The following is a 55,161-nucleotide window of genomic DNA, read 5'->3' on the forward strand; positions in this document are numbered from 1 at the left end:
TCGAGGTGGTGCCGACCCAGCTGCGCGACGGCAAGGGCAACGTGATCCGCGAGATCGGTTGAGCGTAGCGGTGAAGCCGATGGGGTCGGAGCCGCCTGCTGCGCAGGCGGATCCGACCCCGCACTGGCATCAGGCCAGGCCTTCGGCCTTCAGCACGGCCTGCACGCCGGCGTCGGCGTCCATGCGCGCCTTGTAGGCGGCCAGGTTGTCCAGACCGGACAGGTCCACCTTGGTGCCGGCTGCCCAGCGCAGGGTGATGTAGAAGTACGGGTCGGCGAAGCTGCGGAAACCGGCCAGCCAGGGCTTGTCGGCCAGCTGCTTGTCGGCGGTTTCGAACAGCGCGCGCAGGCGCTTGTGGGCGGCGGCACGGACCGCATCGTACTGGCCTTCGTCGGCAATGAACTTGCCCGGCGCGAACAGCGGCGAGAACGCCGGGTGCACGTCGGAATTGACGAAGGACAGCCAGCGGGCTGCTTCGGCGCGCTGGCGCGGGCTGCCATCGCCGCCCAGGCCGGCCTGCGGGAAGCTGTCGGCGATGTAGCCCATGATGGCGGCGTTCTGCACCAGCACGAAGTCGCCATCGACCAGCGCCGGGACGGCGCCTGCCGGATTGATCTTCAGGAATTCCGGACCCTTCAGGGTGTCCTTGTTCAGCAGTTCCACTTCGAACGGCTGGCCGGTCCACTGCAGGGCGATGTGGTCGGCGGTGGAGCAGGCACCGGGCTTGCTGTACAGCTTCATGGGAACTCCAGGGTAGGGCGTGGTGGAAACACCCACTATCCCAGAGCCCCGGCAGCGGCGGCAACGCTGCCGCCGGCAACAGATCGTTACGACTGGCGAGGCTTGAGGTTCTGCACCTTATAGAAGGTGTGATCGCCGATGGTGGCCACCTGGTAGGCGTTGCGCCAGTTCGGGCTGGCAATGGCCAGTGCGGCGAAGTGGCTGGCGCCGGGCACGATCTCGCGGCGTTCGCCGGCCGGCAGCGCCCAGTTGCGCTCGGCGTCGAAGGCCACGTTCATGGCTTCACTCCAGGCGGCATCGTTGCCCAGCTGGGTGCCGGGCGATACCAGGGTGGGCGCGAACTGCTTGCGCGCGGTCACCACCTGGCACATCGAATCGCCCCACAGCCCGCTGTCGAGGCGGCGCAGGGCCACTTCGGCCACGGCCTGCTGGCCGCGCAGGGTCTGGTCGCGGGCTTCCAGGTAAACGGTGGTGCTCAAACACAGCGAATCAGCCGCCGGCTGCGGCAACAACTGCGACAGCCAGAGAATCCAGGCCAGTTTCATATGACTCCTTGCTCCGTATGGGCCGCACCGCGCGGTTCCGGCTGCGGGGGCCGGCCGGGGGGCTGGTACGACTTGGCGTGATGGGGAGGCGGCCATCGGGGCCGCCCCGTGGGCGGCCTCCAAAACATTGATCACGAACCGATCAGGGAGGACCGCACCGGCTCACCGGAAACTGGCTGGTGAGCGGAAAGATGGCGCAAGGTAGGGGGCTGTTACCGAACGCTTCCTGAATCGCTCGGCTTGACATTCAGCTTCGGGGGCGGTGACGGAAATCACATTTGCGCCCCCATTCATCTACAAATCAGAGCGCGGCGGCGACGCGACTGCCCTGATTGATCGCGCGTTTTGCATCCAGTTCTGCCGCCACGTCGGCACCGCCGATCAGCTGCGCGGTGATGCCCGCAGCGTCCAGTTCGGCCTGCAACGCGCGCTGCGGTTCCTGCCCGGCGCAGATCACCACGTGGTCCACCGGCAACAGCTGTTCGCTGCCGTCCACGCGGATGCGCAGGCCGGCATCGTCCACGCCCAGGTACTCCACGCCACCGAGCATGCGCACGCCCTTGGCCTTCAGCGTGGCGCGGTGGATCCAGCCGGTGGTCTTGCCCAGGCGGGCACCGGGCTTGCCGGGGCTGCGCTGCAGCAGCCACAGCCGCCGCGGCGAGGCTTCCACCACGGGCGTGGCCAGCGCGCCGCGCGCCTCGAAGCGGGCGTCCACGCCCCATTCGGCCATCCAGCGCTGCGGGTCCAGCGCAGGTGAGGGACCGTCATGGCTGAGGAATTCGCCCACGTCGAAGCCGATACCGCCGGCGCCGATGATCGCCGCGCTGGCGCCCACCTGCACCCGGCCCAGCAGCACGTCCAGGTAGTTCACCACCTTGGGGTGGTCGGCACCGGGGAAATCGACCCGGCGCGGCACGATGCCGGTGGCCAGCACCACGTGGTCGAAGCCGGCCAGCGCGGTGGCGTCGGCGCGGGTGCCCAGGCGTACGTCCACCCCGGTTTCGGCCAGCTTGTGGCGGAAGTAGCGCAGGGTCTCGTGGAACTCTTCCTTGCCGGGAATGCGCTTGGCCACGTTGAACTGGCCGCCGATCTCATCGCCGGCATCGAACAGGGTGACCTGGTGGCCACGCTCGGCGGCCACCGTGGCACAAGCCAGCCCGGCCGGCCCGGCGCCGACCACGGCGATCTTCTTCGGCGCAGCGGTGGGGCGGTAGACCAGTTCGGTTTCGTGCGCGGCGCGCGGGTTCACCAGGCAACTGGCCAGCTTGTTTTCGAACACATGGTCCAGGCAGGCCTGGTTGCAGGCAATGCAGGTATTGATGGCCTCCGGGCGGCCGGCGCGCGCCTTGTTCGTCCACTGCGAGTCGGCCAGCAGCGGGCGGGCCAGCGACACCATGTCGGCGCCGCCACTGGCCAGGATGCGCTCGGCAACGTCGGGCATGTTGATGCGGTTGGTGGCCACCAGCGGCACCTTCACGTGCGGCTTCAGCTTGGCGGTGACCCCGGCGAACGCGGCGCGCGGCACCGACGTGGCGATGGTGGGAATGCGCGCCTCATGCCAGCCGATGCCGGAATTGATGATCGTCGCGCCGGCGGCCTCGATGGCCTGGGCCTGCTGCACGATCTCTTCCCAGTTGCTGCCGTTGTCCACCAGGTCCACCAGCGACAGGCGGTAGATGATGATGAAATCCGGCCCGCAGGCCTCGCGGATGCGGCGCACGATTTCCACCGCAAAGCGCATGCGCTGGCTGGCATCGCCGCCCCAGCGGTCGCTGCGGGTGTTGGTGCGTGGGGCGATGAACTCGTTGATGAGGTAGCCCTCCGAACCCATCACTTCCACGCCGTCGTAGCCGGCCTCGCGGGCCAGCCGGGCGCTGCGCGCGTAATCGGCGATATGGCGCTCCACGCCGCTGGCCGACAGCGCGCGCGGGGTGAACGGGTTGATCGGTGCCTTCAGCTTCGAAGGTGCCACCGACAGGGGATGGTAGGCATAGCGCCCGGCATGCAGCAGCTGCAGGCAGATCTTCGCGCCGTGCTGGTGTGCGGCGGCGGTGAGCTGGCGGTGCGGGCGCACTTCCCAGGGCCAGGACAGCTTGCCGCCGAACGGCTTCAGCCAGCCGACCACGTTGGGCGCGAAGCCGCCGGTGACGATCAGGCCCACGCCGCCCTCGGCACGCTCGGCGAAGTAGGCGGCCAGGCGCGGGAAGTCACGGGCGCGGTCTTCCAGGCCGGTGTGCATCGAGCCCATCAGAACCCGGTTGCGCAGCTGGGTGAAGCCCAGGTCCAGCGGGGCGAACAGATTCGGGTAGGCGGTTTCGTTGGCTGGCGACATGTCGATACGCTTGCGTACGGAAGCGCGAAGCGTGCCGTGAAACGGCGGCCGGGGCAAGGGGCGCCGCGGCCGCGACCGATCACCCCACGCCGCGCTGCGCGCTCGCCGGGCGGGGGGCGGCGCCCGCCGCCGGGGCGCGGCCGATGCCGAACCAGCCCAGGGTGATGCCGCACAACGGCCCGATCAACACGGCGAAGGCCAGTGTGCCCAGGCCGACATCGCCGCCCAGCCACCAGCCCAGCAGCAGTACGCTGCCTTCAATCAGGCTGCGCACCTTCCAGATCGGCCAACCGGTACGGGCGTGCAGGCCGGTCATCAGGCCGTCGCGCGGGCCCGGGCCCAGGCGCGCGCCGATGTACAGCCCGGTGGCCAGGGCGACCAGCAGCAGACCCCCGGTGAACAGCGCAAGCTGCCAGCCCAGCGCGGTGGCCGGCGGCAGCAGCCACAGGCCGATCTGCGCCGAGGGCCCGATCAGCAGCACGTTCAGCACGGTGCCGGCGCCGGGCTTCTGCCGCAGCGGCCACCACAGAAGCAGCACCAGCGCGCCGATGGCGTTGGTGGCCAGACCGAACGACAGCGGCGTCTGCGCGGCGATGCCCTGCGACAGCACATCCCACGGGGCGACGCCGATGCCGGCGCGGATCATCAGGGCAGCACCAAAGCCGTACAGGAACAGGCCGGTGATCAACTGCAGCAGGCGCAGGGGCAGGGCGGTAGGCATGGGGGACTCGGGGATGGGGGAGGGCAACTGTTGCCACCGTAATCCCGAATTCCGCGCTGCAATAGATACAGATGCCGGGCAATCCGCGCACACAGTCGGCGGCATGGGGGTAGAGTCGAGCTTGCTCGACTGTCGTCTCGCGAAGTCGAGCAAGCTCGACTCTACCGGCCTTGTCAGTCGAGCAAGCTCGACTCTACCCGGCCGTTATTCCCAGCCGGACAGCGCCAGCTTGCCGATCGTGCGCCTGCTGGCCAGGCGCTCATGCGCTGCCTCCACGTTGGCGGCGTTGATGCTGCCCACCACTTCACTCAGGGTGCCGCGCAGCTGGCCGGCGTCGATCATGCTGGCTGCACGGTTGAGGATGCGGTGCTGTTCAATCTGGTCGGCGGTCTGGAATCGCGCGCGGGCGAACATGAATTCCCAGTGGATGCCGATGCACTTGGCCTTGTAGGGATCGCCGATGCGCAGCGGCCCGCGTGGCTCGACAATCAGCCCGACGTGGCCCTGCGGCGCCACGATCTGCCCCAGTTCGTCCCAGTAATGGTCGGTGTCAGCCAGGTTCAGGGCCACCTGCACGCTGTCCACGCCCAGCGCCTGCAACTGCGGCTGCAGGGGCTGGCGGTGGTCGATCACATGGGCCGCGCCCATCCGTCGGCACCAGTCCACGGACGCTTCGCGCGACGCTGTCGCAATAACCTCGAAACCGGCGTGCTGGGCCAGTTGGATCGCCATCGAGCCCACACCGCCGGCGCCGCCGATCACCAGCAGGCGTTGCCCGGCATGGCGGCGCCCGTCCAGCTGCAAGGGCATGCGCTGGAACAGCAGCTCCCACGCAGTGAGCGTGGTCAACGGCAGGGCGGCAGCTTCGGCGAAATCCAGCGTGGTGGGCTTGCGCGCCACCAGCCGTTCATCCACCCATTGGTACTGCGCGTTGCAGCCCGGGCGGGTCACGTCGCCGGCGTAATAGACCTCGTCGCCGGAAGCGAACAGGCTGGCCTCTTCACCGATCGCCTCCACCACCCCGGCCGCATCCCAGCCGAGTACCCGGGGCCGGTCGAGCATGGCCCCGGTGGTGGCCGCGCGCTGCTTGCCATCGACCGGGTTGACCGAGATCGCCTGCACCCGCACCAGCAGATCACGCCCCCGCGGAGGCAGGGGCGGAGGCAACTGCACATCCTGCAGCGCAGGCAGAGATTCACGACACAGGGCGACGGCTTTCATCATGACTCCGGCTCGGTTCGTGCGTTCATCATAAGGTTCCTCACCTCGATGGGCGCGCGCTGAATCGTCGCGAGTTTCCCTTTTCCACAGTTGTCACATTGTGTCCTTAATGCCCCTCAAACCCTTGTGCCACGGGGGTATTGCGGATTTTCATGATCCTGTATAGGGTTTCAACGTCGGACCGGTGGCTGGTCGGGTACGACGCTTCACATGTTACGGGACTGTTAACATGACCTTCACCCGCCTGAGCATAATGTTCGCGGCGGTGGCGTGCTGAATCGGCTGTCTGAACATCGACGCAGTAGTGCTGGCCCATGCCTCTACCGGTTTCATACCCCCGAAATAGGAGCTGTACTCAATGAACAAGAAGATCCTTACTGCCGCGCTGCTGGGCGGTCTGGCTTTCGCCCAGGCTGCGTCGGCGCAGGAGTTCGATGACCGCTGGTACCTGACCGGTTCGGCTGGCTTCAACTTCCAGGACAGCGACCGTCTGACCAATGATGCCCCGTTCGTCACCCTGGGTCTGGGCAAGTTCATCAGCCCGAACTGGTCGCTGGACGGTGAGCTGAACTACCAGAACCCGAACTTCGACGCCAACCAGGATCTGAACTGGTCGCAGTACGGCGTGTCGTTCGACCTGCGTCGCCACTTCATCCAGGAAGGCCGCGGCTGGAACCCGTACATCGTCGGTGGCCTGGGCTACCAGAAGTCCGAGGAAGAGTACGCTGCCCTGGACAACAACGGTCCGCGTGAGCGCAAGGACGGCAACCTGTCGGCCAAGCTGGGCGTCGGCCTGCAGACCACCTTCGAAAAGCGCGTTGCTGTCCGCGCCGAAGTGGCCTACCGCGCTGATTTCGACGACCAGAGCGTTGCCGCTCGCGACGAAAGCTGGTTCGGCGACGTGCTGGCTTCGGTCGGCGTCGTGATCCCGCTGGGCCCGGCCCCGGTGGCTGCTGCCCCGGCTCCGGCTCCGGTTGCCCCGAGCTGCGCCGACCTGGACGACGACGGTGACGGCGTCAACAACTGCGACGACAAGTGCCCGAACTCGCAGCCGGGTCAGACCATCGGTCCGGACGGTTGCCCGGTGCCGGTCTCGATCGACCTGAAGGGCGTGAACTTCGACTTCGACAAGTCGAACCTGCGTCCGGACGCTGTGGCCATCCTGTCGGAAGCTTCGGAAATCCTGAAGCGTTACCCGGATCTGCGCGTTGAAGTGGCCGGTCACACCGACTCGAAGGGTACCGACGCTTACAACCAGAAGCTGTCCGAGCGTCGCGCCACCGCGGTGTACAACTACCTGACCCAGAACGGCGTGGACGCTTCGCGTCTGGTCGGCCCGATCGGCTACGGCGAGAGCCGTCCGATTGCTCCGAACACCAACCCGGATGGTTCGGACAACCCGGAAGGTCGCGCCAAGAACCGTCGTACCGAGCTGAACGTCCAGAACTAAGTTCTGACGCTCTGCCAGTAAGACACAGCAGGACCCGGCTTCGGCCGGGTCTTGTTGTTTGTGGAGCCAGGGAATGTGCGGGTACCGCGCAAAGACAACCGTCCATCGGCTTTTTTTCCAGAAAACCAACAAGTTGCCGTATTCATTGAAGGTTCCGCTTGAAAGCTGTGGCGGCATTGCTAAACTCGCCGCGTCACTTCCTTTCGTGGATGCCCCTCATGTTCCGCTCTGCATCGGCCGCCGTTCTGGCGCTGGCCCTGGTTCCCGCTGCCCACGCCGCGGTTGATTGCTCGGTCAACACCAGCGCGTCGCCGCTGCCCCTGCCGGCCACCGCCATCGCGCCGGTGGCCGACGAGCTGTACATCCGCGGCAGCCAGCTGGGCATGTCCGCCGGCGTGCTGGGCAGCAGCTACGATCCGTCGCAGTCGCTGGACCAGGTGCTGCAGCGTCTGCGCATCGATGGCTGCCAGAACATTGCCAAGGCCATTCCGAGTGCGCCGGCGGTGAAGCCGAACGACCCGGCCGCGTACAAGCCGCAGACCGAGTTCGACAACACGCCGTGGCGCTTTGACATGAGCCAGAACGGCAAGCGCATGACCGCCGAAGAGTTCGACGCCTGGATGAAGGCGCGCGGCGTGCGTGTGGTCAAGGCACGCCCGGCACCGGCCGCGGCGCCGGCGGCCGCCACCGAAGCACCGGCTGAAACCAAGCCGGGCGAGAAGAAGTAAGCCGCGCGGGGAGCAGAGGCTTGCGCACGCGCCGCCCACCTGCCACCCCCGCCGCCCGCGCCCACGCACCGCGTGGGCGTGCGAATGCCACTGCGGCACCGGCCGGGGTTCGCCATGGCCTGGCCCGCGTGTTGTCCAAGGCGGGCGTCTGCTCGCGTACCGAAGCCGCGCGCTGGATTGCCGAAGGGCGCGTGCGCGTGTCCGGGCGCATCGTGCGTGACCCCGAATTCCCGATTGCCAGCCCGGCACCGCCGATCGAGGTGGATGGCCAGCCGCTGGCGCCGCCGCAGCGCCTGTACCTGATGTTGAACAAGCCGCGCGGGGTGGTGACCACCGCCCAGGACGAGCGTGGGCGCGACACGGTGTACCGCTGTTTCGATGGTGCAGGCCTGCCGTGGATCGCCCCGGTGGGGCGCCTGGACAAGGCCAGTGAAGGGCTGCTGCTGTTCAGCAACGACCCGCAATGGGCCGCGCGGCTGACCGATCCGCAGACCGGGCCGGACAAGACCTATCACGTGCAGACCGACCGCCTGCCCGACGACGCCACCCTGGCGGCGCTGCAGGCCGGTATTGAAGACGAGGGCGAGTTCCTGGTGGCCCGTGCCGTGCGCGTCCTGCGCAGCGGCGACAAGACCGCGTGGCTGGAGGTGGTGCTCGACGAGGGCCGCAACCGCCATATCCGTCGCCTGTTGGCGGCCTTCGACCTGCAGGTGTTGCGCCTGGTCCGGGTCGCGATCGGCGGGCTGGTGCTTGGCGATCTCGGCAAGGGGCAATGGCGGGAGCTGCAGGTCAGCGACCAGCAGCAGCTTGTGGCTGCTGCACCGGGCTGAAGTCCGGCCCACGGCTGGCCGCGGCCAGCCACCGTTCCAGGCGTAGGGGGCGCCTGGTTTTCGATTTACTTGAACGGAGTGTGCCCATGTACCCGACCCTCAACCGAACCCTGCGCTGCGCCGGCCTGCTGTTGCCGCTGGCCGTGCTGACCGCCTGCAGCGGCCACAAGAAGGTGGCCAAGGCCGAAACCCCGGCCGAGGCGCCGGTGGTGGAGGTAAAGACCCCGGAACTGGATGGCCGCGGCAGCTACCGCTTCATGATGAGCAACGGCGACCAGAAGATGACCGCCGACCAGTTCGACGCCTGGATGAAGGCCAACGGCATCCGCGTGGCCAAGGGCAACGCGCAGGACGCCGCCGCCAAGCCGGTGGTGGTGGCCAGCAAGGACGAACCGAAGGACAAGAAGAAAAAGAAGAAGTAAGCACCGGCAGGTGCCGACCTTTAAGCCCCGGTAGGTGCCGACCTTGGTCGGCACGCTATGCGCGGTGGGGTCAGCACGCCATCAGGCCCGGTAGGTGCCGACCTTGGTCGGCACGCTCTGCTTGATGGGGTCAGAGCCCTTTCCTGCGGAAAGGGATCCGACCCCGGACCTGATCAACCCTTGATCACGCCCAGTTCCACGCCGATGCGGGTGAACGCATCGATCGCGCGGTCCAGGTGCTCGCGGGTGTGGGCGGCACTGATCTGGGTGCGGATGCGCGCCTGGCCCTTGGGCACCACCGGGAAGAAGAAGCCGATCGCGTAGATGCCTTCTTCCAGCAGGCGCTCGGCGAACTTCTGCGCCAGCGGTGCGTCGTACAGCATCACCGGGCTGATCGGATGCACGCCCGGCTTCACGTCGAAACCGGCGGCGACCATCTTTTCGCGGAAGTAGGTGGTGTTCTGCACCAGCGTGCTGCGCAGATCATCGGCGGCGGCCAGCATCTCGAAAGCCTTGATGCCGGCGGCCACCACGTGCGGCGGCAGCGAGTTGGAGAACAGGTACGGGCGCGAACGCTGGCGCAGCAGTTCGATCACTTCGGCGCTGGCGCAGGTGAAACCGCCGAGCGCGCCGCCCATGGCCTTGCCCAGGGTGCCGGTGATGATGTCGATCTTTTCCAGCACGCCCTTCACTTCGGCCGAGCCGCGACCGCTGGCACCGAGGAAGCCGGTGGCGTGGCATTCGTCGATGTGCACCAGTGCGTTGTACTTCTTCGCCAGCGCGGTGATTTCGTCCAGCGGGGCGATGAAGCCGTCCATCGAGAACACGCCGTCGGTGGTGATCAGCTTGGTCTTGCAGCCGGCCGCATCAGCGGCCTGCAGCTGCGCTTCCAGGTCGGCCATGTCGCAGTTGGCGTAGCGGAAGCGCTTGGCCTTGCACAGGCGCACGCCGTCGATGATCGAGGCGTGGTTCAGTGCGTCGGAAATGATCGCGTCGTTCTCGCCGAGCAGCGGTTCGAACAGACCGCCGTTGGCGTCGAAGCAGGCCGCGTACAGGATCGTGTCCTGCTTGCCGAAGAAGTCGGCAATCTGCTTTTCCAGCTGCTTGTGCAGGTCCTGGGTGCCGCAGATGAAGCGCACCGAGGCCATGCCGAAGCCGTGGCTGTCCAGCGCGTCCTTGGCGGCCTGGATCAGGTCCGGGTGGTCGGCAAGGCCCAGGTAGTTGTTGGCGCAGAAGTTCAGCACGGTGCGGCCATCGTCGAGGGTGATCTCGGCCGACTGCGGGCTGGTGATGATCCGCTCGGACTTGAACAGGCCTTGGGCGCGGATGGCGTCCAGTTCGTCGGCGTAATGGCGGGTCAGGGCGGAGGAGGCGTCGGTCATGGCGTGGGCACGGCTCAGCACGGGAAACCACCGATTCTACCGGGCAACCCGGGCCGTCGACCGGGCAGGGCGCGCCACCGCCATGGCCGGCACATGTTGCATCGCAATAGCAAACGGGTTAAAAATTCGTGAACCGGCCCTGTCTGGCCCGGTTGCCGCTTCCGCCTTCCACGCCACCGCCCCCCACCGGAGACGCCCATGAAGCACGCCCGTGCCTGCCTGTCCCTTGCCGCCGCCCTTGCCCTGGCCCCGTTTGCCGCCAGCGCCCAGGAGGCCGAGTCGCCTTACAGCTGGAATGTCACCGCTGTTTCCGATTACCTGTTCCGTGGCGTATCGCAGACCGACGAAGATCCGACCCTGCAGGCCGGCTTCACCTACACCAGCCCGGTCGGCCTGTATGCCGGCGTGTGGGGTTCGGGCGTGGATTTCGGCCCGGGCGACCCGAGCGTCGAAGTGGACTACCAGATCGGCTACGGCATTGACGCCACCGAGCGCCTGAACTTCGATGTGCTGCTGAACCGCTACACCTATCCCGGTGCCAGCGAGCTGAACTACAACGAGCTGATCACCACCACCACGCTGGATGACACCTACAAGCTGACGGTGGCCTACAGCAACGACGTGTGGAACAGCAGCACCGATGGCTGGTACTACGCGCTGGGCGGCGAGTGGGGCCTGCCGCAGGACTTCACGCTGAGCGCCAATGTCGGCCGCAGCACCTTCGAAAAGGGCATCGCCAAGGATTACACCGACTGGAACGTCGGCGTCAGCCGCCAGTTCGGCATGTTCAACGTGGGCCTGGGCTACTACGGCACCGACAGCGACGGCCGCTACAACTCCGGCAAGCTGGCGCACAGCCGCGTGATGCTGTCGGTTGCCATCGGCAACTGATCCGACGCGGCTGTCGTCCACGAAAAAGGCGCCCGATGGGCGCCTTTTTCACTACCGGAGCGTGCCGAGCAAGCTCGGCACCTACCATTCGCGCGCGGAACCGAGGATCAGTTCCAGCTGAGCACGACCTTGCCGGCCTTGCCTTCTTCCATCAGGTCGAAGCCCTTCTGGAAATCGTCGATCGGCAGCTGGTGGGTCATCACCTTGCCGAGCGGGAAGCCGGACAGCACCAGCTGCGTCATCTTGTACCAGGTCTCGTACATCTTGCGGCCGTAAATGCCCTGCACGGTCAGGCCCTTGAAGATGATCTTGTCCCAGTCGCAGCCGGCGCCCTTGGGCATGATGCCGAGCATGGCGATCTTGCCGCCGTGGTACATGCAGTCGAGCATGTCGTTGAACGCGCGCGGGTTGCCGCTCATTTCCAGGCCCACGTCGAAGCCCTCCATGTGCAGTTCCTTCATCACGTCCTTCAGCGACTGGTTGGCGACGTTCACCACGCGGGTGGCGCCCATGTCGGCGGCCAGCTTCAGGCGGAAGTCGTTGACGTCGGTGACCACCACGTTGCGCGCACCGATGTGCTTGCAGATGCCGGCGGCGATGATGCCGATCGGGCCTGCGCCGGTGATCAGCACGTCCTCGCCGATGACGTCGAATTCCAGCGCGCAGTGCGCGGCATTGCCGTACGGGTCGAAGAAGGCGGCCAGCTCGGACGGGATCTGGTCGGGGATCGGCCACAGGTTGCTGGCCGGCATCACCATGTATTCGGCGAAGGCGCCGTTGACGTTGACGCCGATGCCGACGGTGTTCGGGCACAGGTGCGGGCGGCCGCCGCGGCAGTTGCGGCAGTGGCCGCAGACGATGTGGCCTTCGGCCGAGACGCGCTGGCCGATCTCGTAGCCGGTGACGGCCGAGCCGAGCGCGGCGATGCGGCCGACGAACTCGTGGCCGATGGTCAGGCCCGGCTTGATGGTGCGCTGGCTCCACTCGTCCCACAGGTAGATATGCAGGTCGGTACCGCAGATGGCGGTCTTTTCCAGCTTGATCAGTACCTCGTTCGGGCCCGGGGTCGGAACCGGAACCTCTTCCAGCCAGATGCCCTTGGCGGCTTCGCGCTTGACCAGGGCCTTCATCGTTTGCTGCGCCATCGGGTGGAACTCGTCAGGGGGAAAACGCGGATTATAGAGCGCTGGGCGCAATTCCCATGTTGCGCTGCGGGTGCGCAGCATCCCCGGCAGCGCCAGGCCCTGCCCGGCGCCCATGCCCGGCGGGAAGGCCCGCGCAGCCCATGACTTCCGGGCATCGGGCGGGGCAGGGGGCTGGGCTACACTCGGCGGTTCTTTCACCAGGGGCCGCTCGATGCGCTCGAACCTGCTTGCATTCTCCGTCGTCGCCAGCCTCGGGCTGGTCCAGGTCGCCCATGCCGCCGAAGGCATGTGGGTGCCGCAGCAGCTGCCGGAAATCGCCGGCCCGCTGCAGAAGGCCGGCCTGAAGCTGTCCCCGCAGCAGCTGGCCGACCTGACCGGCGACCCGATGGGCGCGGTGGTTGCGCTGGGCGGCTGCACCGCCAGCTTCGTCTCCCCGCAGGGCCTGGTGGTGACCAACCACCACTGCGCCTATGGCGCCATCCAGCTCAATTCGACCGCGCAGAAGAACCTGATCAAGGACGGCTTCAACGCGCCGACCCTGAAGGACGAACTGAGCGCCGGCCCGAACGCACGCGTGTTCGTGCTTGACCAGATCACCGACGTCACCGCCCAGGCCAAGGCCGCCATTGCCGCCGCCGGCAAGGACCCGCTCGCCCGCAGCCGCGCGCTGGATGCCTTCGACAAGGCCCAGGTGGCCGCCTGTGAAGCCGACGCCGGCTTCCGCTGCCGCCTGTACTCGTTCAGCGGCGGCAACACCTACCGCCTGTTCCGCAACATGGAAATCAAGGACGTGCGCCTGGTCTACGCGCCCCCGGGCAGCGTCGGCAAGTTCGGTGGCGACATCGACAACTGGATGTGGCCGCGCCACACCGGCGATTTCTCGTTCTACCGCGCTTACGTCGGCAAGGACGGCAAGCCGGCGGCATTCTCGGCCGACAACGTGCCCTACCAGCCCAAGCACTTCCTGAAGTTCGCCGACCAGCCGCTGGGCGCCGACGACTTCGTGATGGTGGCCGGCTACCCGGGCCGCACCAACCGCTACGCCCTGGCCGGCGAGTTCAACGAGACCGCCAGCTTCACCTACCCGACCATCGCCCGCCACTACAACGCGGTGCTGAAGATGATCGACGAGGCCGGCAAGGCCGACCCGGACGTGAAAGTGAAGTACGCCGCCACCGCGGCCAGCATGAACAACGTGGCCAAGAACTACCTGGGCCAGCTGGAAGGCTTCAAGCGCATCGACGCGGCCGGCCAGAAGCAGGCCGAAGAAGCGGCCGTGCTGGCCTGGCTGAAGAAGCAGGGCGCCGCGGGCAAGCCGGCACTGGCCGCGCACGCGCAGCTGGTCCAGCACCTGGCCACCAGCAAGGCCACCCGTGAACGCGATCTGTTCGTGGGCCAGTTCAACAACACTTCGGCGGTGGGCGCGGCCATCACCCTGTACCGCCTGTCGATCGAACGCAGCAAGCCGGACGCCGAGCGCGAAGCCGGTTTCCAGCAGCGTGACCTGACCACCATCGAAGGTGGCCTGAAGCAGATGGACCGCCGCTACGTGGCGAAGATGGACCAGCAGCTGCAGACCTACTGGCTGGACCAGTACGTGGCCCTGCCGGCCGCGCAGCGCGACAACGAAGTGCTGAACAAGTGGCTGGGTGGCAGCAACGAGGCCGCCGTGAAGTCGCTGGTGGGCAAGCTGTCGGGCACCGAGCTGGGCAGCCTGGACACGCGCCTGAAGTGGTTCAACGCCGACCGCGCGGCCTTTGAAGCCAGCACCGATCCGGCCATCCAGTACGCCGTGGCAGTGATGCCGGCGCTGCTGAAGCAGGAAGAGCAGAAGAAGATCCGCGAGGGCGAATCGCTGACGGCCCGTCCGCTGTACCTGCAGGCCGTGGCCGACTACAAGAAGAGCCAGGGCGAGTTCGTCTACCCCGATGCCAACCTGTCGCTGCGCATCACCTTCGGCAACGTGATGGGCTACGGCAAGGACGGTGTGCAGTACACCCCGTTCACCACCCTGGAAGGCGTGGCCGCCAAGGAAACCGGCGAAGACCCGTTCGATTCGCCGAAGGCGCTGCTGGATGCGGTCAAGGCCAAGCGTTACGGTGGCCTGGAAGACAAGCGCATCGGTTCGGTGCCGGTGAACTTCCTGTCCAACCTGGATATCACCGGTGGCAACTCGGGTTCGCCGGTGCTGGATGCGCACGGCAAGCTGGTCGGCCTGGCCTTCGACGGCAACTGGGAATCGGTCAGCTCCAACTGGGTGTTCGACCCGGTGATGACCCGCATGATTGCCGTGGACAGCCGCTACATGCAGTGGATCATGCAGGAAGTGGCGCCGGCGCCGCAGCTGCTGAAGGAACTGAACCTGGCGAAATAAAGGTTCACGGTGGTAGCGCCGGGCCGCGCCCGGCGGAATCCGCCTGCAATGCCCGAAACCCCGCGACCGGTGTCGCGGGGTTTTTTCATGCCCGGTCCGGCCCGGTGCGCCGAACAGGTATCATCCCTGTTCCGCGTACTTCACAGGATGTGAACGAAACGGAATCTTCCTCCCCCCAGGACCCCTTGTTCGCATGCGCATCCTGCTTGCCCGTCACGGCGAAACGCCGTGGAACGCCGAAGGCCGCTACCAGGGCCAGATCGACATCCCGCTTTCGCCCATCGGCGAAGCCCAGGCCCAGGCTCTGGGCGCCCGTCTTGCTTCGGTGGACATCACCCGTGCGGTGGCCTCGCCGCTGTCGCGCGCCCAGCTGACCGCCCAGCTTGCCCTGGGTGCCGACCGCGCCGGCATGCTGCAGACCGAACCGGATCTGCAGGAAATCGCCCACGGTGAGTGGGAAGGCCTGCTGGCCAGCGAGATCAACGAAAAAGACCCGTCGCGGCTGAAGGCCTGGCGCGAGGAACCCGATACCGTGCTGATGCCGGGCGGCGAATCGCTGCGCCTGGTGCTGGAGCGCAGCTGGCGTGGCCTGGCCCGTGCCGCTGAAGGCCTGGGCGAGCACGACACCCTGCTGGTGGTCGCCCACGACGCAGTGAACCGGGTGATCCTGTGCAAGGTGCTGGGCCTGCCGATTTCCCGCCTGTGGACCTTCCGCCAGGCGCCGACCACCCTGAACCTGCTCGAAGGCGCCGACCTGGACAGCCTGGAAGTGGTGCGCCTGAACGATTGCGCCCACCACACGCCGTTCTTCGGCGAAGCCAAGCACCGCGCGCTGTAAACCCTTCCAACGAACCACCTGCTGCTGCTGGAACCCTTGCCGTGACGAACACCCCGACCACCCTGGCCGACTGGCTGGACTACATTGAACGCCAGCACCCGGCGAGCATCGACATGGGCCTGGAGCGCGTGCGCAGCGTGGCCGCGGCGATGGGCCTGGGCGCACCGGCCGGGCGCACCATCGTGGTCGGTGGCACCAACGGCAAGGGTTCCACCGTCGCCTTCATCGAAGCCATCGCCCGCGCCGCCGGCTGGAAGGTTGGCGCATACACCTCGCCGCACCTGCTGCGCTACAACGAACGCGTGCGCATCGATGGCCAGGACGTGGACGATGCCGCGCTGGTGGCGGCGTTCAACGCGGTGGAAGCGGCGCGCGGGCAGACCACCTTGACCTATTTCGAGTACGGCACGCTGGCCGCGCTGCACCTGTTCGCGGCGGCCGGGCTGGATCTGGCCGTGCTGGAAGTGGGGTTGGGCGGTCGCCTGGACGCGGTGAACATCGTCGATGCCGATGTGTCGGTGATCACCACCGTGGATATCGACCACGCCGAATGGCTGGGCGAGGACCGCGAAGCCATCGGCGCCGAGAAGGCCGGCATCATCCGTGGCTGGAAGCCGGTGATCCTGGGCGAGACCGATCCGCCATCCAGCGTGCTGGCCCGGGCCTATCTGCTGGGTGCCAACGCCATCCGCGGTGGCAGCGACTACTTCTACGAACCGATCGATGCGCAGCGCTGGCGCTGGCGCGATGTCGGCACCCGCCTGGAGCTGCCGACCCCGGCGCTGGCCGGCCCGATCCAGCTGGCCAATGCCGGCGCGGCGATCGCCGCCCTGCGCGCGCTGGACAAGCCGGTGCCGCGCGCGGCCTGGGCCGAAGGCGTGGCCGCTGCGCGCATTGCCGGCCGCCTGCAGGCATTCGAGCGCGATGGCGTGCAGATCCGCGTGGATGTGGGCCACAACCCGCAAGCCGCCGGGCAGCTGGCGCGCGCGCTGAAGGCCGAAGTCGTGCCTGGCCGCACCCTGGCCGTGTACGCCGCGCTGCAGGACAAGGACGCGGTGGGTGTGGTGAACGCGCTGCAGGACGTGGTGACGCAGTGGACCCTGGCCGGCCTGGACGGCGCCCGTGGGCAGAGCGCGCAGCAGCTGCAGACGTGCCTGGCTGACACCGGCGCGGCAGTGGACGCCCTGGCCGACAGCGTCGAGCAGGCCCTGCAGCAGGTGCTGGCGCAGGCGCAGCGCGGCGATCGCGTGCTGGTGTTCGGTTCGTTCCATACCGCAGCACAGGCGCTGGCGTGGCTGCAGGCCTCGGCCTGACCCGCGTTCAGCCGCCGCCGACGCCGTTTCCCCCGGCACCCGTATAATCGACCCAACTTCCGCCTGTCGCCTGCCTCACGTGGATACACCCCTGAAACAGCGTTTGATTGGCGCCATCGTCCTGGTGGCCTTGGCCGTGATCTTCCTGCCGATGCTGGTCAAGGGGCCGGCCCCGGACAGCGGTGTGGCCAATGTGCCGATCACCGCGCCCGATGCGCCGGGCGATGGCCAGTTCGAAACCCGTGAGCTGCCGCTGGTGGCTCCGGCAGGCGGCGCCACCGGCCTGCAGAGTGGCCAGGCCCGTCCGCTGGACGAAGCGGCCGCACCGGCCACCCCGCCCACCGTGGACACCTCGCCGGCCGTTGCCGCCGGCAACTACGCGGTCACTTTCGGCGCCTACGCCAGCCAGGCCGACGCCGAGGCGGTGATCGCCTACCTGAAGCGCTCGCAGCTGCCGGGCTTCTCGGACACCACCACCATCAATGGTCGCGCGGCGTGGCGGGTGCGCGTGGGGCCGTATGCTGATCGTGCCCAGGCCGAAGCGGCCCGGTTGCAGGCAGTGAAGGTGCGGGCCGATGTGAAGGCCGAAGTGATCACCCTGGACGCGGCACCGGCCGCCGCCGTTGCGGCCAGCCCGGCGGCGACCGCGCCCAGCGCCAGTACCCCGGTTGCCGCATCGTCGCCGGCCGCCACGGCCAACCCGGTGCGCAGCGAAGCCCTGCCGGCCAGCACGCCGGTGGCGGCAGCGCCGAAGCCCGAAGCGCCCAAGCCGGCACCGAAGCCGGAAGCGCCGAAGCCTGAAACCCCGAAGCCGCAGCCCAAGCCCGAGGCCAGCGCTGCGGCCAAGCCGGCACCGGCAACGCCCGCGGCGCCTGCGGCCAGCAGCGTCGGTTTCGCCGTGCAGCTGGGGGCCTTCGGCCAGGCCAATGACGCAAATGCCTTGCGCGACAAGGTGCGTGCGGCCGGTTTCAGCGCCTTCGTCGAGCAGGTGCGCACCGACAAGGGCACCCTGCACCGGGTGCGCGTGGGGCCCGTGGCCAACCGCGCCGACGCCGACCAGCTGAAGGCCCAGGTGGCCGCCAAGGTCGGCGTGGCCGGTATGGTGCGCCCGCACCCATGACCTGTCCGCCGCCTCGTTGCCAGCGCCGCCGAAGGAGCGGGGCGCCATGATCGACGTGGTGCTGCTGATCGTGATCGCCGCCTCCACCCTGCTGGGGTTGCTGCGCGGCTTTGTGAGCATCGTCATCGGCACGGTGTCGTGGCTGGTGGCGGCCTGGGCGGCCTTCGCCTTCGGCAATGATGCAGCCCGCTGGTGGGCGGCCCCGGCCGCCCCCGGCGGCGAACACTTCGTCGGCGGCTATCTGGGCGTCGGCATCGGCGTGATGATCGTGGTGGCCGTGATCGGCATGGTCATCAAGCACATCGTCCACCGCAACATGCTGGGCAGCCTGGACCGCCTGCTGGGCGGGGTGCTGGGCGCCGTGCGCGGCGGCCTGATCGCCGCCATCCTGCTGCTGCTGGGCAGCTTCACCCCATTGGCCGCCGAACGGTCGTGGCAGGCCTCGGCCATCCGCCCGGTGCTGAACCCGGCCGTGGCCTGGATGAACAGCAAACTGCCGCACTGGCAGGTGCCCGGTGCCGATCTGCTGCCCAAGGCCTTGCCGATGGACGCTTTGTCCCCATCTGCGTTGATGGAACTGGGCAAGAGCGCCGGCGCCGATTTGGGCAAGCCGGGCGCGACAGGCGATAATGGCATCCTAAACCAGGTAGTGGCGGGCAGCGGATGGCTGCGGCCCGCGAAAGCGGAACAGGGCGAAGCATACGATCCGGCCGAAGTGCGCCCGGATGCCCCTGCACTGCCGGGCAACATCGAGCCGGACGATCCGGCCAACGTCGACCGCAGGCGCGGCGACCACTAAAGGCCAGGCACGGCCACCTTCCTTGTAACTGGGCACTGCCCAGCGGAGACCTCGCACCATGTGTGGCATCGTCGGAATCGTCGGCAACCAGAACGTCGCCGGGCAGTTGTATGACGGCTTGACCGTCCTCCAGCACCGTGGCCAGGACGCGGCAGGCATCGCCACCGCCAGCGGCAGCCGCCTGCGGGTGCAGAAGGCCACCGGCCTGGTCCGCGATGTGTTCGATGCGCGCACCATGTCCACCCTGGAAGGCAGCGTCGGCATCGCCCATGTGCGCTACCCGACCGCCGGTTCGGAGGGCATGGACGAGGCCCAGCCGTTCTACGTCAACTCGCCCTACGGCATCGCGCTGGCCCACAACGGCAACCTGATCAATACCGAAGCCCTGCGCCAGCAGGTGTTCGAGCAGGACCGCCGCAACGTCAACACCGATTCGGACAGCGAAGTGCTGCTGAACGTGTTCGCCTACGAACTGGAACAGCAGCGCCAGCTGAGCCCGGAAGCGGCGATCCGCGCGGTGGCCGGCGTGCACCGTCGCTGCAAGGGTGGCTATGCCGTGGTCAGCGTGGTGCTGGGCCTGGGCCTGGTCGCCTTCCGCGATCCGCATGGCATCCGCCCGCTGGTGCTGGGCAAGCGCAGCCACGCCGAAGGCGATGAGTACATCGTGGCCTCCGAATCGGCGGCGCTGGACATCCTCGGCTTCCAGCGCGTGCGCGACGTGCAGCCCGGCGAAGCGCTGGTGATCACCGCGCGCGGCGAGCTGTTCTCGGAAATCTGCGCCGAACCGGCCGAGCACACCCCGTGCATCTTCGAGTACGTGTACTTTGCCCGCCCAGATTCGATGATCGACAACGTGTCGGTGCACAAGGCGCGCATGCGCATGGGCATCAAGCTGGGCGAGAAGATCCTGCGCCTGCGCCCGGACCACGACATCGACACCATCATTCCGATTCCCGATACCTCGCGTGACGCAGCGCTGGAAATTTCCAACGTGCTGGGCGTGAAGTACCGCGAAGGCTTCATCAAGAACCGCTACGTCGGCCGCACCTTCATCATGCCGGGGCAGGGTGAGCGGGTGAAGTCGGTGCGCCGCAAGTTGAACCCGATCCACCTGGAATTCCGCAACCGCGTGGTGCTGCTGGTGGATGATTCCATCGTGCGCGGCACCACCAGCCAGCAGATCGTGCAGATGGCGCGCGACGCCGGTGCCCGCAAGGTCTACCTGGCCAGCGCCGCACCGCCGGTGCGCTTCCCCAACATCTACGGCATCGACATGCCGGCCGCCGAAGAGCTGGTGGCGCACAACCGCAGCGTGGAAGAGATCGAGGCGCACCTGGGCTGCGACTGGCTGATCTACCAGGACATCGAAGACATGGAAGCGGCGGTGCGCGAAGGTAACGCCGCACTGCAGAACTTCGATTCGTCGTGCTTCAACGGGCATTACCCCACCGGTATCGAGCCGGGCTATTTCGAGCGCATCCAGCAGTTGCGTTCGGACGATGCCAAGCACAAGCGCCGCGCCTGAGGCGCAGCCGGTGGTTGACCTGCCCGACGCAGGCGGTGACCTGCTGCGCGCCGCGCAGCAGTGTCTGGCCGAAGCCGATCCGCTGCGCAAGGTGGCACTGACCCAGGCCTACGCAGCGGCCTTCCGCAGCGGACGCCTGAAGGTGCCGGCCGATGCGCCGCCGCCCGAGCCGATCCGCATGCCCGGGCGGCCGCCGCAGCTGCGGCTGGTGCATCCGCGCGAAGTGCCGCGGCGCGGGTTGGGTGGCGTGGAAGGGCGGGCTGCCTTCATCCACGCCATCGCCCATATCGAACTGAACGCCATCGACCTGGCCTGGGATGCGGTCTACCGCTTCCGTGGCCTGCCGCCGGCCTTCCACGCCGACTGGGTCAGTTGCGCCGACGACGAATCGCGCCACTTCATGCTGCTGCGCGAACGCCTGTTGGCGCATGGCCACGAATACGCCGATTTCCCCGCCCATAACGGCTTGTGGGAAATGTGTGAGAAGACCGCCCACGACGGCCTGGCACGCATGGCGCTGGTGCCGCGCGTGCTGGAAGCGCGTGGCCTGGACGTGACGCCGGGCATGATCGAGAAGCTGCGCAACGTCGGCGATGCTGCTACCGCTGATGTCCTGGAAGTGATCCTGCGCGAGGAAGTGGCCCACGTGGCCGCCGGTTCGCGCTGGTACCGCTGGTACTGCGATCGCGCCGGCGTCGAGCCGCGTGCGCGCTTCAAAGCATTGCTGCAGGAGTTCGCCGGCGGTTACCTGCATGGGCCGTTCAATCTGGAAGCGCGCCTGCTGGCCGGTTTCGATGAAGACGAGCTGGCCAACCTGGTGGAACAGGCCGGCTGAGCCGCAGCGCAGGGCGTCCATTCACGCATGTATCGGTAGATCCACGCCATGCGTGGATGGCCGCGCGCTGATGCGCTGTGCCAAGCAAGCTTGGCACCTACCAGAAGCGGGTTCAGTAGATCCACGCCATGCGTGGATGGGCCTCACGCGTTGGGCAGCACCACCCGCCGGCCATCCACCGTTGGCCGGTTGATGTAGAACAACCCCGGCCCCGGCCGGTACGGCAGCTCGCTCACTCCCGCATCGGCGGCGAAGGTCAGCGCGGTATCGCCCAGTGCATCGAAGTTCCAGTGCGCCGACTGCATCAGGTAACGGCGTCGCAGCAGGGCTTCCTGGGTCGGCGTCAGGGTCTGCCCCGCCAGCAGCCGGCGCGCGATCGGCTGCAGCGGCGCTGGCAGCTCCCAGCCCGGCACCTGCGCCGCATCTGCGCTCCACTGCACGCCGGCTTCAGCGGCGCGCTGCTGCATCACCTGCAGGGCGATCAGCTGGTAGCGCCAGTCGATGCGCCTACGCAGCACCACCGCAGCGGTCACGTGCAGCACCGGTGCCATCATCACGCTGCGGCTGCCGGCGCGGCGCTGCTGCTGCCACTGGTGCCACACATCCACCCATACTTCCTTTTCCGTCGCCCCCAGCTGCTGGCGCCAGCGCTCGGCATCGGCCTGCGCTTCGGCGTAAACCGTGGTGGCCTGCAGCATCGCCAGCGTGGGGGTCTGGTAATCGTCCACCGGCGCCCGCCGCAGCGGCTGCCGGCGCGGTCGACCCAGCAGCTTCGGGCCTTCTTCCAGCTGGTCGTAGCCGCCGCCGATGTTGGCGTGCACGCCCGGCAGGGCGATTTCCTCGTGGGTCGGTGCAACCGTGGTCAAGGCGTAGTGCTGGCGATGCTCGTCGCGCGCACTCAGTTGCACCACACGCTCGGCAATGCCCGCCGGCAGGGCGATGCGCGGCTGCTCGTCAGCGCGCCGGCCGCTGACCGCCACCACGGTGTCGAACAACCCGACGAAACGCAGTGCAGGGCGCGGCAGGGCGAAGTCGGCTGCGCAGGGCAACCCGGCGCCCTGCAGGCGCAGGCGCCATTGGCCGGCATCCCAGCCACGCAGTTGATTGGCCAGGTCGCGCGCGGCCGCGGCCCCGCGCGAAAAGCCGAACAGATCGACCTGCACCCCGTGCAGCGGCTGCTGCCAGTGCGCCGTCAGCGCCGAAAGCGCAGCCGGCAGCAGCTCGTGCAGTGCGCGCTGCACCTTGGCGCGCACACCGCTGGCGCCAATGCCGAAGGCCAGGCCGATCAGATCATCCTCGGCATCGTCGCGGGTTCCCACCCCTTCCACGTAGATCGCCAGCGACGGTTCGGCCAGCGGCGCACGACGGCTGTCCGGGTACAGCTGGTGCAGCCGCGCGATGTTGGTGGTGCCGTTGTCGTAGCTGCTGGTCAGCCGGCTCTGGTAGGTCGAATCGTCGTCGGCACGCAGCAGGGCAGGGCGCGGTTGCGGTGGCTGCGGCCGCCCGCGCGCCAGGTTGTGCGCGTTGTTGCGGGTGCCATCGAAGAACAGGCCCAGGTGCAGCACGGCGCCCTGCGCACTGTCCCCGTTGCGGGTCTGACCTGCAGCCATGTGCATCCCCTGTGGTGGTCATGTCACGGCGGTGCGAAGGCCGTGTATGGGCGCAGTGTACAGCGGCTCTTGACCTGCCTGAACACTGCCGCTGGCCGTCACAGATCCGCATGCCGACCGGCTTCAAGGCTTGTATTCACGGGGGCTGCGCAGGCCATATGGCCACACCCGGCACCCGGGTCGTGCTGCATCAACGCTGTCTACTTCACTCCAAGGAGCGACAAGATGATGTCCAGATACATCGGTCAAGCGGCAGGTGGTGTGTTGTTGGGGCTGTGCGTGGTAACGGCCGCGCAGGCGGCGCCGCTGTTCGAACCGGTCACCGTGCTCAGCCGGGCCTCGGCCAGCAGTGAACCGCAGCTGGGGCGGCTGCTGTCGGCACCGTCCACCGCAACGGTGCAGGAAGTGCGGGTGGATGCGGCGGCCACCGCGCAGTCGCAGCTGGAATTCGAACTGCTGGGGCAGCAGGTGCAGGCCACGCGCAGCCGGGTCGAGGCGTTGGCCGACGGGGGCAGTGTCTGGTACGGGCAGATCCGCAGCCCGTCCGATCGCCTGCAGAAGGCGGGCGCCACACTGCCGGATGATCCGGCGAATTCGGTCATCCTGGTGCGGTCGGGCAACACGCTCACCGGTTCCATCCGCAAGGACGGCACGCTGTACCGGCTGCGTCCATTGGGCGATCGGCACGTGCTGGTGGAAGTGGATGAATCGCGCATGCCCGCCGATCATCCGGCCGATTACAACCAGCTGCCGAAGATCAGCATGCCGGCCAATGATCGTGTCGGCATCGCGCAGGCGTCATCGGGCAGTCCGGCCACGATCCGCGTGCTGGTGGTAGCCACCAATGCGGCGGTGGCCGCCTATGGCGGCAACATGCAATCGCTGGTGCAGCTGGCGGTGGCCGAATCCAACCAGGGCTATACCAACAGCAACGTGGGCATCACCCTGCAGTTGGCCGGGTACGAAACCACCAGCTACACCGAGTCCGGCAATTTCAGCACCGACCTGGCCCGCTTCCGCAGCACCAGCGACGGCTACATGGACAGCATCCACACCAGCCGCAACAACACCGCGGCCGATGTCGGCGTGCTGCTGATCAACAACAGCAGTTATTGCGGGCTGGCCTCGGGCATCGGCTCCACCGCGTCCACCGCCTTCGCCGCGGTGTATTGGGACTGCGCGACCGGCTACTACTCGTTTGCCCACGAAATCGGCCACCTGCAGAGTGCGCGGCATGACATCGCCACCGACCCCAGCACGTCGCCGTATGCCTATGGCCATGGTTATCGCTATGAACCGGCCAGTGGTTCGCGCTGGCGCACGATCATGGCCTATGCCTGCTCGGCCGGCTGCCCGCGGCTGAATTTCTGGTCGAACCCGAACATCAGTTACAACGGTGTGCCGATGGGCATTGCCAGCAGCGCCGACAACCAGCGCGTGCTGGTGAATACCAAGGCCACCATCGCCGGCTTCCGCTGACGCGGTTACCGGATGGCACCCGCCGACCAAGGTCGGCGTCTACCGGCCTACGCGCTCTGGTAGATGCCAACCTTGGTTGGCGCCCGGCAATCCGTCATTCGCGCTTGAGCGAATCCAGGTGCCAACCGTCGGCGTCCACGCGCAGCACCGAACCCTGTTCGTACCAGTCGCCCAGCACGATGCGGGTGCAGTTGCGGCCACCGGCCTGCAGGCTGTGGATGGCCGGGCGGTGGGTATGCCCGTGGATCATGGTGTCCACACCATGGCGTGCGAAGGTGGCTTCCACTTCCGCCGGGGCCACGTCGGTCACCGTTTCAAACTGTGCGCGGTCGCCCTGCTTCATTTCCGACTGGCGGGCCTGGCTGGCATCGCGTGCCTTCTGCGCGAACGCAATGCGCGCTGCCAGCGGCTGCGCCAGGAACTGTGCCTGGAACACCGGATCGCGGGTCTGCGCGCGAAACTGCTGGTAGGGAATGTCATCGGTACACAGCAGGTCACCGTGCTGCAGCATCACCGCGCGGCCGTACAGATCGATCACGCAGGGGTCGGGCAGGATGCGCAGGCCGGCGCGGCGCGCATAGTCTTCGCCCAGAAGGAAATCGCGGTTGCCGCGGATGAAATAGATCGGCACGCCGCTTTCGGACAGCGTCTTCAGTGCGTCGGCCACGGCGTCGGCCAGCGGCGAGGGCGTGTCATCGCCGATCCAGGCTTCGAACAGGTCGCCCAGGATGTACAGCGCATCGGCGCCAGGCGCTTCCTCGCGCAGGAAACGCAGGAACAGGTCGGTGATGGCTGGACGGCTGGGGTCCAGGTGCAGATCGGAAATGAACAACGTGGTCATGTGGGCATTCTAGGGCATCGGCCCGCCGCGTCGGGCCGGGGTCAGAGCCCTTTCCGCAGGAAAGGGATCCGACCCCCCGGAATTAATCCAGCCGTATCACACCGGCAGCGGCAGCCAGGCCAGGCTGGCCCACGCCAGCAGCGTGGCGATGCCCGTCGCGGCCAGTACATCGCTGGGGTAGTGCAGGCCCAGTACCACCCGCGACAGCCCCACGCCCAGGGTGAACGGCACCAGCAGCGGTGCCAGCCACGGGTAGTAGGCCAGCGCCACGATGGTGAACGACACCGCATGCAGGGTGTGCCCCGACGGGAAGCTGAACTCGTCCAGCGGGGCCACCCAGGCGCGGATGCGCAGGTCGGCTGCATACGGGCGCGGGCGCCGGGTCCAGCGCTTCAGCCCCTTGTACAGCAGCAGCGCGGCCAGCCCGGTGGCGGCCATGTGCACCGATGCCCGCAGGCCATCGAAGCCATCCACCAGCACCAGCGCGCCCATCAGCAGGTACCAGAACACGCCGTCGCCCAGGCGGCTGATCACCGCGAACAGGCGGCGTACCCGGCGGCGGCGGCAGTAGTGGTTGGCGCGGCGGCACAGCCGTGCTTCGCGCCCGGCCAGCGATTCAAGCGGCGTGGTGCGCATGGCCGTTCCTCCGCGCCTGTGCCAGTTCGGCCAGCAGCGATTCGAACTCGGCCACCACCTGCTGCGGGTGCAGGCGCTTCATCGCGCGGGCGGCATTGCTGCCCAGCTCGCGGCGCAGCGCGTCATCGCTGGCCAGCTGCACGGCGGCCTCCACGAACTGCGCATCGTCGTCCACGGCCGCGCCGTTTTCGCCGTTGCGCAGGTATTCGCGCGCGGCACCGTAATCGAAGGCCACCGTGGCCAGGCCGCTGGCCATGCTTTCCAGAGTCACGTTGCCGAACGTCTCGCTGCGGCTGGGGAACAGGAACAGATCGCCGCTGGCGAAATGGCGGGCCAGCGCGTCGCCGCGCTGGATGCCGCAGAAAATGAAATCGGGATTGTCGTGGGCCAGTTTTTCGCGCGCTGGGCCATCGCCCACGAACACGAAGCGTGCCTTCGGTCGTACCTGCTGCAGGCGGCGGAAGGCCTTCACCGCCAGCCCCAGGTTCTTTTCGGCGGCGATGCGGCCCACGTAGAGGGCCACCAGTCCGTTGCCGTCCACGCCCCATTCCTCGCGCAGCGCAGGATTGCGCCGGGCCGGGTCGAACTGCTGGCTGTCCACCGCGCGCGCCAGCAGGCGCACGCGCTCGAAGCCCTGCTCGCCCAGGAATTGCTGCAGCTCGCGGGTCGGTACCAGGGTGGCGTCGGCCTGGTTGTGGAAGCGGCGCATCCAGCGCATGGCCGCCGACTGCAGCCACGCTACGCCGTAGTCGGGCAGGTATTCGTCGAAGCGGGTGTGGAAGCCGGTGGCCACCGGAATGCCCAGCCGCCGTGCGGTGCGCAGCGCCGACCAGCCCAGTGGGCCTTCGGTGGCGATGTAGATGGCATCAGGGCGGTGCTGCTGCCAGTGCCGGCCCAGGCGGATGGGGGCGGGCAGGCCGAAGCGCAGGCCGGGGTAGCGGGGCAGGGCCGCCCCCGGTACCAGCAGGGTGCCCGGCGCGGCTTCCAGCGCTTCGTTGGCCTGGCGTGGGCGGATCAGATCGACCTCATGGCCGGCGGCGCGCAATCCCTGCTCCAGGCTCTGCACAGTCAGTGCAACGCCGTTGACCTCCGGCGGATAGGTCTCGGTGACGATGGCATGGCGCATGGCGGGCCTCCGGTTTTCCGGCATGCTCGGGCCTGGCGATGTAGCCGTTGTGACCGTAATGCGACCGCCCGATGACGGTGCCCGGGCCTGCCGCACGCAGAAAAAACCACGGCCCCGAAGGGCCGTGGTCGTGTCAGCTCATGACGGCAGCGCGGTGGATCAGAAGCGCTGCTGGTACTTCAGGTAGACGAAGCGACCGATGTCGTAGCCACCGTAGTAGGAGAACACCGAGTTCGGCTTGGTGTACATGTTCGGGCCGTACTTCTCGAACACGTTGTTGGCACCGACCGAAACAGTGGCATCCCACGGCAGGTTGTAGCGGAACTGCACGTCGTGGAAGGTGACCGAACCGCGCTCGTTGTAGTTGCGGGCGCCGGAGTACCACGGTGCACGCACGCCCGGATCGGAGCACTCATCCGGATGCGTGATCGCATTCAGGCAGGTCTCCTTCACGCCGGAGTAGTAACGGGCGGTCCAGCTGACACCGAAGTCGCCCTTGTCCCAACCGACGGTCAGGTTCGAACGCACGCGGAAGCCGCTGGTGGAGTTGGTGGAAATGCCGTTGACCGGGGTCGGCACCACGGTCGGGTCGTTGGTCGAACGGAAGATGTTCGAGCTGACGTAGGTGGTCGACCACTGGGTGCTGAAGCTGCCCAGCGCGTCGGTGTCCAGACGGTGGGTCAGTTCCATGTCGTAACCTTCGGTTTCCAGGAAACCGGCGTTACGGTTGCCGTAGGTCAGCTTGTTGACGATGCCCAGCACCGGATCACGGGTGAACTGCGCGCAACGCGAATCGATGCCCTGCTCGTAGCAGTCGATCAGGATCTGGTTCGGGCTGTCGGCAACGATGGTGTTGTCGATGCGGATCTTCCACCAGTCCAGCGACACGTTGAAGTTGCGGATGAAGCTCGGGCTCCAGACCAGACCCAGGGTCTTGCTCTTGGAGGTTTCCGGCTGCAGCAGCGGGTTGGAGCCGTTGGTGAACGGCACCGGGGTCTGGTCGGTGCTGCTGGTGATCGGCACGTTGCCCTGTTTCAGCTGACGGTAGGTGTCAGCGTTGGCGATGTCGCGGGCGCAGCGGGCGCGCACGGCGGCGCTGGTACGCGACGGGCCGTAGACGGTGTCGCAGGGATCGGCGTAACCGGTGGTGAAGGTTTCCGAACCACCGCCGTACAGGTCGTTGATGGTCGGGGCGCGGAAGCCTTCAGCCCAGGTGCCGCGCACCATCAGCTGTTCGATCGGGCGCCACTTGAAGCCGAACTTGCTGTTGAGCGTATTGCCGAAGGTGTCGTAATCCGAGAAGCGCGTGGCCGCGTTCAGGGTCAGCTCCTGCGCGCCCGGCAGACCGGCCAGGATCGGCGCGTTCAACTCCAGGTAGGCTTCCTTCACCTTGTAGCCGCCACCGGTCGGGCCCGCGGCCAGGTTGGTGGTGGCACCGGTCTGGGCCAGCGCATCGGGAATGAACTCACCGGTTTCCTTGCGGTGTTCAACACCGAAGGCGAAGCCCAGGTCGCCGCCCGGCAGGGTCAGGATGCTGCCGGCGATGGTGGCGAAGAAGTTCTTGCCCACGGTCTTGCCGGAGGAATCTTCAGCCGGCATCAGGTAGTCGATCAGGGCCTGGTTGCCGGTCAGGCCGTACGGGTTCACCACGCCGGCAGCGACCAGCGGGTTCCAGACCATGCAGTTGGCGATCGGTGCGGCGGCGCTGCCGCACTCCACCTTGCCGGTGGCGGCGTTGTAGTACGACGGGCCGACGGCGTTCTTCACGCGTTCCTTGTGCAGGTTGCCGGTGGCGTGCTGGCGCAGTTCGTTCTTGTTGTACTGGTAGCCCACTTCCCAATCGAAGTAGCGCTCGCCGATGTTGAAGGTGCCATCGAAGGCGGCCACGGCGCGGTAGGTCTTCAGTTCACTGTCGCTGACGCGCGGCACTTCCCAGGTGCGGTGGTTCCAGGCCACGGCGGTCGGGGTGGCGTAGCCGTTCTTGCGGCCGAACGGGTTGAAGTAGCTGTCGATCGACATCGAACCGATGCCGGCGGTGGACGACTGCAGCGGGTAGCCGGCGATCTGGCGGCTCGATTCGCGCTTGTTGTAGCCCAGCTGGGTGCTGAAGTGCACGTTGTCGGTGATGTTCAGGCGACCATCGACGAACACCGAATCACGCTTCAGCGGATAGTTCAGGTGCATCTGTTCGTTGGTGTTGCTGACATCGCCATCCGGTGCATTGGCATTGGTCAGGTGGTAATTGGCCGGGTTCAGCGGGTCGGCGCCGCGGTTCAGCGAGTAGCTGCAGGTGCCGTTGTTGGCCGCGGTGCAGCCCGGGCCACGCAGGCCGGTGATCTGGCCCCACTGGCTGACCGTGGTCCACGCTTCGGTCGGGTGGCGCGAGGTGTTGCCGAAGGCGCTGAAATCGCGGTCCTTGGCCCACACCGCCTTTTCTTCCGAATGCTCGGCCGACAGGGTGATCGAGCCGCGGTCGTTGGCCCAGCCGGCCACCACGTCGAAGCGGTCACGGGCGCCGTCGCCCTGGCTGTACTGGCCGTGGTAGACGTTGGCGGTCACGCCGGTGGCGTTGTGGCGGGTGATGATGTTGACCACGCCGGCCATGGCGTCCGAACCATAGATGGCCGAGGCGCCGTCCTTCAGCACTTCAATGCGCTCCACCGCCGACACCGGCAGGCTCGACACGTCCTGGTAACCGGAGGTGCTGATGCCCAGGCGCTTGCCGTTCACCAGCACCAGGGTGCGCTGCGCGCCCAGGTTGCGCATGTCGATGTAGGTGCCGCCCGCGTTTTCACCGGCGCTGAGCACGTTGGCGCGGCTGATCGCCGGGCTGCCCATGGCGGTGACGTTCTGCAGGATGTCGGCCACCGAGCTGAAGCCCTGGCGTTCGATGTCCTTGCGCGAGATCGCCAGCACCGGGTTGGCGTTTTCCACGTCGACTTGGCGGATGCGCGAACCGGTGATCTCGATGCGGTCGAGGGTGGTGGGGGCGCCGTCCTGGGCCAGGGCAGGCAGCGCGATGGTCGCGGTGCCGACGATCAGGGCATGGCGGATCGCCTGGCCCAGCACGGTGGAGCGTGAAGTCATCGAGTCTCTCTCTCTCGTTGAGTCTGCAGATGCAGGCCAAAAGGGCCTGCGAAAGCCGGATTCGCCTGTTGGGACTGAGCCGGTGACTTCGATTTATTCTCGTTCGTTAACCACCTGTAAAGAGGGTGTTGCAAATTGTGTCGCAATTTTTCTCGTTCAGTTCACGCAATTTGAACAAAAGCAAGGGCTTAGCGTCATGACGAAAGTCACGGGTCAGGCGCGAATCAGAAACCTGAATCCGCATTCAGGTAGTGAACTGCGCAAAACGCAACGAACAACGGCCCGCTGAGGGGCCGTTGTCGGGGTGCTGCGGGAGGGGTAGGGCTGCCCGTCGGGGCGGCGCTCAGACCACGAACGGGCGGAACTGCAGGCCCAGGCCAGCCAGGCCTTCGGTCTCGCCGATCAGGTCGGCGCGCAGCAGCGGGCGCGCATCGATGAAGGCCTGTGGGACGATCAGCGACAACCGGCTGTCGTCGGCGGTCAGTTCCAGCGCCGGCGGCGGCACGTCTTCGTGGGCGCGGTTCAGCAGCACGGCCAGACGCAGCAGCGCGGTCAAGCGCCGTGCGGTCAGCAGCAGGCGCTCGGGCAGGGCATCGAAGGCGGACTTGCCGACGCTGCGCCGGTGGCTGCGCACCAGGGCGGCCAGCATCTGCTGTTCCTGCCGCGAGAAGCCAGCAATGTCGGAATTCTCCAGCACGTAGCTGCCATGCACGTGGTAACCGCTGTGGGCGATCATCAGCCCCAGCTCGTGCAGGCGCGCGGCCCAACCCAGCATGCGCGCATCGTCGGCATCCAGCTTCCAGCGTTCCTGCACCTGCTCCAGCAGGCCCAGCGCGGTCTCCTGCACGCGGTCGGCCTGGGCGGTATCGATGCCGTAGCGCTGGGTGAGCGCGGCCACCGATTCGTCGCGCGGATCGTTCTCGCCGGCGCGGCCGACGATGTCGTACAGGATGCCTTCGCGCATGGCCGCCTTGCTGACCAGCAGCTTCTGCAGGCCCAGCGCCTGGAAGGCCGCTTCCAGCACCAGGATGCCGCCGGCGATGATCGGCCGGCGGTCGCTGGACAGACCGGGCAGCTCGATGTCGTCGATCTTCTTGGCCTTCAGCAGCTCGTCGCGCAGCTGCGGCAGGGCTTCGGCGGTGATCGCGCCCTTGCTCAGCTTCATGCTGGCGCAGATCTCGCTGATCGCCTTGTGCGTGCCCGACGAGCCCAGCGCCTCGTGCCAGCCCAGCACGCGGTACTTGCTGGCGAAGGGCTGGAACTCGCGGCCGATCTCGGCCAGCGCATCCTTCCAGCGCTTGCGGCTGAGCTTGCCGCCGGGGAAGAAGCGGCGGGTGCTGGCGATGCAGCCGGCCTGCAGGCTCTCGCGTTCCAGGGTCTGCATGCCCTGGCCGATGATGAATTCGGTGGAGCCGCCGCCGATGTCGATCACCAGGCGGCGCTGGTCGGCCTTGGGCGGCTGTGCGTGGGCCACGCCCAGGTAGATCAGGCGCGCTTCTTCGCGCCCGCTCACCACTTCGATGGCATGCCCCAGCGCGGTTTCGGCCGGCATCAGGAAGGCCTGCGGCGAGCGCAGCTGGCGCACGGTGTTGGTGGCCAGGGCGCGCACCCGGTGCGGGGGCACGTTGCGGATGCGCTGGCCGAAGCGGGCCAGGCATTCCAGTGCGCGCTGGCGTGCGGCGGCGGACAGGCCGCCCTTGCCATCCAGGCCATCGGCCATGCGCACGGTTTCGCGCAGGCGGTCGATCACCCGCAGCTGGCCGAGCGTGTAGCGCGCGATGACCATGTGGAAGCTGTTGGAGCCAAGGTCGATGGCGGCCAGCAGGTCGCCATCCTGCAATGCGGGCGGAGTCGTGGTGGTATGCGGCATGGGCGAATGTTAGCCGAAGGGGCGGTGTGCTCGTCACCGCGCGGCCTTCACATTTTGTAGGGGGCGTACGGCAGGGCTGCGCCCTGCACCTGCTCAATGCAACGTCAACGTCAACGTCAACGTCAAAGGCGGGCTGTCCGTGGGATGGCGGGGTGGGTCCAGTTGCTGCGTAACGGGCTCTGACCCCGGTGTTGAATCGCTTTTGTAGAGTCGAGCCATGCTCGACTGCCTTTGCTGTTGGTAGGTGCCGACCAAGGTCGGCACCTACCGGCTGTCCGGACGGCACGGGGTCGGATCCCGTTGCTGCGCAACGGGCTCTGACCCCGGTGTTCTGCATGGAGCGCGTTGTGCCGACCAAGGTCGGCACCTACCGGATCACAGCCCCTGCATCAGCGCCATCTGCGCCGAATGCGGCGCTTCGTCGTGGGCCGGGGCGCGCTTGTGGTACACGCCTTCGGCATCCAGCTCCCACGCGTTGAGGTTGTCGTCCAGGTAGTTCTGCAGCACTTCGCGGTAGACCCGCTTGGCCAGTTCCGGGTCCAGGATCGGGAAGCCGGTTTCGACCCGGCGCAGCAGGTTGCGTTCCAGCCAGTCGGCGCTGGCGCAGTACATCTCCGGCGCGCCGTCGTTGCCGAACCAGTACACGCGGCTGTGCTCCAGGAAGCGGCCGACAATGGAGCGCACGCGGATGTTGTCCGACACCCCCGGCACGCCCGGGCGCAGAGTGCAGGCGCCACGGATGATCAGGTCGATCTGCACCCCGGCCTGCGAGGCGGCGTACAGCGCGCGCACCACCTGCGGTTCGTTCAGTGCGTTCATCTTGGCGATGATGCGCGCCGGGCGACCGGTGGCGGCGACGCGCGTCTCGCGCTCGATGCGGCCGAGAATGCCGGTGTGCAGGGTGAAGGGCGACTGCAGCAGGCGCTTGAGCTTCATCTTCGAGGCCAGCCCCGACAGCTGCTGGAACAGCAGGTGCACGTCGTTGCCGATATCCGCATCGGCGGTGATCAGGCTGATGTCGGTGTACGCGCGTGCGGTGCCGCTGTGGTAGTTGCCGGTGCCCAGGTGCACGTAGCGACGCAGCTTGCGGCCTTCGCGGCGCACGATCAGCAGCATCTTGGCATGGGTCTTGTAGCCCACCACGCCGTACACCACCTGCACGCCGGCTTCCTGCAGGCGGTCGGCGAGGCCCAGGTTGGCTTCCTCGTCGAAGCGCGCGCGCAGCTCGACCACCACCGTCACGTCCTTGCCGTTGCGCGCGGCCTGGATCAGCGCATCGACGATCAGCGAATCCTTGCCGGTGCGGTACAGGGTCTGCTTGATCGCCAGCACGTTCGGGTCCACTGCGGCCTGCTTGATCAGGTCCAGCACGGCGGTGAAGGCATCGAACGGATGGTGCAGCAGCAGGTCCTGGCGGCGGGCGATCTCGAAGATGCCGTCGCTGTCGCGCAGGGTGCGCGGGTTCATCGGCGGGTACTTCAGGTCCGGCTGCGGCACCAGGTCGTACAGCTGGATGATGCGGTTGAGGTTCACCGGGCCGTCGATGCGGTACACCGCGTTCTCGGTCAGGCCGAAGTTCTGCAGCAGGGTACGCACGATGTCCTTGGGCGTGTCCTCGGCGATCTCCAGGCGCACCGCTGGCCGGTAGCCGCGGTCGACCAGTTCATCGCGCAGGGCCAGCGCCAGGTTCTCCACTTCTTCCTCGTCCACCACCAGTTCGGAATTGCGGGTGACGCGGAACTGGTAGGCGCCCTGGACTTCCATGCCCGGGAACAGCTCGTCGACGAAGGCCGACAGCACCGAGGACAGGAACACGAAGTTCTGGCCGCCGCCCAGACTTTCCGGCAGCTGGATGATGCGCGGCAGCGAACGCGGTGCGCGCACGATGGCCAGGTGGCCGGCGCGGCCGAACGCGTCGGTGCCCTTCAGCACGACGACGATGTTCAGCGACTTGTTGAGAATCTTCGGGAACGGATGCACCGGGTCCAGGCCCAGCGGCGACAGCACCGGCATGATCTCGTTGCGGAAATACGCGCGCAGCCAGCGCTTCTGCCGGTGGTTCCAGGAATGCCGACCGAGCACGCCGATGCCAGCCTCGGCCAGCGCCGGGCGCAGCGTCTGGTTCCAGCAACGGTACTGCTGGTCCACCAGTTCGGCGGCGCGGTCATGGATGGCGTTGAGGATGGCCTGCGGGCTCATCCCGTCCGGCGCTGGCGGCAGGCCGAATTCCTGCGCGTGGCGTACGGCCGCGGCGCGGATCTCGAAGAACTCGTCCAGGTTGGTGCAGGAGATGCACATGAAGCGCAGGCGCTCCAGCAGCGGCACCTGCGGGTCCATGGCCTGGGCCAGCACGCGGAAGTTGAAATCCAGCTGCGACAGTTCGCGGTTGATGTACAGCGCCGGGTCGCGCAACGGATCGCTGTCCGGGCTCACGGGGAGGGGGAGGGATCCGAGGCTGCTCATGGCGTCATTCTTCGATGGAAGTCAGGGGGGCGGTGTCGCGCGTTCGTACGTGGTCGGCATCGAAATGGCAGGCAAACACCGAGCCCTTGCCGACTTCGCTGTCGATCTCCAGCCGGGCGTGGTGCAGGCCGAGGATGTGCTTGACGATGGACAGGCCCAGGCCGGTGCCGCCGCTCTCGCGCGAGCGGCTGCTGGACACCCGGTAAAACCGTTCGGTCAGGCGCGGCAGGTGGCTGGCCGGAATACCGTAACCGGTATCGCGCACGGCCAGCACCACGCCGTCGCCTTCGCGGCGGAACTGCACGTCGATGCGGCCACCGGCCGGGGTGTAGCGCACGGCGTTGGTCACCAGGTTGGAGAAAGCGCTGTGCAGCTCCTTGGTCGAGCCCTGCAGGTCCACCCCGGCCAAGTCGTCCACGTTGATCTGGTGGCGGCCCTGGCTGTGTGCCTCCGCTTCGCGGCGCAGGGTGGCCAGCATCGGCTGCATGGCCACGGTCTCTTCCTCGCTGTGTTCCTGCGATTCCAGCCGCGACAGGGTCAGCAGGTCTTCCACCAGCTGGGCCATGCGCTGGCTCTGCTTGCGCATTTCTTCCAGCATCGGGCCGGTGCCGGGGAAATCCTCCGGGTCCATCATGTCCAGGTAGCCATGCACCACGGTCAGCGGCGTGCGCAGTTCGTGCGACACGTTGGCGACGAAATCGCGACGCACCTGTTCCAGCCGCAGCAGCTTGCTGACATCGCGCGCGATCAGCAGCCAGTAGTCCTGCGAATAGGGAATCAGCCGCAGGTTCAGGCGGATGGCCGGGTCGACCGGCGAGGGCACGTCCAGGATCGGTTCGGCGTTGCGCCCGCCGGCCAGCCAGTGGGCCAGCGGCATCGGTTGCAGGCGGTCCACCAGCGCTTCGCCCAGATCGCCGGGGTGGTGCAGGCCGAGCAGGGCAGTGGCCGCTTCGTTGAACCACTGCACGCGCTGGCTGTTGCGGTCCAGCACCACCACCGCATCGGGCAGCGCGGCAGCGGCGGCACGGTAGCTGCGCAGCATGTCCAGCAGGCGGCGCTTGCGCACGCGCATTTCCACCTGGTTGCGGTACAGCAGGCGGTCCAGCTCGTTCCACACGCCGGAACCTTCCTCGGCGGTTTCCCAGCGCTGGCGTGCGGTCAGCCGGCGCAGCACGCTGCGCAGGCGCCAGTAGTGCCAGGCCAGCGTGGCCAGGGCGGCCAGCGCGATGCACAGCCACAGATGCCCACTGAACCACCCGACCACGCCGGCCAGCACCAACACCGCTGCCACGGAGGCCAGCGTCTTCAACCAGGCGGAGCGGATGTGGCGGGGCATTGCGGTCTCGTCGTTGGAGGCGGCGGTTCACGCGGTGAACCGAGGGTTATAGCAGAGTTGCCGACACCGGCACCGGCAGGTGCGCGGTGCCGGCACGACGAGGCTCAGGTCGCGGTGGAGAAGCGGTAACCGGCGCCGCGCACGGTCTGCACCATGTTCTCGGCATTGAACGGTTCCAGCGTCTTGCGCAGGCGGCGGATGTGCACGTCGATGGTGCGCTCTTCCACGTACACGCTGCCGCCCCACACATGGTCCAGCAGCTGCGCGCGGGTATACACGCGTTCGGGGTGGGTCATGAAGAAGTGCAGCAGGCGGTATTCGGTCGGGCCGATCGGCACCGGCTGGTCGTTGGCGAACACGCGGTGGGCGGCGCCGTCGATGCGGATCGGGCCGACCGACACGCTGCCGTCCTCGTCGTCATCGCGGGCGCGGCGCATGACCGCGCGGATGCGCGCCAGCAGTTCGCGCGCGGAGAACGGCTTGACCACGTAGTCGTCCACGCCTGCTTCCAGGCCGCCCACGCGGTCGTTCTCTTCGCCGCGTGCGGTCAGCATGATGATCGGCACTTCGCGGGTCAGCGTTTCCTTGCGCCAGCGACGGGCCAGGTCCAGGCCGCTGGTGCCCGGCAGCATCCAGTCCAGCAGGATCAGGTCCGGCACGCGGTCGGCGATGGCGGTCTGGGCTTCACGGGCATCGCCCGCGTGCACCGGCTCGTAATCGCCCTTGCGCAGGGCGAAGGCGACCATTTCTCGGATCGCGGGCTCGTCGTCGACGATCAGGATGCGTTTCTGCACGAGGACACCGTAGGGCTCGGTTACTGGAGTGGTGCCAGTAGACTACGGTTTGATGACATGTTTGTGACGACCCGGCCGGATAAATCTCCCGCTGCCACACACCGGTCATCCGCGCCTCAGCGGCGGTCCAGCTCCGGGTCCTGCACGCCCTGGCGGCGCAGCTCCAGCACGGTGGGAGTGATCGCCTCGATGCGCGCATCCACGCGGGCGCGGCCCACGTAGTCCAGCTCCGGATTGCGCTTCAGCGCCTGCAGCTGCATCAGCGCCTGTTCCGGGCGGCCCCCCAGGAAGGCGGCTTCGGCGTAGGCTTCGCTGGCGCGCACGCTGTCCCCGGCCAGTTCGCTGGCACGGGCGTAACGCTGCTGGAAGACCGGATCGTTACCACTTTGCGACAGCAGCGGGCGCAGCATGGCCTGGGCGCGCTGGCCGGCCTCGCGGCCGCCCTGTTCGTTCAGGATCTCGGCATAGGTCAGCGCCACCGGTCGGCTGTTGGGGTGCTGGCGCAGCAGTTGTTCGAAGCGCGCGTTGGCCTGGGCGGGCTGGCCCGAGCGCGATTCGGCTTCGGCCAGGGCCAGTGCCAGCCACAGGTTGTCCGGGTGGGTCTGGGCCAGGGCGGCCAGCGCCTGGCGCGACTGCAGCGCACCGCTGCGGCCACCGCGCATGCCGGCCAGGGCGTGGCCATAGCGCTGCGCATCGGTCAGCCCGTTCTTCTGCCGCTTGGCCAGATCGGCGTACTCACGGTCCACCTCGCCACTGTTGTCGCCACTGAGCACGCGCAGGCGCTCGCGGGCCCAGTCGAAATCGCCGCTGGGGCCACGGTTGAGCTGGCCGATCGGCAGGCGCAGCACGCTGCCGGGCAGCAGCGGGTTGTTGCCGCGCAACAGCGGCTCGGACAGGCTGGGGTCGGCAGGATTCACCCGCTCCTTGCGCTCACCGCCGGGGGTGGTGGTGGTCAGCACCACCGTGTCCTTCTTCATCTGCTCGGCCCGCGCCTTGGCTTCGCTGATGCGCGTGGTGTTGACCGGGTGGGTGCGCAGGAAATCGGGAATGCTGTAGCCGCCGTCGTTGCCGCGCATGGCCGCGGACATGCGTTCGAAGAAGCCGGCCATCGCGTCCACGTCGTAGCCGCTGCGCGACAGGGTGCGGATGCCCAGGCGGTCGGCCTCGGATTCGTTGGAGCGGGTGTAGTTGATCTGCCGCTGCTGCATCAGCCCCATGCCGGAGCTGATCGCGGCCATGGTGGCATCGCCGGACGAATTGCCGCCGCTGGCCTGGGCGGCCACCACCGCCGCCAGCATGCCCAGCAGGATCGGAATCTGGTCGCGCTGGGCCCGTTCCACCCCGCGCAGCACGTGCTGCTGGGTCACGTGGGCGATCTCATGGGACAGCACCGCAGCCACTTCATCTTCGCGCTCGGCGGTCAGCACCAGGCCTGCATTGACCCCGATATAGCCGCCCAGGGTGGCGAAGGCATTGATCTGCCGGTCCTTCATCATGAAGAAGGTGTAGGACTGGCGGGGCTGGTCGCTGTTGGAGCCCAGCCGGGTGCCCATGGTCTGCAGCCAGTCGTTCACCAGCGGGTCGTCCAGCAGGTAACCGTAGTTGCGCAGCTCGCGCAGCATCATGGCGCCGTACTCGGCCTGGCGGGCCGGGGTCAGCAGCTCGCCGGCCGACGAGCCGATGTCGGGCAGCTTTTCCTGGGCGCGCGCCAGCGGCATGGCCAGGGCCAGGGTAACGGCGGTGGTCAGCAGCAGGGCTCGCAAGCGGGACATCCTCGGGCAGGGCGGGCACAGCGTGGCAGGGCAGGGGGCAACCCTTCGTTAATCCACAGTGTTGCGGTGGTGGCGTGGAAATTCCAGCGCACCGGTACCATATACAGACCGTCGATCCATCGTGGAGTTTCCCGTGACAGCCCAGCCCACCGGCGCCAGCCCCGCCATCACCATCTATTCCACCGCCGTCTGCCCGTACTGCGTGGCCGCCAAGAACTTCCTCAAGAGCAAGGGCCAGCAGTGGACCGAGGTCCGCATCGACCTGGACCCGGCCGAGCGCGAGAAGATGATGGCGCTGACCCGCCGTACCAGCGTGCCGCAGATCTTCGTGGGTGACGTCCACGTGGGAGGCTATGACGACATGATGGCCCTGCACCGTGAAGGCAAGCTTGAGCCGCTGCTGGCCGGGCAGGGTCAGGCATGAGCGCCGCCGACGAGGGCAGCAAGGACCGCATCGCCGAGTTCACCGCGTTCCGCAAGCGCATGAACGAGCGCATCCTGGGTGAGCCCAACCAGGTCGTGCGCCGCTTCTTCGCGCTGGATACGCAGACCTACCAGGCCGGCGCGCTGGATGTGAAGACCAAGGAGCTGCTGGGCCTGGTGGCCTCGATGGTGCTGCGCTGCGATGACTGCATCAGCTACCACGTGGCCCAGTGCAAGGACGCCGGGGTCACCCGCGAAGAGTTCTTCGAGACCTTCTCGGTGGGCCTGGTGGTGGGCGGTTCGATCGTCATTCCGCACCTGCGCCGCGCCGTCGATTTCCTCGACCAGCTGGAAGGCGGCGCCGCCGCCCCCGAAGCGCACGAACACTGAAACCACGCCGGGCCAATCCCGGCGGGCAGCTGAACGAACAGCCACCGGGCACGGCCCGGCGCGACTGGCCCCCGCTGCGGGGGGCCTTTCCCGCGATCCCGCCGCCCAGGAGCCCCCTTGTTGTTGAAGGGGGCGCGCCGACAGGCGCGGGGATAAGGTGGAATGCGCGGGCAATTCTGCCTGAGCCGGGGACTGGGACCATGGTCTATTTGGGACCTCGGCCCCGGCTCAGGCATAATTGCGGGTGAAACTTCCTTTGCGCCGGCGTTTCCGGGCACGTCCGGACGGCGTACTTCCCCCTGTTCGGAACATCGATCAATGACGCAGAAAATTACGGTCATCCGCGGCGACGGCATCGGCCCGGAAATCATGGACGCCACCCTGTACGTGCTGGACCAGCTGAACGCTGGCCTGGAGTACGAAGATGCAGACGCCGGCCTGGTGGCCCTGGAAAAGCACGGCGACCTGATGCCGGCGGTGACCCTGGAATCGATCGCGCGCAACAAGGTGGCGCTGAAGAGCCCGCTGACCACCCCGGTTGGTGGTGGCTTCACTTCGATCAACGTCAGCCTGCGCCGCCATTTCGACCTGTACGCCAACGTGCGTCCGGCCCACACCTTCCCGAACACCAAGTCGCGTTTCGACAACGTCGACCTGATCACCGTGCGTGAGAACACCGAAGGCGCGTACCTGGCCGAAGGCCAGGAAGTCTCGGCTGACGGTGAGACTGCCTTCTCGGGCACCCGCATCACCCGCAAGGGCTCCGAGCGCATCGTGCGCTACGCCTTCGAGCTGGCCCGCAGCGTCGGCCGCAAGAAGGTCACCGCCGTGCACAAGGCCAACATCATCAAGTCGACCTCGGGCCTGTTCCTGAACGTCGCCCGTGAAGTGGCCGCGCAGTACCCGGACATCGAGTTCCAGGAAATGATCGTCGACAACTGCTGCATGCAGCTGGTGATGCGTCCGGAACAGTTCGATGTGATCGTCACCACCAACCTGTTCGGCGACATCATCTCCGACCTCTGCGCCGGTCTGGTCGGCGGCCTGGGCCTGGCCCCGGGTGCCAACATCGGCAAGGACGCGGCGATCTTCGAAGCCGTGCACGGCACCGCGCCGGACATCGCCGGCCAGGGCAAGGCCAACCCGTGCGCGCTGCTGCTGGCAGCCGCACAGATGCTGGACCATATCGGCCAGCCGGAAAACGCCGAGCGCCTGCGCAAGGCCATCGTGGCCACCATGGAAGCCAAGGATTCGCTGACCGGCGACCTGGGCGGCACCGGCACCACCATGGGCTTCGCCAAGGCCATCGCCACCCGCCTGTAAGCGGAAGGTCGATCGCGGTTCGATACCCAGCGGGGCGCCTTCGGGCGCCCCGTTGCGTTTGCGGGTGGATCCACGCACGCGTGGATGACGGAACGCCAATCTGTGCGTTTCCCGCACAGATCATGTGCCGGAACACGGCTGGTCCGTGCGCTATCGGCTGCGCATCCTGTGCCGACTTTCCCTTGCACAGGAGCTGTCCCATGAACCTTTCCGCGTTTGGCCTGGCCAGCCTGATCGGCATCGCCGTCACCGCCCCCGTCGCCGCGGCCGCGCCTTCCCATCCCACCATCCGCCACATGGCCGGTGCGCCTTCGGTCACTGCACTGGACGCAGCGACGACCGCGGTGCTGGTCATCGACTTCCAGAACGAATACTTCGATGCCAGTGCCGCGCCGGGCTTCAGCGGCGGGCGCATGGTCATTCCCGATGGCAAGGCGGCGCTGCGCCAGGCCAAGCGCGTGGTCGATTTCGCCGATGCCAATGGCATCCGCGTCATCCATGTGCAGCACGTGTTGCCGGCCGCTGCACCGCTGTTCGCGCAGGGCAGCGTCAACGCCGCCTTCCACCGTGACCTGCAGCCGCGCCCGGGCGACACCGTGGTGCAGAAGGACAACGTGAGTGTGTTCGCCGGTGCCTCGGCCGCCGTGCTGGACAAGACGTTGAAGGACGCGGGCATCGATACCCTGATCGTGACCGGCCTGCAGACCCACGCCTGCGTGGTCGGTGCTGCCCGCGACGCCGCCGCCGCCCCGCGCGGCTACCGCGTGATCGTGGCCGGCGATGCCACTGCCAGCCGGGATCTGGACCTGGCCGGCGGCCAGCGTATCGGTCACCGCGCGCTGCACGAGGCATCGTTGGCGCAGATCGAAGATGCCTTCGGCCAGGTGCTGAGCACCGATGCGGTCTTGGCGCTGCCGGTGCGCAAGGCTGGCGACGGCGCTTGATAAGCTGGCGGGGCCCGCAGATCGCGGGCTCCGCTTCCGGGGGCTGTCTTCGATGGATCACTTCGCCGCCCTGCGCGCGCTGCGCGCCATCGTCGAAGCAGGCAGTTTCAGCGCCGCCGCCGAGCGCCAGGGCACCACCCATTCGGCAATGTCGCGGCAACTGCGGCAACTGGAAGAGCACCTGCAGGTGCGCCTGCTCGACCGTAACAGCCGCCGCCTGTCGCTCACAGAGGCCGGCCGCGAGTACTACGGCGAAGCGGTCGGCCTGCTGGATCGCCTGGACGCGGCCGATGATCGCGCCCGCGCCGGCCAGGCACAGCCCAGTGGGCGCCTGCGCATCAGCGTGCCGCAGGTGGTGGCCAGCCAGGAACTGCCGCATTGGCTGCCGGCTTTCCTCGCCCGCTACCCGCAGGTGTCACTGGATCTGTCGGCCGACGATCAACTGGTCGACATCGTGGGCGGCGGTTTCGATCTAGCCCTGCGCATTGCGCCATCGCTGCCGGACAGTCAGCTGGTAGCGCGCGAGCTGGCCCGTTGCCCACGCATCCTGGTGGCGGCGCCAGCGTATCTGGCGCGGCATGGCTTGCCGCGGCAGGTGGCGGATCTGCAGCAGCATGCGCTGCTGGGCTTCAGCCCCACCGCTGCCAGTGCGCCGTGGCACCTGCACGGCCCGCGTGCCGCCACCGCCACGATCGACGCCGGCCAGCGCCTGCGCGTGGACGCCACGCCGGCCCTGTATGCGGCGGTGCTGGCGGGCATGGGCATCAGCCTGTTCACCGCGTTGACCGTGCAGGAGGACCTGCGTGCCGGTCGCCTGGTGCGCGTGCTGCCGGCCTGGCATGGCGGCCAGCGCTGCTACTTCGCGCTGTATCCGCACGCACGTGCGCTGGCGCCCAAGGTGCGGGCGCTGATCGACCATCTGGCCACGCACTATGCGGCGTGGCGCAGTGGCTGATGCTCAGGCCGGGCGGAACATGCGGAAGCGTTGTTCGGCACTGACCCGGAAGTAGTCGGCCGGGCCGCCACCGCGCAGGATGGGATCGCCGGCGGCGGTGTCGTAGATGCCATCCACCAGCAGTCGCTGGTCGATATGCACGGCCACCACTTCGCCCAGCACCAGCCAGCCGTTGGTGTCCTGCCCGCCGGCATCGCGCAGGCGCACGATCTGCGTGCAGCGGCACTCCATGCTGACCGGGCTCTGCGCGACGCGCGGCGGGCGCACCTGGGTGGACGCCAGCGGGGTCAGCCCGGCCAGGGCGAACTCGTCCACCTCCGGCGGCACCGCGCGGCAGCTCTCGTTCATCGCTTCGGCCAGCGCGAACGTGGCCAGGTTCCAGACGAACTCGCCCGTGGCCTCGATGTTGTGCAGCGAATCCTTGCGGCCCTGGCTGGAGAAGCCAATGATCGGCGGGATGTAGTTGAACGCGTTGAAGAAGCTGTAGGGCGCCAGGTTCAGCGCGCCCTCGGCGTTGCAGCTGGAAATCCAGCCGATCGGGCGCGGGCCGATGATGGCGTTGAACGGATCGTGCGGCAGGCCGTGGCCTTCGGCCGGGCGGTAGCTGTGGAAGCGGGGGAGGGAGGCGTTCTGCATGGCGTGGGGTTCCAGATGAAAAAAACCGCGACCCTTGCGGATCGCGGTTTGTCGTTTACAGCCGTTTCTGCGATCAGCGCTGCTGGATCTTCGACAGCAGGCGCAGGAATTCGACGTACAGCCAGACCAGGGTCACCATCAGGCCAAATGCGCCATACCACTCCATGTACTTCGGCGCCCGCTGGGCCACGCCGCTTTCGATGAAGTCGAAATCCAGCACCAGGTTCAGTGCGGCCACCACCACCACGAACAGGCTGAAGGCAATGCCCAGCCAGCTGGCGTCATGGATCACCGGCACGTTGATGTTGAAGAAGCCCAGCACGAACGAGGCCAGGTAGAGCAGGGCGATGCCGCCGGTGGCCGCGACCACGCCCAGCTTGAAGTTCTCGGTCGCCTTGATCAGGCCGCTGCGATAGGCCATCAGCAGGGCGAACAGGGTGCCGAAGGTGAGCAGCACGGCCTGGAACACGATGCCCGGGAAGCGCAGCTCGAACACCGCGGAAATGGCGCCCAGGAACAGGCCTTCCACCAGCGCATACAGCGGCGCGGTCACCGGCGACCATTCCTTCTTGAACACGGTGATCAGTGCCAGCACCAGGCCGCCGATCGCGCCGCCCATGGCGTACAGCTTCGCTCCGGCCATCACCTGGCCGTAGTCGTCCACGGTCTGGTTCCAGGCAAAGGCAGCGGTCAGCACGGTCAACAGCAGCAGGATGCCGGTCTTGTTGACGGTGCCGTTGAGGGTCATGGCCTGGTCGGGGTGGGTGACCACCGAGCCGCTGGCCAGGTCCAGGAAGGTCGACTCGGAAAGAGCCGGGTTGCCGCTGCGCATGCGAAGTCTCCGTGCGAAAAGGGGATCGATACGGCCATCCGGCCGCTGGCTGCGAGCATAGCCGATGGCTGCTTACGCTGCTGTGGTGGACGCGCCGGGGCGCCCCGGTTGCTGCCGGCCGCGTTGACAGGCTGCGCCGCGCTTGGCCACAATGGCCAGCTCGCCGGGCCTGTGCCTGGTGGGGAAGCATCACCGGGGTATAGCGCAGTCTGGTAGCGCGCCTGCTTTGGGAGCAGGATGTCGGGGGTTCGAATCCCTCTACCCCGACCAATCCCACGCCATGTCGGATTGGACGCCGTTCCGGTTCGGGCGCCCGTAGCTCAACTGGATAGAGCACCGGCCTTCTAAGCCGGCGGTTACAGGTTCGATTCCTGTCGGGCGCGCCATCGGCGCGACAGTCCAGGGTATCGCCGGTGCGATGTGAAGAAGTGCTTGCAAAAGCGCGGCGGCTGCACCAGAATGTCGGACTCGCTTCGGCGGATCGGAACTTCGGTAACGGCCCCGGGCAACGTTTCAAGCTTCAACGCCAGCAGCATCGGCGGTGCAGCGAAAGTTTCAGTGGTGGCTGTAGCTCAGTTGGTTAGAGTACCGGATTGTGATTCCGGTGGTCGGGGGTTCGAATCCCCTCAGCCACCCCACTGATTCAACCGCATCGGCAACGCCGACACGGTATTGCAATAAACAGAATGCACGTTACAATGTGCGTCTGAGTTTCACGGGCTGTTAGCTCAGTTGGTAGAGCAGTTGACTCTTAATCAATAGGTCCAAGGTTCGAATCCTTGACAGCCCACCAAGACGGAAGCCACCTGGTTCGCCAGGTGGCTTTTTTCTTCAGATGTAACCCTTCGCGATGGATCGCAGGTTGCAGTGCTTGTTTCAACGCTGTTGAAGAAAGTGCTTGCAACGCCCTCGCGGATCGGGCCATAATTCGCGCCCCGATTTCGGGCTGTTAGCTCAGTTGGTAGAGCAGTTGACTCTTAATCAATAGGTCCAAGGTTCGAATCCTTGACAGCCCACCAAGACGAAAGCCACCTGGTCCGCCAGGTGGCTTTTTTCTTTTCTGCGCTATTCGCGACAGGGGCGCGGCGCCTTAAGGTCGCATCCGTGCCACATGCGTCAGCGATGTTCTGCAGGATGTGCGCTGCATCCCAGCGCGCCCTGGGCGAGTGCTTCCCAATGAAGATTCCGCGCCGCCGTGCGCATCTTCCAGGAATGCTTTGATGGCCCCGATCAATCGTCATGCCGTCGCCGTGGCAATGCTTGTCGCGATCGCCACTGCGGGATGTGTCGCAGTTGACCCTCCGGCGCAGGCGGAGGCCGCCGTGGCAGCGCCCGATCCCGCGCACACTGTCGAACGCCCGGAGGGCAGTGCGTTCCAGCCCGCGCAGCCGCTGGATCCCGCCGAAGGGCAGCCGTCCGCCCCCGCAGGCGTCGCCGTGCAGCGCTCGGCCGATGGGCAGGCGATGCAGATCCGCACCCTGGACGAAGCCGAGGCGGCTGCGGCGGGCGACGATGCGCAGCCCGCCCGGCCGGTCGATCCCGCGCCCTGACCCCGGCAAGGGGGACGGCCAAGCCCTGCACAGTGCCTGCGCGGTGGGGGTGGGAAAATACCGGCATGGATCCCGATACCTCCCACTCCCGCCCGCGCTGGCTGGGTTCACGCCAGCAGTGGCTGGAACGCCTGGCCCTGTGGGGCGGCGCGGTGGCCGTGGCGCTGGCCGCGATTGTCTTCGCCAAGGCCAGCGACGCGGCGTTCGCGGTGTTCCGTCGCGCGCACGACGCCTCGCCGTGGTGGCCGCTGCTGCTGACCCCGGCGCTGTTTGCCCTGCTGGCCTGGCTGACCCAGGGCCTTCTGCGGCCGACCCGGGGCAGTGGCATTCCGCAGGTCATCGCCGCGCTGGATACCCCAGACCGTGCCTTCCGCAAGCAGAACCTGTCCCTGCCGGTGTCGCTGGGCAAGCTGGGCCTGACCGTGCTTGCCCTGCTGGGCGGCGCATCGGTGGGGCGCGAAGGCCCGACCGTGCACATCGGCGCCAGCCTGATGTACATGATCGGTCGCGCGTTCGGTTTCCGCGATCCACGCCAGGCGACCCATTTCCTGCTGGCCGGTGGCGCCGCCGGTATCGCCGCGGCCTTCAACACCCCCTTGGCGGGCGTGGTGTTCGCCATCGAAGAGCTGTCCGGCCGCTTCGAACACCGCTTCTCCGGCACCCTGCTGACCGCAGTGATCGTGGCCGGCGTGGTGTCGCTGGGCCTGCTCGGCAACTACACCTATTTCGGCCGGGTCAGCGCCACGCTGCCGCTGGGCATGGGCTGGCTGGCGGTGCTGCTGTGTGGGCTGGTGGGTGGCCTGGCCGGTGGGTTCTTCAGCCGGTTGGTACTGGCCGCCGTGGACGGCCGGCCGCGCTGGCTGGGCCGCAGCCGCAGCGCGCACCCGGTGCTGTTCGCCGGCGCCTGTGGGCTGGCCCTGGCCGTGCTGGGTCTGGTGTTCGGGCTGGGCGCGTTCGGTACCGGCTACGAGCAGGCCCGCGAACTGGTGCAGGGCGGTGGCGGGGTGGGGCACAGCTTCGGGGCGATGAAGTTTGCCGCCAACCTGGTGTCGTATGTGGCCGGTATTCCCGGCGGGCTGTTCTCGCCCGCGCTGGCCGTGGGCGCGGGCATCGGCCACAACCTGGCCGTGCTGCTGCCCGGCGTGGACCCGGCCGCAGTGGTGGTGCTGGGCATGTGCGCCTACCTGACCGGCGTCACCCAGGCGCCGCTCACCTCGGCGGTCATTTCGCTGGAACTGACCGATACCAGTGACATGCTGCTGCCGATCCTGGCGGCGGTGCTGCTGGCGCGGGTCGCCTCGTCGTGGGTCTGCCATGTGCCGATCTACCGCGCGCTGGCCGAACGCCTGACTGCGGCGATGCCGGCCCCGGCACCCACCACGGCCGCGCCTGGCCCCTGAAACCGGCGTGTTCAGCTTTGTCACGCCTTCCGCTTTGCAGCCCCGCCTGCGACAATGAATGCCTGTGCCGGCCACGCGAAAGTGGCGGAATTGGTAGACGCCCTGGATTTAGGTTCCAGTGAGGGTGACCTCGTGCGGGTTCGAGTCCCGCCTTTCGCACCATCCGGCCGAGCACAGATTGCCTAAGTGATTGAAAAATAAGCTGGCGACGGTCAGTTGTGCTATTGGATTCCCGCTTTGGCAATTGATCCCTGTCTCGGAACGTCACCTGTTCCGTTCGAGGCGGCGGGGAGGCGGAACTGCTCCAGCGCAGACATGCCCTGGAGCGATTGCTCGGCCAGTACCTTCGCGTAGACCGCTGAGGTGGTCTGGATGTCTCGGTGGCCGAGCCACTCCTGCACGAGCTTGATGTTGCCGGTCGCCAGCAGCAGCCGGGTGGCGCAGGTATGGCGGAGCGCATGCGGCACGCACTCCCTCTCGGAAGCGAGATGTGTCCCCTTGATGGCCCATTGCCACAGTCGGTCGGCGCGCGTGCGATTGAGCATGGTGAAGGGGCCGTCCGAGGTGGCCGCCAGCGCGTCCTTGCGCCGCTGTAGAACCTCGGCGACGCGGGCGGTGCAGGGTAGGGTGCGGGGACGCCCCTTCTTGAGCGTAGCGTGCCGCCAGAAGCGGACGTGGAGCCTTCCGCCCTGCTCGACTACTTCGGACCACCGGATGCCGATGGCCTGGCTCATGCGGCAGCCCAGGTCAGCGAGGCACACGAACAGGTCGCGGTAGTCCGCCCCGTCGCGCACCCGTGGGTGCCCTCCGGCAGGGCCGTTCGGCAGCGTGTCCCACTCCAGCAGCCGCGCCAGGATCATTTCCTCGTCCTCGACGTTCAGGACGAACGTGCGTGCGTTGTCCCGCTCGTCGGCCAAGCTGTACTCGGGCAGCTCTCCCAAGTACCGGCCAGCCTTCCGCTCGCGTTTCAGCAGGGCGAGGAGGCACTGCATCTTGCGGTTCACGGTGGCGGGAGCCGCCTTGTCGGCCAGCATGCGCTGCGCCATGTCGTTGACCGCGGCCTGCGTGATGTCGTTGATGGGCGTTTCCTCGCCCAGGTAGCTCTGGACCACCTTGCAGTTGGTACGCACGGTGTCGATGGATCGGAGCTTGCCCCAAAAGTTGCGGTCGTCCAGCGCTTCGTCCATCGCGTCTTTGAGGGTGCGCTGGCGGACCTTGGCCTTTGCCACGGCCATCTGCACCGACCGGGACTTGCCCCGAATCAGCTCCCGCAGCGCGTCCTCTGAAATCTCGGGGGCGTCCCGCAGGGCGTCGAGGACTGCCTGCTCCTTGCGCTCGGCTGCCACGCGGTCGCGGGTGCCGGTGGACAAGCGCACGCGCCGGTATCCCTCCTGCACGTCGAGCATGTAGTAGCGCTTATCGGGCGCACCCGGCTTGGGCGCGGTCCCTTTGAGGCGAAGGGCCATGTGTATCTCCAGAAAAAGAAAAGGCCCGCACTAGGCGGGCCTCGGGCAATACTGCTGCTGTTGGTCTTACGCGGCGAACTTGGCCGCCATCTTCCTGCTTACCCTCTCCGCGAGAGTGGTCAGCCAATGAAGTGCCTTGGTCGTTGGGAAGATGAGGTTGCGCTTGCGATAAGCGGGATCAGGGCGCTGCTCCAAGAAGTCAGGGCCAGGCTCACGGTTCCGCTTGATCTGCGACAGGTCGAGCACGTTCCGGCTCACAGCCGATGGAGAGAGTCCGCCGAGCACTCGCTCCAGGTCCACCTGTTGAATCCCTGGCTCATCCACGACGGCGAGCAGGGTCAGGATACGGGTGGCCGTAATGTCCTCGTCGATCTCCTCTCGAAATGCTGACAATGCGGTGGTCAGGATGACCGTCAGTTCTTTCTGCGAGAGATTCATGGCTTCTCAATTTCCAAAGGGGGATGGTTCCCACTAGGGAGCCATCAAGTTCTATCTTGACAACGCAGCGTAAGGATTACAACCCCGAGGCCGATGTTGATGGCGTTTTTGCCGATTTTGTCGATCCAGAAACCCCTCTGCCAAGGGGCGGGGCACAGGTCGAGGTCGATTTCATATCCGAATGCGTTCACGTACAGGTCCAGGCACTTCTTCCGCCCACGAGGGCTGTCCTGTCCCCCGGCAACGGCTCCGCTATGACGCCGCCAAGTCCCCGGCTGCGCTCCACAAAATATTCCATTAATCAACTACTTAACGCGGGCAGGACAAGCATTACCCCAATCGTCACGAGTGCCCCAATCACCGCGACATAGAACATCGCTTGCCCGGCTCGCACCGCGGCGGATGTCATTCTCTTTCTCCAGTCTCTCATAGGCTGAGACTGCTCCTGCCGTTAGGTGGCGTGGGTGGCGGACAGCGACCACCCACCGTCTAGCGTGCTGCGGCCGATGACCAGCGGTCGGCCGTAGAAATCACGTACCAGCACTGAGATTGATCCCACATCCGACAGTGAATTGTTCATGATTCCGCGCCCTCGTCGGGCAGCTCGCGGGCGTGCGCGGCCAAGACTTCGACCTCCTCACGGATGACGAGGAACGGGCCGGTCTGGTGTGCGCGGAAGGCCAGGTTGACGATGATGATTTCCATGATGGATTCCTTGTGGGTTGAAGGCACCCCGGACAGCTAAGATCAGGTGACCTCATCCGGAGCGAGAAGATGGAACTGAAGGACTTCATTGCGGGGACGCTGGTGCAGATCGTGGAAGGCGTGCACGCCGCGCAGAAGCAAGTGGGACAGTTGGGGGGTAACGTGAATCCCTACACCCGCGAGCACGCGCCAGGGTTCGGGACGAGGTACACAAGAGGGCCAACGCAGGATGTGTCCTTCGACGTTGCTATAACCGCGCAAGAGAACAGCGCGAGCAAGGAGGGGATCGGCGTAGTAGTCGCTGCAATAGCGCTCGGGAAACGAAATGAGACCTCGGATAGCTCTACGAGTGTGAGCCGAGTGGCATTTACTGTGCCCCTGGCCCTGCCAGATGGCGCGAATCTGGCGGACAGCCAACACACTGACTAGTGCGAATGAACCGCCGTTTGACCTTCAGACTCGATAGTTGTGGAAGGCAGTTCGGCGCTCGACCTGTACGTTGGCGTAGTGTGCTTGGGCAAAGCCTATAGAGATATGATTGATCGAAGTGTCACAGGGGGCGATTGATGGAGTGGATCAAGAGCATCGCGGACGTAATAAAGCTCGGCCCGCGATATCTTGTCGCTGGGATGGTGCTAGCGGGAGGGGCGTTATTCCTGCCTGCCTCAGTCCACGAGCGACTTGGCGTGTCCGAGTGGGTCGCGGCTTACAAAGGCTGGATCGGACTGGTGTTTGCTGTGTGTGCCGTACTCACCGCCATATCGGTGTTCACGTGGTTATGGCGGTTGGCGACCCTCGCTTGGGAAACCAAACAGGAACGCGCCGCGCTCGCGGAGCGTCTCCGGAGGCTCACAGAGCCGGAAAAGCAGATTCTCAGGTACTACTTTGCCAAAAACACCCGGTCCAACTTCCTTCGCCATCAAGACGGAGTTGTAGCCGGCCTGGCCGCGGTCGGTGTAATCCACCTCGCTTCGCGCACTGGCACGCTGACAGAAGGCTTCGCTTACAACATTAGCGATTACGCGTGGAAGATCATTCGGGAGAACCCTGGTCTACTCAACGGCGAGACCAACTTTTACCGTTGTGACAAGCCCGACAGTCCTTGGGGCTTCTGACAGCATCAAGAGTGTCAGTGGCTCCAGAAGTAAAAGCCGCTCACCGCGAACGCATCGCCATTGAGCCGCATGTCGCGGCCGTAGCTCTCGTAGTCGAAGTAGCGGGAGAGGGTGTCAGGCACGTCGTGAAGCAGCCCCGTCTCGTCCACGTAGTTCTCGGCGAAGTCCGCCCAGGTATCGAATTGGCCCACGTAGGCTTCGCGGAACTGCTCCACGGTCACGTCGTCGCGGCCCTCGTGGTCGCAGAAGGCCGTGTAGGCGGCGCGTTCGGTGTCGTCGTGTAGCTCGTCCAGTCGCTCCTGCAACGCGCACAGCTTGTCGAGGTTGGGATGCTCGCCCCAGGTATCGCCGAACACGTCGTCGTAGTCGTGGACGGCCCACTCTTCGGCGCTGGGCACCTTGCCGGTGCCGTTGCAGGTGACGCACTTGCAAATCAACTCTTTGGTCCGACAGCCGAAGCTGACCGCAGCGCATGAGTGGCAGCGCGTGCAATCGGGCGGTGACCCCGCCTCGTAATCGGCTGTCGCTCCGCACTTGGTGCAGGTGGTCCGCGTGACCGGGAACGTGACGCCCGCGCAGTCCGGGCACGCCACTGTCACGTTCGGGTGGGGTGACTCGCGCAGGATTCGCGCAATCTCTCCGCCCACGTCGTCGGCGTCGCGTCCCTCCAGGTCGATCCACTCGCCGTGCAGGACGCCCGCGTTATATGAGGCAAGGCAGGCCACGTAGATTTGCATGGTGATGCTCCAGAAATGCGAAGGCCCGCACTAGGCGGGCCTCGGGATCAGCGGTGGTTGTCGGTCAGTGCGCCCAATCGGGCTTGACGTTCAGTAGGTAGGCCGCGGCCACTGCGCGGGCGGTGGCCTCGTCGGCCACGTCGGCAATCCACCACCAGCGGTCCTTACCGGCCCAGCGGTAGACACCCCAAAACTGCGCGGCCATCGGTGCGCAAGGCTCGACGCTTCCATTGAAGTCTTGACGGGGACCATAGGAGACCGATCGGTCGCCCCAGTTGACCACCTTGTCGCCGGGCGGAACAGCCAGTTCGTTATCGTTGCTCATAGCGCGGTCCTTTCTTCAGTCGGCGATCCGTGCGTCTGCCCCTTCCCATATGTAGCGAGAGCTAGCGGGATGTGTAGCGAGGCCCAAGCGATAGCCTAATGTGCTATCTAGCCAATATGAATGATAGATAAATAACGGTTATGAGCGCCTATGAAATCGGGCGCTGCCGTGTATGATCTGCTCCATGAACGATCTCGTGACCAAAGCCCAGCAGGAACTTGCAAGCATTCGCAAGCAACTGACGGATATGGACTTCCGCCGTAGGGAACTGGAGAGCAGAGCTAACAAGCTCCACATGCTCTTGAAGGTGACGGAGGATTTGGGCTATCTCCAAGCCACCAACCCGTCTAAGGCTCCCGAGGCCGGCCCCCTCCCGCTCCCGCCACTTCCGCCACTGCCAAAACTATCCGCGTCCCTAACCGTTGTTACGGAAGGTAAGACGCAAAAGGAGAAGATCACTGACTTCTGTGCCGAGCTTCTGGCAGTCGGCTTCCCTATGAAAACATCCGAGCTCTTGCAGGAGTTGCAGCAAGCCGGCATTGAGGTTGGCGGGGCCAACAAGTTGCTTACAGTCTCGGCGCTTCTGTCAAAGGATGACCGCTTCGTCCCGAGCCGGAAGGAAGGATGGAGTCTTAAGAGGTAAAAGCGGCGGTCCGAGCCATGTGGAGTGACCCGGACCGCCATTCACTCAGGTGCGGAGCCTGACCCAGGCAGCAGGGATTGAGCTGCAAGGAGGATGCAGATATGGCACATAACCCCCATATCCGGTTGTTAGAGTATCACCTCAAAGCCCTGGCATTAAAGTGCTGGGGCTTTGACTTTTAGCGCACTCGCCTAATCGGCTTATAGAAACAGCTTAGTCAGCGTGACGATGCCAGCCACAAAGGCCGTGGCGACCACCAGCGGATACCACCGGGTCTCCATCATCAGCTTGTCGCTCTCGCGGTTGATCTTGCGAATCTCAGCGGTGAGCTTGCGCACTTGCAAGTCCTCCAGTGGTCCATTGGTGCTCATGGTAGCTCCAAGAAAGACCCGCCGTCACACGTCGGCGGGGTGTGGAAAACCGGGTTGACGAAAGGGGATCAGATGACAATGGGGGATGGACAAGGCGCAACTTGGGTGCGGTTCTTGTTCGCCTGGCGCTCCCGCTCGTTGAGTCGGGCGCGGTGCTCGCGGATGCCGCGGCGGATGCAACCGGCCACGTAGTAGTCGCGGGCGGTCATATCGAACGGGATCATTGTCATGGGTTGCTCTCCAGTGAATCGGACCACCAAAACGCCCCATCACAACGGTAGGGACGCTTTGGCGGTCAGACTCATGCTTGTAAGGCATGGAATCTGACCGTCGCCAGCTTCCGGGAGCGCCTCCAGCTCGCCTAGGAATCCCGTACAGATGGCCCCGCTCTTTCTGGCGGTGACCCGGTATCCGTGGCGGCCTTCATCGGCCCTTACACTTCCCGGCGCGGCTAGTGTTCCCAGCTCCCCGCGTTCTGCCGTGGGCGGCGCTCCTGCCTGCCCCTTTCCTACTGTCCCGACCGCACCCTGCGACCGTTGTTCGATGGTGGGCATTATGCCCGTTTGCTCCCGGTTTGTCAATCACTCCCGGTAGTGGGATGTTTGAGCCGGACGTTACCTGCGGTGCGCTTAGGGGCCTTTGGGGCTAGTCCTCAGTGCTGGCGGGATAAGCTCTAGGTGCTGTCGATCCATCGGTCGCACGTCTGTCGCCGCCTTTTCCGCTGCCGCCGTGTTGCTGGCGACGGGTATAGATTAGATCAATCCCCGCATGGCTGTCAATACCCCGATGGCAACGATTTTTGGATGGTCGCAGGGAGCGCCTAGCGCGCGCGTGGGGAGCTTCTATAGGCGGGGCGGTAGGGATGCCCGTGGCGGGCCTTGCGTGGGCCGTGGTGGCGCATTGGCTGGCCGTGGTGGGCGGCAGGTGGGCATAGGCTGGGGCAGGGTGCGCCGAGGTTGGCGCGTGGCGGTCAGGGCAAAAAGACAGATAGGGACAGACAGAGGCGCGAACGTTTGAGCGCGGATGTCCGCAGGTTGCCCAGGTATCGCATGGGATTGCCTAGGCACTGGATACCTAATCCGGTGGTTCACCTTTGGAATCAGCAGGTTAGCCGAGGTGGTGACGCCGCAGGTGACGCGAAGGGGGCGCATCGTGCCTTTGCGCTACAGGGGGCGACCCCTACGGGGGGTGATCGCGCGGTTCCAAGTAGTTGGATACCCCTTCGGAAATTTGCCGCAAACCTTTCGACCCCCCTCAGTCGCGCGAGGAGGGAGCCTCAGTCACACCGGAGCGCTTCCGCGTCGCCACGACAGCGAACCAGGCGAGCGACCCAAGTCCCCATAGGACGCACACAGGCACGGCCCAGGTCATCCCTCGGTTGTACGCGAGGATCGCCAGCAGCGGGTTGATGGGCGTGACGCCCGCGATGAGCAGGATCAGGAGAAGTCGGTGCATGGGAGTTCCGCCGCAGTGGCACCCAAGGAGGACAGAGGAACACCCCAGGAGTGCATAGGAGGACTGTAGTTCTACTTGGTGGTGAATACCAATGAATAGAACTCTACAGTCCCACTATAGTAATACTTAGGTCTTACTATGATACCAGCCTTGTCAAGGGGGTCAGGGACAGGGTGGTCTCCCACCGCCGTCCCCTTCCTGGTCTCACGTCCTCGGCTTGAGGAAGGATCGCCGCTTGGTGTCGTAGGTCTGCACCGGAGGACCGCTGTAGAGGTCCGTCGAGCACGCCATGAGGACTGCTTCGGTCGCGTTGTGGCCTGCCTTCATGGCGGCCAGGGCAATCGCACCACCACTACCTGCGACGAGGAAGTCGCGCCGGAGGTCGAGAGGGAGACCGTCGTGGTAGAAGGCCACCGGGTTGTCCCGCAGGCCGACCACAAGGATCGTGTACTCGCCCTTGGTCAGTTCGTCGAATCCCTCCGACAGCTCGCGCACGGCTCGCTGGATGTGGGAAGTGGTGCCCGCGCCGAACACCACCAGGTCGCGCCCGGTGGTGTCGGTGGTGCGGTAGAACTTCTCCTCCTCGTACCGCAGATCACCAGCGGTGACCTGCGAGTCGATAGCAACGAGCCGGCCGTCAAAGGCCAGCGTGGTCACTGCTTGATGTGCTCCCGCCAGTAGCTCGGGGTGAACGCAGCCCACTCGATGTCGCTCACGTCATCCCACAGCCGCTCCGCGGCATTCCGCAAGTGCTCCCACAGGCCGCCGAGGACGACGTAGGGCAGCGCCAGGAACACGGCGACGAACAGCCAGCCGGTGTAGGTGCGACGGGAGGTCTCGCGCAAGCTCTCCAGGAGCCACTGCGAGGCGAGGGCAATACGCAGCGCTACGTACCCCTTGGCGCGCTCGTAGGCGCGCACCAGGCGCTCGCTGGCGCGGTTGTAGATGGTCTTGATGGTCACTTGGAGTTCCAGAGTTTGACTTCCGCCTCGCGGCGGTCGATGAGGCCGGGCAGGTCCGTCAGCACGCCCTTGACGCGACCCTTGGTCCATCGGCGGAGCTGTGCGGGCACCGCCGCGTAGTCGCCCGCGTTGAGCACGCGGAGCAGGGTGGAGCTGGCGAAGTTGCCCTCGCCAAGGTTGAACACGAAGTCGATCAGAGCGGCTTCCTGCGGCGCGCTGAGGGGCACGCGCACGTATCGACGGACGACCGTAGCGGCCTTGGAGA

General features: G+C 66.6%; 54 protein-coding genes and 6 tRNA genes (2 of these 60 running past the window's edge). 30 read left to right on the top strand and 30 right to left on the bottom strand.

From position 1 onward, the window contains the following. On the top strand, positions 1 to 62 hold the 3' end of the coding sequence (locus tag G4G00_RS02285; RefSeq protein WP_164271145.1) for a suppressor of fused domain protein. Its footprint begins 994 nt before the window's first position; only the last 62 of its 1,056 coding nucleotides appear in the window; its start codon lies off the left edge, out of view; it ends in the stop codon at positions 60 to 62. Positions 63 to 129: 67 nt separating this feature from the next. Here the strand turns inward: G4G00_RS02285 and G4G00_RS02290 are convergent, their stop codons facing one another. From G4G00_RS02290 to G4G00_RS02310, 5 genes are all read right to left on the bottom strand, one after another. Beyond that, positions 130 to 741, bottom strand: coding sequence for a glutathione S-transferase N-terminal domain-containing protein (locus G4G00_RS02290; protein WP_108752286.1), 612 nt, complete (start codon positions 739 to 741; stop codon positions 130 to 132). Between the two features lie 86 nt (positions 742 to 827). Further along, a complete protein-coding gene (locus G4G00_RS02295) occupies positions 828 to 1,286 on the bottom strand; it encodes a cell wall hydrolase (RefSeq protein WP_108748678.1) in 459 nt (152 codons plus the stop codon). Between the two features lie 301 nt (positions 1,287 to 1,587). Then, positions 1,588 to 3,618: an NADPH-dependent 2,4-dienoyl-CoA reductase gene (locus tag G4G00_RS02300; RefSeq protein ID WP_164270970.1), complete on the bottom strand. Its 2,031-nt coding sequence runs from the start codon at positions 3,616 to 3,618 to the stop codon at positions 1,588 to 1,590. Between the two features lie 79 nt (positions 3,619 to 3,697). Further along, positions 3,698 to 4,339 carry a hypothetical protein gene (locus G4G00_RS02305; protein WP_108752288.1) on the bottom strand — a complete coding sequence of 214 codons (642 nt, stop codon included), beginning with the start codon at positions 4,337 to 4,339 and terminating at the stop codon, positions 3,698 to 3,700. Positions 4,340 to 4,543: 204 nt separating this feature from the next. Continuing rightward, complete coding sequence (locus tag G4G00_RS02310; protein WP_108754733.1) at positions 4,544 to 5,560, bottom strand: zinc-binding alcohol dehydrogenase family protein; 1,017 nt, start codon at positions 5,558 to 5,560, stop codon at positions 4,544 to 4,546. Positions 5,561 to 5,918: 358 nt separating this feature from the next. Between G4G00_RS02310 and G4G00_RS02315 the strand changes: the two genes are divergently transcribed. The 4 genes from G4G00_RS02315 to G4G00_RS02330 all read left to right on the top strand — a co-directional run bounded on the left by G4G00_RS02315 (position 5,919) and on the right by G4G00_RS02330 (position 8,990). Beyond that, a complete protein-coding gene (locus G4G00_RS02315) occupies positions 5,919 to 7,010 on the top strand; it encodes an OmpA family protein (protein ID WP_108752289.1) in 1,092 nt (363 codons plus the stop codon). Positions 7,011 to 7,228: 218 nt separating this feature from the next. Beyond that, the gene (locus tag G4G00_RS02320) at positions 7,229 to 7,738 is read left to right on the top strand and encodes a hypothetical protein (protein WP_164270972.1); all 510 of its coding nucleotides are present in this window, start codon (positions 7,229 to 7,231) and stop codon (positions 7,736 to 7,738) included. Positions 7,739 to 7,758: 20 nt separating this feature from the next. Further along, a complete protein-coding gene (locus G4G00_RS02325) occupies positions 7,759 to 8,568 on the top strand; it encodes a pseudouridine synthase (RefSeq protein ID WP_108752291.1) in 810 nt (269 codons plus the stop codon). 86 nt (positions 8,569 to 8,654) lie between these two features. Further along, positions 8,655 to 8,990, top strand: a complete 336-nt coding sequence (locus G4G00_RS02330) for a hypothetical protein (protein WP_108752292.1) — start codon at positions 8,655 to 8,657, stop codon at positions 8,988 to 8,990. Positions 8,991 to 9,163: 173 nt separating this feature from the next. Here G4G00_RS02330 and kbl read toward each other — a convergent pair whose 3' ends face one another. Then, positions 9,164 to 10,372, bottom strand: coding sequence for a glycine C-acetyltransferase (kbl, locus tag G4G00_RS02335; RefSeq protein ID WP_108752293.1), 1,209 nt, complete (start codon positions 10,370 to 10,372; stop codon positions 9,164 to 9,166). A gap of 198 nt (positions 10,373 to 10,570) precedes the next feature. On the opposite strand from kbl, the gene G4G00_RS02340 reads away from it, so the two are divergent. Beyond that, complete coding sequence (locus tag G4G00_RS02340) at positions 10,571 to 11,263, top strand: TorF family putative porin (RefSeq protein WP_108752294.1); 693 nt, start codon at positions 10,571 to 10,573, stop codon at positions 11,261 to 11,263. Positions 11,264 to 11,370: 107 nt separating this feature from the next. Here the strand turns inward: G4G00_RS02340 and tdh are convergent, their stop codons facing one another. Continuing rightward, positions 11,371 to 12,393: an L-threonine 3-dehydrogenase gene (gene tdh / locus G4G00_RS02345; protein ID WP_049404249.1), complete on the bottom strand. Its 1,023-nt coding sequence runs from the start codon at positions 12,391 to 12,393 to the stop codon at positions 11,371 to 11,373. A 226-nt stretch (positions 12,394 to 12,619) separates the two neighbouring features. Here tdh and G4G00_RS02350 point away from each other — a divergent pair, with 226 nt between their 5' ends. The 7 genes from G4G00_RS02350 (at position 12,620) to G4G00_RS02380 (ending at position 21,212) form a co-directional block, all read left to right on the top strand. After that, complete coding sequence (locus G4G00_RS02350; protein ID WP_164270974.1) at positions 12,620 to 14,782, top strand: S46 family peptidase; 2,163 nt, start codon at positions 12,620 to 12,622, stop codon at positions 14,780 to 14,782. A 193-nt stretch (positions 14,783 to 14,975) separates the two neighbouring features. After that, on the top strand, positions 14,976 to 15,620 hold the full coding sequence (locus tag G4G00_RS02355) for a histidine phosphatase family protein (protein ID WP_079220782.1): 645 nt from the start codon (positions 14,976 to 14,978) through the stop codon (positions 15,618 to 15,620). A 41-nt stretch (positions 15,621 to 15,661) separates the two neighbouring features. Further along, the gene (folC, locus tag G4G00_RS02360) at positions 15,662 to 16,933 is read left to right on the top strand and encodes a bifunctional tetrahydrofolate synthase/dihydrofolate synthase (protein WP_164270976.1); all 1,272 of its coding nucleotides are present in this window, start codon (positions 15,662 to 15,664) and stop codon (positions 16,931 to 16,933) included. A 79-nt stretch (positions 16,934 to 17,012) separates the two neighbouring features. Continuing rightward, the gene (locus tag G4G00_RS02365; protein ID WP_164270979.1) at positions 17,013 to 18,053 is read left to right on the top strand and encodes an SPOR domain-containing protein; all 1,041 of its coding nucleotides are present in this window, start codon (positions 17,013 to 17,015) and stop codon (positions 18,051 to 18,053) included. 46 nt (positions 18,054 to 18,099) lie between these two features. Then, positions 18,100 to 18,852, top strand: coding sequence for a CvpA family protein (locus G4G00_RS02370; protein WP_233614963.1), 753 nt, complete (start codon positions 18,100 to 18,102; stop codon positions 18,850 to 18,852). 58 nt (positions 18,853 to 18,910) lie between these two features. Continuing rightward, positions 18,911 to 20,377: an amidophosphoribosyltransferase gene (gene purF / locus G4G00_RS02375; protein ID WP_108752299.1), complete on the top strand. Its 1,467-nt coding sequence runs from the start codon at positions 18,911 to 18,913 to the stop codon at positions 20,375 to 20,377. 10 nt (positions 20,378 to 20,387) lie between these two features. Continuing rightward, positions 20,388 to 21,212: a ferritin-like domain-containing protein gene (locus tag G4G00_RS02380; RefSeq protein ID WP_164270981.1), complete on the top strand. Its 825-nt coding sequence runs from the start codon at positions 20,388 to 20,390 to the stop codon at positions 21,210 to 21,212. Between the two features lie 143 nt (positions 21,213 to 21,355). On the opposite strand, the gene G4G00_RS02385 is transcribed toward G4G00_RS02380, so the two are convergent. After that, positions 21,356 to 22,822 (bottom strand): DUF2235 domain-containing protein, encoded by a 1,467-nt coding sequence (locus G4G00_RS02385; protein WP_164270985.1) that lies wholly within the window; start codon positions 22,820 to 22,822, stop codon positions 21,356 to 21,358. Positions 22,823 to 23,047: 225 nt separating this feature from the next. Here G4G00_RS02385 and G4G00_RS02390 point away from each other — a divergent pair, with 225 nt between their 5' ends. Next, positions 23,048 to 24,301, top strand: a complete 1,254-nt coding sequence (locus G4G00_RS02390) for a M12 family metallo-peptidase (RefSeq protein ID WP_164270988.1) — start codon at positions 23,048 to 23,050, stop codon at positions 24,299 to 24,301. Between the two features lie 94 nt (positions 24,302 to 24,395). On the opposite strand, the gene lpxH is transcribed toward G4G00_RS02390, so the two are convergent. The 9 genes from lpxH to G4G00_RS02435 form a co-directional block, all read right to left on the bottom strand. Then, positions 24,396 to 25,142: a UDP-2,3-diacylglucosamine diphosphatase gene (gene lpxH / locus G4G00_RS02395; RefSeq protein ID WP_164270991.1), complete on the bottom strand. Its 747-nt coding sequence runs from the start codon at positions 25,140 to 25,142 to the stop codon at positions 24,396 to 24,398. A 96-nt stretch (positions 25,143 to 25,238) separates the two neighbouring features. Next, positions 25,239 to 25,778, bottom strand: coding sequence for a phosphatase PAP2 family protein (locus G4G00_RS02400; protein WP_108752303.1), 540 nt, complete (start codon positions 25,776 to 25,778; stop codon positions 25,239 to 25,241). Continuing rightward, positions 25,759 to 26,904 (bottom strand): glycosyltransferase family 1 protein, encoded by a 1,146-nt coding sequence (locus G4G00_RS02405; RefSeq protein WP_164270994.1) that lies wholly within the window; start codon positions 26,902 to 26,904, stop codon positions 25,759 to 25,761. The genes G4G00_RS02400 and G4G00_RS02405 overlap by 20 nt, the downstream gene beginning before the upstream one ends. Positions 26,905 to 27,063: 159 nt before the next feature. Continuing rightward, the gene (locus tag G4G00_RS02410) at positions 27,064 to 29,991 is read right to left on the bottom strand and encodes a TonB-dependent receptor (protein WP_108752305.1); all 2,928 of its coding nucleotides are present in this window, start codon (positions 29,989 to 29,991) and stop codon (positions 27,064 to 27,066) included. 343 nt (positions 29,992 to 30,334) lie between these two features. Next, positions 30,335 to 31,861 carry an exopolyphosphatase gene (gene ppx, locus G4G00_RS02415; protein WP_164270997.1) on the bottom strand — a complete coding sequence of 509 codons (1,527 nt, stop codon included), beginning with the start codon at positions 31,859 to 31,861 and terminating at the stop codon, positions 30,335 to 30,337. A gap of 375 nt (positions 31,862 to 32,236) precedes the next feature. Beyond that, positions 32,237 to 34,324, bottom strand: coding sequence for a polyphosphate kinase 1 (ppk1, locus tag G4G00_RS02420; RefSeq protein ID WP_108752306.1), 2,088 nt, complete (start codon positions 34,322 to 34,324; stop codon positions 32,237 to 32,239). Between the two features lie 4 nt (positions 34,325 to 34,328). Next, positions 34,329 to 35,660: a phosphate regulon sensor histidine kinase PhoR gene (gene phoR, locus G4G00_RS02425; RefSeq protein ID WP_108752307.1), complete on the bottom strand. Its 1,332-nt coding sequence runs from the start codon at positions 35,658 to 35,660 to the stop codon at positions 34,329 to 34,331. A 104-nt stretch (positions 35,661 to 35,764) separates the two neighbouring features. Continuing rightward, entirely contained in the window at positions 35,765 to 36,454 is a 690-nt protein-coding gene (phoB, locus tag G4G00_RS02430; RefSeq protein WP_108748700.1) for a phosphate regulon transcriptional regulator PhoB, read from the bottom strand. Positions 36,455 to 36,570: 116 nt separating this feature from the next. Next, on the bottom strand, positions 36,571 to 38,226 hold the full coding sequence (locus G4G00_RS02435; protein WP_205515515.1) for a M48 family metalloprotease: 1,656 nt from the start codon (positions 38,224 to 38,226) through the stop codon (positions 36,571 to 36,573). Between the two features lie 133 nt (positions 38,227 to 38,359). Between G4G00_RS02435 and grxC the strand changes: the two genes are divergently transcribed. The 5 genes from grxC (at position 38,360) to G4G00_RS02460 (ending at position 42,261) form a co-directional block, all read left to right on the top strand. Beyond that, positions 38,360 to 38,650, top strand: a complete 291-nt coding sequence (grxC, locus tag G4G00_RS02440; RefSeq protein WP_108755520.1) for a glutaredoxin 3 — start codon at positions 38,360 to 38,362, stop codon at positions 38,648 to 38,650. Further along, positions 38,647 to 39,039, top strand: coding sequence for a carboxymuconolactone decarboxylase family protein (locus G4G00_RS02445; protein WP_108752308.1), 393 nt, complete (start codon positions 38,647 to 38,649; stop codon positions 39,037 to 39,039). Before grxC ends, G4G00_RS02445 begins: the two co-directional genes overlap by 4 nt. Before the next feature lie 318 nt (positions 39,040 to 39,357). Further along, a complete protein-coding gene (locus tag G4G00_RS02450; protein ID WP_108748704.1) occupies positions 39,358 to 40,362 on the top strand; it encodes an isocitrate dehydrogenase in 1,005 nt (334 codons plus the stop codon). A 200-nt stretch (positions 40,363 to 40,562) separates the two neighbouring features. After that, on the top strand, positions 40,563 to 41,306 hold the full coding sequence (locus G4G00_RS02455) for a cysteine hydrolase (RefSeq protein ID WP_108752309.1): 744 nt from the start codon (positions 40,563 to 40,565) through the stop codon (positions 41,304 to 41,306). A gap of 52 nt (positions 41,307 to 41,358) precedes the next feature. Next, positions 41,359 to 42,261 carry a LysR family transcriptional regulator gene (locus tag G4G00_RS02460; RefSeq protein ID WP_108755522.1) on the top strand — a complete coding sequence of 301 codons (903 nt, stop codon included), beginning with the start codon at positions 41,359 to 41,361 and terminating at the stop codon, positions 42,259 to 42,261. 3 nt (positions 42,262 to 42,264) lie between these two features. On the opposite strand, the gene G4G00_RS02465 is transcribed toward G4G00_RS02460, so the two are convergent. Together G4G00_RS02465 and G4G00_RS02470 are read right to left on the bottom strand one after the other, a co-directional pair. Beyond that, entirely contained in the window at positions 42,265 to 42,897 is a 633-nt protein-coding gene (locus G4G00_RS02465; protein ID WP_164271003.1) for a flavin reductase family protein, read from the bottom strand. Between the two features lie 73 nt (positions 42,898 to 42,970). After that, the gene (locus tag G4G00_RS02470; protein WP_108752312.1) at positions 42,971 to 43,729 is read right to left on the bottom strand and encodes a Bax inhibitor-1/YccA family protein; all 759 of its coding nucleotides are present in this window, start codon (positions 43,727 to 43,729) and stop codon (positions 42,971 to 42,973) included. A gap of 193 nt (positions 43,730 to 43,922) precedes the next feature. On the opposite strand from G4G00_RS02470, the gene G4G00_RS02475 reads away from it, so the two are divergent. The 8 genes from G4G00_RS02475 (at position 43,923) to G4G00_RS02510 (ending at position 46,841) form a co-directional block, all read left to right on the top strand. Then, positions 43,923 to 43,999: transfer RNA gene (locus tag G4G00_RS02475), tRNA-Pro, on the top strand. Between the two features lie 39 nt (positions 44,000 to 44,038). Next, positions 44,039 to 44,115: transfer RNA gene (locus tag G4G00_RS02480), tRNA-Arg, on the top strand. A gap of 175 nt (positions 44,116 to 44,290) precedes the next feature. Then, positions 44,291 to 44,367, top strand: a tRNA-His gene (locus G4G00_RS02485). A gap of 79 nt (positions 44,368 to 44,446) precedes the next feature. Continuing rightward, positions 44,447 to 44,522, top strand: a tRNA-Lys gene (locus G4G00_RS02490). 150 nt (positions 44,523 to 44,672) lie between these two features. Further along, a tRNA-Lys gene (locus G4G00_RS02495) sits at positions 44,673 to 44,748 on the top strand. Between the two features lie 201 nt (positions 44,749 to 44,949). Then, positions 44,950 to 45,279 carry a hypothetical protein gene (locus G4G00_RS02500; protein WP_108752313.1) on the top strand — a complete coding sequence of 110 codons (330 nt, stop codon included), beginning with the start codon at positions 44,950 to 44,952 and terminating at the stop codon, positions 45,277 to 45,279. 65 nt (positions 45,280 to 45,344) lie between these two features. Next, positions 45,345 to 46,679, top strand: a complete 1,335-nt coding sequence (locus G4G00_RS02505; protein ID WP_164271006.1) for a chloride channel protein — start codon at positions 45,345 to 45,347, stop codon at positions 46,677 to 46,679. Positions 46,680 to 46,754: 75 nt separating this feature from the next. Then, positions 46,755 to 46,841, top strand: a tRNA-Leu gene (locus G4G00_RS02510). 59 nt (positions 46,842 to 46,900) lie between these two features. On the opposite strand, the gene G4G00_RS02515 is transcribed toward G4G00_RS02510, so the two are convergent. The 4 genes from G4G00_RS02515 to G4G00_RS22070 all read right to left on the bottom strand — a co-directional run bounded on the left by G4G00_RS02515 (position 46,901) and on the right by G4G00_RS22070 (position 49,288). Next, positions 46,901 to 48,145: a tyrosine-type recombinase/integrase gene (locus tag G4G00_RS02515; RefSeq protein WP_111174100.1), complete on the bottom strand. Its 1,245-nt coding sequence runs from the start codon at positions 48,143 to 48,145 to the stop codon at positions 46,901 to 46,903. Positions 48,146 to 48,211: 66 nt separating this feature from the next. Further along, positions 48,212 to 48,583: a hypothetical protein gene (locus tag G4G00_RS02520; RefSeq protein WP_109337022.1), complete on the bottom strand. Its 372-nt coding sequence runs from the start codon at positions 48,581 to 48,583 to the stop codon at positions 48,212 to 48,214. 451 nt (positions 48,584 to 49,034) lie between these two features. Beyond that, complete coding sequence (locus G4G00_RS22065; RefSeq protein ID WP_275426986.1) at positions 49,035 to 49,163, bottom strand: hypothetical protein; 129 nt, start codon at positions 49,161 to 49,163, stop codon at positions 49,035 to 49,037. Next, positions 49,160 to 49,288: a hypothetical protein gene (locus tag G4G00_RS22070; protein ID WP_275426987.1), complete on the bottom strand. Its 129-nt coding sequence runs from the start codon at positions 49,286 to 49,288 to the stop codon at positions 49,160 to 49,162. Before G4G00_RS22070 ends, G4G00_RS22065 begins: the two co-directional genes overlap by 4 nt. A 69-nt stretch (positions 49,289 to 49,357) precedes the next feature. Here G4G00_RS22070 and G4G00_RS02525 point away from each other — a divergent pair, with 69 nt between their 5' ends. Next, complete coding sequence (locus tag G4G00_RS02525) at positions 49,358 to 49,717, top strand: hypothetical protein (protein ID WP_150359506.1); 360 nt, start codon at positions 49,358 to 49,360, stop codon at positions 49,715 to 49,717. Between the two features lie 137 nt (positions 49,718 to 49,854). Next, positions 49,855 to 50,403 carry a superinfection exclusion B family protein gene (locus G4G00_RS02530; protein WP_164271009.1) on the top strand — a complete coding sequence of 183 codons (549 nt, stop codon included), beginning with the start codon at positions 49,855 to 49,857 and terminating at the stop codon, positions 50,401 to 50,403. 14 nt (positions 50,404 to 50,417) lie between these two features. On the opposite strand, the gene G4G00_RS02535 is transcribed toward G4G00_RS02530, so the two are convergent. Both G4G00_RS02535 and G4G00_RS02540 read right to left on the bottom strand, forming a co-directional pair. Then, complete coding sequence (locus G4G00_RS02535) at positions 50,418 to 51,140, bottom strand: antirestriction protein ArdA (protein WP_164073051.1); 723 nt, start codon at positions 51,138 to 51,140, stop codon at positions 50,418 to 50,420. 64 nt (positions 51,141 to 51,204) lie between these two features. Beyond that, positions 51,205 to 51,465, bottom strand: coding sequence for a hypothetical protein (locus G4G00_RS02540; protein ID WP_164271012.1), 261 nt, complete (start codon positions 51,463 to 51,465; stop codon positions 51,205 to 51,207). A gap of 184 nt (positions 51,466 to 51,649) precedes the next feature. Between G4G00_RS02540 and G4G00_RS02545 the strand changes: the two genes are divergently transcribed. Beyond that, on the top strand, positions 51,650 to 52,108 hold the full coding sequence (locus tag G4G00_RS02545; protein ID WP_164271015.1) for a hypothetical protein: 459 nt from the start codon (positions 51,650 to 51,652) through the stop codon (positions 52,106 to 52,108). A gap of 200 nt (positions 52,109 to 52,308) precedes the next feature. On the opposite strand, the gene G4G00_RS21795 is transcribed toward G4G00_RS02545, so the two are convergent. The 5 genes from G4G00_RS21795 to G4G00_RS02565 form a co-directional block, all read right to left on the bottom strand. Next, a complete protein-coding gene (locus tag G4G00_RS21795; RefSeq protein ID WP_004154558.1) occupies positions 52,309 to 52,479 on the bottom strand; it encodes a hypothetical protein in 171 nt (56 codons plus the stop codon). A gap of 68 nt (positions 52,480 to 52,547) precedes the next feature. Next, positions 52,548 to 52,709: a hypothetical protein gene (locus tag G4G00_RS02550; protein ID WP_164271018.1), complete on the bottom strand. Its 162-nt coding sequence runs from the start codon at positions 52,707 to 52,709 to the stop codon at positions 52,548 to 52,550. Between the two features lie 1,429 nt (positions 52,710 to 54,138). Next, on the bottom strand, positions 54,139 to 54,591 hold the full coding sequence (locus G4G00_RS02555; RefSeq protein WP_164271021.1) for a hypothetical protein: 453 nt from the start codon (positions 54,589 to 54,591) through the stop codon (positions 54,139 to 54,141). Further along, complete coding sequence (locus tag G4G00_RS02560; RefSeq protein ID WP_111174102.1) at positions 54,588 to 54,896, bottom strand: hypothetical protein; 309 nt, start codon at positions 54,894 to 54,896, stop codon at positions 54,588 to 54,590. Before G4G00_RS02560 ends, G4G00_RS02555 begins: the two co-directional genes overlap by 4 nt. Next, on the bottom strand, positions 54,893 to 55,161 hold the 3' portion of the coding sequence (locus G4G00_RS02565; RefSeq protein WP_049397868.1) for a lysozyme. Its footprint extends 178 nt past the window's final position; only the last 269 of its 447 coding nucleotides appear in the window; its start codon lies off the right edge, out of view; its stop codon occupies positions 54,893 to 54,895. The genes G4G00_RS02560 and G4G00_RS02565 overlap by 4 nt, the downstream gene beginning before the upstream one ends.

Origin of the sequence: Stenotrophomonas sp. B1-1 (assembly GCF_010894375.1) — a bacterium.
Classification (GTDB): Bacteria; Pseudomonadota; Gammaproteobacteria; order Xanthomonadales; family Xanthomonadaceae; genus Stenotrophomonas.

Excerpts from the sequence above, each read along its gene's own strand:
- purF (WP_108752299.1), top strand. The coding sequence starts at position 18,911 with ATGTGTGGCATCGTCGGAATCGTCGGCAACCAGAACGTCGCCGGGCAG.
- G4G00_RS02520 (WP_109337022.1), bottom strand. The coding sequence starts at position 48,583 with ATGAATCTCTCGCAGAAAGAACTGACGGTCATCCTGACCACCGCATTG.
- G4G00_RS02535 (WP_164073051.1), bottom strand. The coding sequence starts at position 51,140 with ATGCAAATCTACGTGGCCTGCCTTGCCTCATATAACGCGGGCGTCCTG.
- G4G00_RS02370 (WP_233614963.1), top strand. The coding sequence starts at position 18,100 with ATGATCGACGTGGTGCTGCTGATCGTGATCGCCGCCTCCACCCTGCTG.
- ppx (WP_164270997.1), bottom strand. The coding sequence starts at position 31,861 with ATGCCGCATACCACCACGACTCCGCCCGCATTGCAGGATGGCGACCTG.
- G4G00_RS02450 (WP_108748704.1), top strand. The coding sequence starts at position 39,358 with ATGACGCAGAAAATTACGGTCATCCGCGGCGACGGCATCGGCCCGGAA.
- G4G00_RS02290 (WP_108752286.1), bottom strand. The coding sequence starts at position 741 with ATGAAGCTGTACAGCAAGCCCGGTGCCTGCTCCACCGCCGACCACATC.
- G4G00_RS02530 (WP_164271009.1), top strand. The coding sequence starts at position 49,855 with ATGGAGTGGATCAAGAGCATCGCGGACGTAATAAAGCTCGGCCCGCGA.
- G4G00_RS02470 (WP_108752312.1), bottom strand. The coding sequence starts at position 43,729 with ATGCGCAGCGGCAACCCGGCTCTTTCCGAGTCGACCTTCCTGGACCTG.
- tdh (WP_049404249.1), bottom strand. The coding sequence starts at position 12,393 with ATGAAGGCCCTGGTCAAGCGCGAAGCCGCCAAGGGCATCTGGCTGGAA.
- ppk1 (WP_108752306.1), bottom strand. The coding sequence starts at position 34,324 with ATGAGCAGCCTCGGATCCCTCCCCCTCCCCGTGAGCCCGGACAGCGAT.
- lpxH (WP_164270991.1), bottom strand. The coding sequence starts at position 25,142 with ATGACCACGTTGTTCATTTCCGATCTGCACCTGGACCCCAGCCGTCCA.
- G4G00_RS02465 (WP_164271003.1), bottom strand. The coding sequence starts at position 42,897 with ATGCAGAACGCCTCCCTCCCCCGCTTCCACAGCTACCGCCCGGCCGAA.
- G4G00_RS22070 (WP_275426987.1), bottom strand. The coding sequence starts at position 49,288 with ATGGAAATCATCATCGTCAACCTGGCCTTCCGCGCACACCAGACCGGC.
- G4G00_RS02455 (WP_108752309.1), top strand. The coding sequence starts at position 40,563 with ATGAACCTTTCCGCGTTTGGCCTGGCCAGCCTGATCGGCATCGCCGTC.
- G4G00_RS02500 (WP_108752313.1), top strand. The coding sequence starts at position 44,950 with ATGGCCCCGATCAATCGTCATGCCGTCGCCGTGGCAATGCTTGTCGCG.
- phoR (WP_108752307.1), bottom strand. The coding sequence starts at position 35,660 with ATGCCCCGCCACATCCGCTCCGCCTGGTTGAAGACGCTGGCCTCCGTG.
- G4G00_RS02315 (WP_108752289.1), top strand. The coding sequence starts at position 5,919 with ATGAACAAGAAGATCCTTACTGCCGCGCTGCTGGGCGGTCTGGCTTTC.
- G4G00_RS02515 (WP_111174100.1), bottom strand. The coding sequence starts at position 48,145 with ATGGCCCTTCGCCTCAAAGGGACCGCGCCCAAGCCGGGTGCGCCCGAT.
- G4G00_RS02550 (WP_164271018.1), bottom strand. The coding sequence starts at position 52,709 with ATGACAATGATCCCGTTCGATATGACCGCCCGCGACTACTACGTGGCC.
- G4G00_RS02545 (WP_164271015.1), top strand. The coding sequence starts at position 51,650 with ATGAACGATCTCGTGACCAAAGCCCAGCAGGAACTTGCAAGCATTCGC.
- G4G00_RS02295 (WP_108748678.1), bottom strand. The coding sequence starts at position 1,286 with ATGAAACTGGCCTGGATTCTCTGGCTGTCGCAGTTGTTGCCGCAGCCG.
- G4G00_RS02525 (WP_150359506.1), top strand. The coding sequence starts at position 49,358 with ATGGAACTGAAGGACTTCATTGCGGGGACGCTGGTGCAGATCGTGGAA.
- G4G00_RS02405 (WP_164270994.1), bottom strand. The coding sequence starts at position 26,904 with ATGCGCCATGCCATCGTCACCGAGACCTATCCGCCGGAGGTCAACGGC.
- G4G00_RS02355 (WP_079220782.1), top strand. The coding sequence starts at position 14,976 with ATGCGCATCCTGCTTGCCCGTCACGGCGAAACGCCGTGGAACGCCGAA.
- G4G00_RS02435 (WP_205515515.1), bottom strand. The coding sequence starts at position 38,226 with ATGTCCCGCTTGCGAGCCCTGCTGCTGACCACCGCCGTTACCCTGGCC.
- kbl (WP_108752293.1), bottom strand. The coding sequence starts at position 10,372 with ATGACCGACGCCTCCTCCGCCCTGACCCGCCATTACGCCGACGAACTG.
- G4G00_RS02340 (WP_108752294.1), top strand. The coding sequence starts at position 10,571 with ATGAAGCACGCCCGTGCCTGCCTGTCCCTTGCCGCCGCCCTTGCCCTG.
- G4G00_RS02445 (WP_108752308.1), top strand. The coding sequence starts at position 38,647 with ATGAGCGCCGCCGACGAGGGCAGCAAGGACCGCATCGCCGAGTTCACC.
- G4G00_RS02320 (WP_164270972.1), top strand. The coding sequence starts at position 7,229 with ATGTTCCGCTCTGCATCGGCCGCCGTTCTGGCGCTGGCCCTGGTTCCC.
- G4G00_RS02310 (WP_108754733.1), bottom strand. The coding sequence starts at position 5,560 with ATGAAAGCCGTCGCCCTGTGTCGTGAATCTCTGCCTGCGCTGCAGGAT.
- G4G00_RS02350 (WP_164270974.1), top strand. The coding sequence starts at position 12,620 with ATGCGCTCGAACCTGCTTGCATTCTCCGTCGTCGCCAGCCTCGGGCTG.
- G4G00_RS02460 (WP_108755522.1), top strand. The coding sequence starts at position 41,359 with ATGGATCACTTCGCCGCCCTGCGCGCGCTGCGCGCCATCGTCGAAGCA.
- G4G00_RS02540 (WP_164271012.1), bottom strand. The coding sequence starts at position 51,465 with ATGAGCAACGATAACGAACTGGCTGTTCCGCCCGGCGACAAGGTGGTC.
- G4G00_RS22065 (WP_275426986.1), bottom strand. The coding sequence starts at position 49,163 with ATGAACAATTCACTGTCGGATGTGGGATCAATCTCAGTGCTGGTACGT.
- G4G00_RS02505 (WP_164271006.1), top strand. The coding sequence starts at position 45,345 with ATGGATCCCGATACCTCCCACTCCCGCCCGCGCTGGCTGGGTTCACGC.
- G4G00_RS02330 (WP_108752292.1), top strand. The coding sequence starts at position 8,655 with ATGTACCCGACCCTCAACCGAACCCTGCGCTGCGCCGGCCTGCTGTTG.
- G4G00_RS02385 (WP_164270985.1), bottom strand. The coding sequence starts at position 22,822 with ATGGCTGCAGGTCAGACCCGCAACGGGGACAGTGCGCAGGGCGCCGTG.
- G4G00_RS21795 (WP_004154558.1), bottom strand. The coding sequence starts at position 52,479 with ATGAGCACCAATGGACCACTGGAGGACTTGCAAGTGCGCAAGCTCACC.
- G4G00_RS02400 (WP_108752303.1), bottom strand. The coding sequence starts at position 25,778 with ATGCGCACCACGCCGCTTGAATCGCTGGCCGGGCGCGAAGCACGGCTG.
- G4G00_RS02410 (WP_108752305.1), bottom strand. The coding sequence starts at position 29,991 with ATGACTTCACGCTCCACCGTGCTGGGCCAGGCGATCCGCCATGCCCTG.
- G4G00_RS02300 (WP_164270970.1), bottom strand. The coding sequence starts at position 3,618 with ATGTCGCCAGCCAACGAAACCGCCTACCCGAATCTGTTCGCCCCGCTG.
- G4G00_RS02305 (WP_108752288.1), bottom strand. The coding sequence starts at position 4,339 with ATGCCTACCGCCCTGCCCCTGCGCCTGCTGCAGTTGATCACCGGCCTG.
- G4G00_RS02390 (WP_164270988.1), top strand. The coding sequence starts at position 23,048 with ATGATGTCCAGATACATCGGTCAAGCGGCAGGTGGTGTGTTGTTGGGG.